General features: G+C 42.7%; 56 protein-coding genes and 3 tRNA genes (1 of these 59 running past the window's edge). 31 read left to right on the forward strand and 28 right to left on the reverse strand.

Annotated features, from left to right (window positions below):
- Nucleotides 1–175: 175 nt before the first annotated feature.
- Nucleotides 176–251, forward strand: a tRNA-Glu gene (locus WCG05_00005).
- A 99-nt stretch (nt 252–350) separates the two neighbouring features.
- Here the strand turns inward: WCG05_00005 and WCG05_00010 are convergent.
- From WCG05_00010 to WCG05_00035, 6 genes are all read right to left on the reverse strand, one after another.
- On the reverse strand, nt 351–2,078 hold the full coding sequence (locus WCG05_00010; protein ID MEI8320386.1) for a hypothetical protein: 1,728 nt from the start codon (nt 2,076–2,078) through the stop codon (nt 351–353).
- 54 nt (nt 2,079–2,132) lie between these two features.
- Nucleotides 2,133–2,345, reverse strand: a complete 213-nt coding sequence (locus WCG05_00015) for a hypothetical protein (protein ID MEI8320387.1) — start codon at nt 2,343–2,345, stop codon at nt 2,133–2,135.
- Nucleotides 2,346–2,417: 72 nt separating this feature from the next.
- Nucleotides 2,418–2,918 carry a peptidoglycan-associated lipoprotein Pal gene (pal, locus tag WCG05_00020; protein ID MEI8320388.1) on the reverse strand — a complete coding sequence of 167 codons (501 nt, stop codon included), beginning with the start codon at nt 2,916–2,918 and terminating at the stop codon, nt 2,418–2,420.
- Nucleotides 2,919–3,033: 115 nt separating this feature from the next.
- Nucleotides 3,034–4,383 (reverse strand): ribosome biogenesis GTPase Der, encoded by a 1,350-nt coding sequence (gene der / locus WCG05_00025; GenBank protein MEI8320389.1) that lies wholly within the window; start codon nt 4,381–4,383, stop codon nt 3,034–3,036.
- A complete protein-coding gene (locus tag WCG05_00030; protein MEI8320390.1) occupies nt 4,384–5,715 on the reverse strand; it encodes a PQQ-binding-like beta-propeller repeat protein in 1,332 nt (443 codons plus the stop codon). It abuts the gene before it with no gap.
- 1 nt (nt 5,716) lies between these two features.
- Entirely contained in the window at nt 5,717–6,388 is a 672-nt protein-coding gene (locus tag WCG05_00035; protein ID MEI8320391.1) for a tetratricopeptide repeat protein, read from the reverse strand.
- 143 nt (nt 6,389–6,531) lie between these two features.
- Here WCG05_00035 and WCG05_00040 point away from each other — a divergent pair, with 143 nt between their 5' ends.
- The 14 genes from WCG05_00040 to WCG05_00105 all read left to right on the forward strand — a co-directional run bounded on the left by WCG05_00040 (nt 6,532) and on the right by WCG05_00105 (nt 17,528).
- Complete coding sequence (locus WCG05_00040) at nt 6,532–7,134, forward strand: peroxiredoxin (GenBank protein ID MEI8320392.1); 603 nt, start codon at nt 6,532–6,534, stop codon at nt 7,132–7,134.
- Nucleotides 7,135–7,318: 184 nt separating this feature from the next.
- Nucleotides 7,319–7,777 carry a 50S ribosomal protein L21 gene (rplU, locus tag WCG05_00045; protein ID MEI8320393.1) on the forward strand — a complete coding sequence of 153 codons (459 nt, stop codon included), beginning with the start codon at nt 7,319–7,321 and terminating at the stop codon, nt 7,775–7,777.
- Nucleotides 7,778–7,791: 14 nt separating this feature from the next.
- Nucleotides 7,792–8,040, forward strand: coding sequence for a 50S ribosomal protein L27 (gene rpmA / locus WCG05_00050; protein ID MEI8320394.1), 249 nt, complete (start codon nt 7,792–7,794; stop codon nt 8,038–8,040).
- 134 nt (nt 8,041–8,174) lie between these two features.
- Entirely contained in the window at nt 8,175–8,561 is a 387-nt protein-coding gene (locus tag WCG05_00055; protein MEI8320395.1) for a hypothetical protein, read from the forward strand.
- Nucleotides 8,494–8,925, forward strand: coding sequence for a DUF4143 domain-containing protein (locus tag WCG05_00060; protein MEI8320396.1), 432 nt, complete (start codon nt 8,494–8,496; stop codon nt 8,923–8,925). The genes WCG05_00055 and WCG05_00060 overlap by 68 nt, the downstream gene beginning before the upstream one ends.
- Before the next feature lie 69 nt (nt 8,926–8,994).
- Complete coding sequence (locus WCG05_00065; protein MEI8320397.1) at nt 8,995–9,492, forward strand: SMI1/KNR4 family protein; 498 nt, start codon at nt 8,995–8,997, stop codon at nt 9,490–9,492.
- Between the two features lie 3 nt (nt 9,493–9,495).
- On the forward strand, nt 9,496–9,825 hold the full coding sequence (locus tag WCG05_00070; protein ID MEI8320398.1) for a hypothetical protein: 330 nt from the start codon (nt 9,496–9,498) through the stop codon (nt 9,823–9,825).
- A gap of 308 nt (nt 9,826–10,133) precedes the next feature.
- The gene (locus tag WCG05_00075; GenBank protein ID MEI8320399.1) at nt 10,134–11,654 is read left to right on the forward strand and encodes an Npt1/Npt2 family nucleotide transporter; all 1,521 of its coding nucleotides are present in this window, start codon (nt 10,134–10,136) and stop codon (nt 11,652–11,654) included.
- Nucleotides 11,651–12,091, forward strand: a complete 441-nt coding sequence (rpiB, locus tag WCG05_00080) for a ribose 5-phosphate isomerase B (protein ID MEI8320400.1) — start codon at nt 11,651–11,653, stop codon at nt 12,089–12,091. The genes WCG05_00075 and rpiB overlap by 4 nt, the downstream gene beginning before the upstream one ends.
- 15 nt (nt 12,092–12,106) lie before the next feature.
- Nucleotides 12,107–13,369 (forward strand): serine hydroxymethyltransferase, encoded by a 1,263-nt coding sequence (glyA, locus tag WCG05_00085; protein ID MEI8320401.1) that lies wholly within the window; start codon nt 12,107–12,109, stop codon nt 13,367–13,369.
- A gap of 9 nt (nt 13,370–13,378) precedes the next feature.
- Complete coding sequence (gene nrdR / locus WCG05_00090) at nt 13,379–13,819, forward strand: transcriptional regulator NrdR (GenBank protein MEI8320402.1); 441 nt, start codon at nt 13,379–13,381, stop codon at nt 13,817–13,819.
- Between the two features lie 3 nt (nt 13,820–13,822).
- On the forward strand, nt 13,823–14,281 hold the full coding sequence (gene nusB / locus WCG05_00095) for a transcription antitermination factor NusB (GenBank protein ID MEI8320403.1): 459 nt from the start codon (nt 13,823–13,825) through the stop codon (nt 14,279–14,281).
- Nucleotides 14,282–14,299: 18 nt separating this feature from the next.
- Complete coding sequence (locus WCG05_00100; GenBank protein MEI8320404.1) at nt 14,300–15,337, forward strand: aminoglycoside phosphotransferase family protein; 1,038 nt, start codon at nt 14,300–14,302, stop codon at nt 15,335–15,337.
- An 85-nt stretch (nt 15,338–15,422) separates the two neighbouring features.
- Nucleotides 15,423–17,528 carry a sodium-translocating pyrophosphatase gene (locus WCG05_00105; protein ID MEI8320405.1) on the forward strand — a complete coding sequence of 702 codons (2,106 nt, stop codon included), beginning with the start codon at nt 15,423–15,425 and terminating at the stop codon, nt 17,526–17,528.
- 133 nt (nt 17,529–17,661) lie between these two features.
- Here WCG05_00105 and WCG05_00110 read toward each other — a convergent pair whose 3' ends face one another.
- Genes WCG05_00110 through WCG05_00120 form a run of 3 tightly spaced genes read right to left on the reverse strand, consistent with a single transcriptional unit; the run spans nt 17,662 to nt 19,725 of the window.
- Nucleotides 17,662–18,375, reverse strand: a complete 714-nt coding sequence (locus WCG05_00110; protein MEI8320406.1) for a DNA-binding domain-containing protein — start codon at nt 18,373–18,375, stop codon at nt 17,662–17,664.
- Nucleotides 18,366–19,256, reverse strand: coding sequence for a DUF692 domain-containing protein (locus tag WCG05_00115; protein MEI8320407.1), 891 nt, complete (start codon nt 19,254–19,256; stop codon nt 18,366–18,368). The genes WCG05_00110 and WCG05_00115 overlap by 10 nt, the downstream gene beginning before the upstream one ends.
- Nucleotides 19,240–19,725 (reverse strand): DUF2282 domain-containing protein, encoded by a 486-nt coding sequence (locus tag WCG05_00120; GenBank protein MEI8320408.1) that lies wholly within the window; start codon nt 19,723–19,725, stop codon nt 19,240–19,242. Before WCG05_00120 ends, WCG05_00115 begins: the two co-directional genes overlap by 17 nt.
- Nucleotides 19,726–19,860: 135 nt before the next feature.
- Between WCG05_00120 and WCG05_00125 the strand changes: the two genes are divergently transcribed.
- Nucleotides 19,861–20,301: a hypothetical protein gene (locus WCG05_00125; GenBank protein ID MEI8320409.1), complete on the forward strand. Its 441-nt coding sequence runs from the start codon at nt 19,861–19,863 to the stop codon at nt 20,299–20,301.
- A gap of 10 nt (nt 20,302–20,311) precedes the next feature.
- On the opposite strand, the gene WCG05_00130 is transcribed toward WCG05_00125, so the two are convergent.
- The 8 genes from WCG05_00130 to WCG05_00165 form a co-directional block, all read right to left on the reverse strand.
- Nucleotides 20,312–22,468 carry a UvrD-helicase domain-containing protein gene (locus WCG05_00130; protein MEI8320410.1) on the reverse strand — a complete coding sequence of 719 codons (2,157 nt, stop codon included), beginning with the start codon at nt 22,466–22,468 and terminating at the stop codon, nt 20,312–20,314.
- 64 nt (nt 22,469–22,532) lie between these two features.
- Nucleotides 22,533–23,762 carry a hypothetical protein gene (locus WCG05_00135; GenBank protein ID MEI8320411.1) on the reverse strand — a complete coding sequence of 410 codons (1,230 nt, stop codon included), beginning with the start codon at nt 23,760–23,762 and terminating at the stop codon, nt 22,533–22,535.
- Between the two features lie 158 nt (nt 23,763–23,920).
- The gene (locus tag WCG05_00140; GenBank protein MEI8320412.1) at nt 23,921–24,133 is read right to left on the reverse strand and encodes a hypothetical protein; all 213 of its coding nucleotides are present in this window, start codon (nt 24,131–24,133) and stop codon (nt 23,921–23,923) included.
- Nucleotides 24,130–24,690, reverse strand: coding sequence for an HAD-IIIA family hydrolase (locus WCG05_00145; protein ID MEI8320413.1), 561 nt, complete (start codon nt 24,688–24,690; stop codon nt 24,130–24,132). Before WCG05_00145 ends, WCG05_00140 begins: the two co-directional genes overlap by 4 nt.
- 10 nt (nt 24,691–24,700) lie before the next feature.
- A complete protein-coding gene (locus WCG05_00150) occupies nt 24,701–25,567 on the reverse strand; it encodes a zeta toxin family protein (protein MEI8320414.1) in 867 nt (288 codons plus the stop codon).
- 351 nt (nt 25,568–25,918) lie between these two features.
- Entirely contained in the window at nt 25,919–26,941 is a 1,023-nt protein-coding gene (locus WCG05_00155) for a peptidoglycan DD-metalloendopeptidase family protein (GenBank protein ID MEI8320415.1), read from the reverse strand.
- Nucleotides 26,938–28,500 carry a 2,3-bisphosphoglycerate-independent phosphoglycerate mutase gene (gene gpmI, locus WCG05_00160; GenBank protein MEI8320416.1) on the reverse strand — a complete coding sequence of 521 codons (1,563 nt, stop codon included), beginning with the start codon at nt 28,498–28,500 and terminating at the stop codon, nt 26,938–26,940. Before gpmI ends, WCG05_00155 begins: the two co-directional genes overlap by 4 nt.
- A gap of 45 nt (nt 28,501–28,545) precedes the next feature.
- Nucleotides 28,546–29,697, reverse strand: coding sequence for an ATP-binding protein (locus WCG05_00165; GenBank protein MEI8320417.1), 1,152 nt, complete (start codon nt 29,695–29,697; stop codon nt 28,546–28,548).
- Nucleotides 29,698–29,856: 159 nt separating this feature from the next.
- Between WCG05_00165 and WCG05_00170 the strand changes: the two genes are divergently transcribed.
- From WCG05_00170 to WCG05_00180, 3 genes are all read left to right on the forward strand, one after another.
- Nucleotides 29,857–31,422 (forward strand): hypothetical protein, encoded by a 1,566-nt coding sequence (locus WCG05_00170; GenBank protein ID MEI8320418.1) that lies wholly within the window; start codon nt 29,857–29,859, stop codon nt 31,420–31,422.
- Between the two features lie 136 nt (nt 31,423–31,558).
- Nucleotides 31,559–31,634, forward strand: a tRNA-Thr gene (locus tag WCG05_00175).
- A gap of 61 nt (nt 31,635–31,695) precedes the next feature.
- Complete coding sequence (locus WCG05_00180; GenBank protein ID MEI8320419.1) at nt 31,696–32,034, forward strand: zinc ribbon domain-containing protein YjdM; 339 nt, start codon at nt 31,696–31,698, stop codon at nt 32,032–32,034.
- A gap of 40 nt (nt 32,035–32,074) precedes the next feature.
- Here WCG05_00180 and WCG05_00185 read toward each other — a convergent pair whose 3' ends face one another.
- From WCG05_00185 to WCG05_00195, 3 genes are all read right to left on the reverse strand, one after another.
- A complete protein-coding gene (locus tag WCG05_00185; GenBank protein ID MEI8320420.1) occupies nt 32,075–33,706 on the reverse strand; it encodes a SulP family inorganic anion transporter in 1,632 nt (543 codons plus the stop codon).
- Nucleotides 33,707–33,875: 169 nt separating this feature from the next.
- Entirely contained in the window at nt 33,876–34,784 is a 909-nt protein-coding gene (locus WCG05_00190; protein ID MEI8320421.1) for a hypothetical protein, read from the reverse strand.
- A 29-nt stretch (nt 34,785–34,813) separates the two neighbouring features.
- Nucleotides 34,814–35,620: a hypothetical protein gene (locus tag WCG05_00195; GenBank protein MEI8320422.1), complete on the reverse strand. Its 807-nt coding sequence runs from the start codon at nt 35,618–35,620 to the stop codon at nt 34,814–34,816.
- 126 nt (nt 35,621–35,746) lie between these two features.
- On the opposite strand from WCG05_00195, the gene WCG05_00200 reads away from it, so the two are divergent.
- The 5 genes from WCG05_00200 (at nt 35,747) to WCG05_00220 (ending at nt 40,683) form a co-directional block, all read left to right on the forward strand.
- Nucleotides 35,747–36,544: a mechanosensitive ion channel domain-containing protein gene (locus tag WCG05_00200; GenBank protein MEI8320423.1), complete on the forward strand. Its 798-nt coding sequence runs from the start codon at nt 35,747–35,749 to the stop codon at nt 36,542–36,544.
- A gap of 90 nt (nt 36,545–36,634) precedes the next feature.
- Nucleotides 36,635–36,721: transfer RNA gene (locus WCG05_00205), tRNA-Leu, on the forward strand.
- 8 nt (nt 36,722–36,729) lie between these two features.
- On the forward strand, nt 36,730–37,344 hold the full coding sequence (locus tag WCG05_00210; protein ID MEI8320424.1) for a ribonuclease H-like domain-containing protein: 615 nt from the start codon (nt 36,730–36,732) through the stop codon (nt 37,342–37,344).
- A gap of 107 nt (nt 37,345–37,451) precedes the next feature.
- Complete coding sequence (locus WCG05_00215; protein MEI8320425.1) at nt 37,452–38,210, forward strand: hypothetical protein; 759 nt, start codon at nt 37,452–37,454, stop codon at nt 38,208–38,210.
- 13 nt (nt 38,211–38,223) lie between these two features.
- Nucleotides 38,224–40,683, forward strand: coding sequence for a hypothetical protein (locus WCG05_00220; GenBank protein MEI8320426.1), 2,460 nt, complete (start codon nt 38,224–38,226; stop codon nt 40,681–40,683).
- 14 nt (nt 40,684–40,697) lie between these two features.
- Here the strand turns inward: WCG05_00220 and xseA are convergent, their stop codons facing one another.
- Genes xseA through WCG05_00235 form a run of 3 tightly spaced genes read right to left on the reverse strand, consistent with a single transcriptional unit; the run spans nt 40,698 to nt 43,430 of the window.
- A complete protein-coding gene (gene xseA / locus WCG05_00225; protein MEI8320427.1) occupies nt 40,698–41,996 on the reverse strand; it encodes an exodeoxyribonuclease VII large subunit in 1,299 nt (432 codons plus the stop codon).
- A gap of 58 nt (nt 41,997–42,054) precedes the next feature.
- Nucleotides 42,055–42,798, reverse strand: a complete 744-nt coding sequence (locus WCG05_00230) for a WG repeat-containing protein (protein ID MEI8320428.1) — start codon at nt 42,796–42,798, stop codon at nt 42,055–42,057.
- Nucleotides 42,799–42,809: 11 nt separating this feature from the next.
- A complete protein-coding gene (locus WCG05_00235; GenBank protein ID MEI8320429.1) occupies nt 42,810–43,430 on the reverse strand; it encodes a LysE family translocator in 621 nt (206 codons plus the stop codon).
- Between the two features lie 62 nt (nt 43,431–43,492).
- Between WCG05_00235 and gltX the strand changes: the two genes are divergently transcribed.
- Entirely contained in the window at nt 43,493–44,866 is a 1,374-nt protein-coding gene (gltX, locus tag WCG05_00240) for a glutamate--tRNA ligase (protein ID MEI8320430.1), read from the forward strand.
- Here the strand turns inward: gltX and WCG05_00245 are convergent.
- Together WCG05_00245 and WCG05_00250 are read right to left on the reverse strand one after the other, a co-directional pair.
- Nucleotides 44,858–46,174, reverse strand: coding sequence for an O-antigen ligase family protein (locus WCG05_00245; protein ID MEI8320431.1), 1,317 nt, complete (start codon nt 46,172–46,174; stop codon nt 44,858–44,860). The genes gltX and WCG05_00245 overlap by 9 nt on opposite strands.
- On the reverse strand, nt 46,158–47,078 hold the full coding sequence (locus tag WCG05_00250) for a lysylphosphatidylglycerol synthase domain-containing protein (protein ID MEI8320432.1): 921 nt from the start codon (nt 47,076–47,078) through the stop codon (nt 46,158–46,160). The genes WCG05_00245 and WCG05_00250 overlap by 17 nt, the downstream gene beginning before the upstream one ends.
- A 225-nt stretch (nt 47,079–47,303) precedes the next feature.
- Here WCG05_00250 and dnaN point away from each other — a divergent pair, with 225 nt between their 5' ends.
- Genes dnaN through WCG05_00275 form a run of 5 tightly spaced genes read left to right on the forward strand, consistent with a single transcriptional unit; the run spans nt 47,304 to nt 54,497 of the window.
- A complete protein-coding gene (gene dnaN / locus WCG05_00255; GenBank protein ID MEI8320433.1) occupies nt 47,304–48,419 on the forward strand; it encodes a DNA polymerase III subunit beta in 1,116 nt (371 codons plus the stop codon).
- Nucleotides 48,416–49,588 (forward strand): DNA replication/repair protein RecF, encoded by a 1,173-nt coding sequence (recF, locus tag WCG05_00260; GenBank protein MEI8320434.1) that lies wholly within the window; start codon nt 48,416–48,418, stop codon nt 49,586–49,588. Before dnaN ends, recF begins: the two co-directional genes overlap by 4 nt.
- Nucleotides 49,589–49,647: 59 nt before the next feature.
- A complete protein-coding gene (gene gyrB / locus WCG05_00265; GenBank protein ID MEI8320435.1) occupies nt 49,648–52,065 on the forward strand; it encodes a DNA topoisomerase (ATP-hydrolyzing) subunit B in 2,418 nt (805 codons plus the stop codon).
- Nucleotides 52,066–52,074: 9 nt separating this feature from the next.
- Complete coding sequence (locus WCG05_00270; protein ID MEI8320436.1) at nt 52,075–53,916, forward strand: PBP1A family penicillin-binding protein; 1,842 nt, start codon at nt 52,075–52,077, stop codon at nt 53,914–53,916.
- Nucleotides 53,916–54,497, forward strand: a complete 582-nt coding sequence (locus tag WCG05_00275) for a thymidine kinase (protein MEI8320437.1) — start codon at nt 53,916–53,918, stop codon at nt 54,495–54,497. Before WCG05_00270 ends, WCG05_00275 begins: the two co-directional genes overlap by 1 nt.
- 199 nt (nt 54,498–54,696) lie before the next feature.
- On the opposite strand, the gene WCG05_00280 is transcribed toward WCG05_00275, so the two are convergent.
- From WCG05_00280 to WCG05_00290, 3 genes are all read right to left on the reverse strand, one after another.
- Entirely contained in the window at nt 54,697–55,383 is a 687-nt protein-coding gene (locus WCG05_00280) for a hypothetical protein (GenBank protein ID MEI8320438.1), read from the reverse strand.
- Between the two features lie 64 nt (nt 55,384–55,447).
- A complete protein-coding gene (locus tag WCG05_00285; protein ID MEI8320439.1) occupies nt 55,448–56,014 on the reverse strand; it encodes a hypothetical protein in 567 nt (188 codons plus the stop codon).
- 57 nt (nt 56,015–56,071) lie between these two features.
- Nucleotides 56,072–56,710: a LysE family translocator gene (locus WCG05_00290; GenBank protein MEI8320440.1), complete on the reverse strand. Its 639-nt coding sequence runs from the start codon at nt 56,708–56,710 to the stop codon at nt 56,072–56,074.
- A gap of 166 nt (nt 56,711–56,876) precedes the next feature.
- Between WCG05_00290 and WCG05_00295 the strand changes: the two genes are divergently transcribed.
- Nucleotides 56,877–57,671: the 5' portion of an SPFH domain-containing protein gene (locus WCG05_00295; protein MEI8320441.1), read on the forward strand. It continues 114 nt past the right edge of the window; only the first 795 of its 909 coding nucleotides appear in the window; the start codon lies at nt 56,877–56,879; its stop codon lies off the right edge, out of view.

Here is a 57,671-nt window from a genome sequence, read left to right on the forward strand (position 1 = left end):
TTTTCACTTTTTTATAACTTGCTCACTGCGTACAGTTTTGAGATTTGTATGCAAAAAAATTAAGATAATCGTAATTTTAGGAAACCGCTGAGAAGCTTATTTTTTTATTTTTCGCACTAAACACTTGATTTTCTGGAAAACAATCATTACACAAGTAGTACGTGCCTGATGTTGGGTCCCCATCGTCTAGAGGCCTAGGACACCGCCCTTTCAAGGCAGCAACACGGGTTCGAATCCCGTTGGGGACGCCATTTTATAATTTTTTCCCCTTTTAAATTTCATCATTTTCCACGCCTTTGCCAGAAGGACGTAGTCCGCGAAGAAATCCAGCTTGTAAGATAGCTTCTTCCTCAGTCTGCACTCTCTTCGGGCATGATGGGGCTGCAAATAAATAATCTGCCTTCATCTGATTCCGAGTCGCTCTCAGAATCCTCCGCGGGGTCTTGTTGTCGAGCTTTTCTCTTTTCAGGGAGAGGGGCAGAAGGTTGCTCAACTGCTGGAGCTTCTTGTGGTTTTTCTGCTCTAACTTCCCTCAAGAAAGGAAGGGGGGCTAGATTTGCTTGTAGCGCAAAAGATCCCGCTTTTTTGCGCGCCATGTTTTCAAGAGTTTGAGTCTGCTCTTCTATTTTCTTTGCTCGATCAGATTGGCGTTTTTGTGCTTTTTCTAGACTGGACTCCAATTGTTCGCGATCCAAATCCGTCAAGAAGGGGTTTTGAAGTTTATCTCTAATGTTCTCAATTTCCTTAGTTTCTTTTTTCTGCTGAGAGTTGTTTTGGGTTAGGGCACGTTTAAGACGATAGCCTTTCGGATCTTCAGCGAGCTGTCTTGAACGATACTTCATAAAAGAGGCTTTGCCTATTGTGCGTTTCTTTTCTTTGCGGACTTGATCTAAAGATGCTTGTAGTTTTTGACTTTCAAGATCTGGCTTAAGATCTTCTGTTTTCTTTTTTATTTGCTCTTCTTCTGCCCCCTGAACGGAAGAATCATCTGTCAGACTTTGTGGAGCAGGTAGTGATGGCTTAAGTTCCTCATCTGATTCTGAGTCGCTCTCAGAATCCTCCGCGGGGTCTTGTTGTCGAGCTTTTCTCTTTTCAGGGAGAGGGGCAGAAGGTTGCTCAACTGCTGGAGCTTCTTGTGGTTTTTCTGCTCTAACTTCCCTCAAGAAAGGAAGGGGGGCTAGATTTGCTTGTAGCGCAAAAGATCCCGCTTTTTTGCGCGCCATGTTTTCAAGAGTTTGAGTCTGCTCTTCTATTTTCTTTGCTCGATCAGATTGGCGTTTTTGTGCTTTTTCTAGACTGGACTCCAATTGTTCGCGATCCAAATCCGTCAAGAAGGGGTTTTGAAGTTTATCTCTAATGTTCTCAATTTCTTTCGCTTCTTTTTTCTGCTGAGACTTGCTTTGGTTTAGGGCACTTTTAAGGCGGGTGCCTTCCGGATCTTCAGCGAGCTGTCTTGAGCGATACCTCACAGAAGCTTCTCTGTTTAATTCCCGTTTCCTTTCTTTGAGGTCCTGATCTGAAGACGCTTGTGCTTGTGGGCGATCCAAATGCATTTCTTGAAGTTTTTTATGTTCTTGTATGCGTTTCGCCTGGGCGGTATTCACTTTTATCCAATTCTCTTCCTTGGCTATAAGGGTTTTTAAGTCTATTATTTCCTTTGTCGAAAATAGTTGCCTTGTTTCATTTTGATACGCTTCAAGCTCCTCTCTAAAGAGGGAGATATTTGAAAGAGTGTCTCTATACCTCTCCATAAATTCATCCTCACATGGCCTCTGAGTTAATTCTTCCGCTATCTCACGCGGCCTCTGGGTTTTCAGAGATATCAAATTCTTGAATTGGAGTAGTGATCTTTCCTGATCTAAAGCAGATTGCGCCGTTTGAGGATTTTTCTTTTTCGATCTTGATGGTTGTTCTTTCAAGGATGCTTGTTGGGCCTGAGATGAAGAAACTGCATGGGGTGATGATGGCTCAGAAGAACTCAGCTCTTCTGAGCTGTAACTAGCTCCCATGGCTTGAAAAGATGCGCCTAAAATTCCCAGAAACACAATAAAACTATATGCGTTTAAAAAATTCTTCATTCAAATTCTCCTAATATAAAACATAATGCTTATATAGGATTAAATAATAGGATTTCAAGGAATTTTTGTTTTTATGAGGAGGTGCGTCACAGAGAATTGTTCAAGACTAGGGAACATATGCGGAAAATCACTGATATTCCCTGCTTTCCCTTCATCTGTATCACGACGCCCCTGAAAGGCTCTCGATGCGGGAGTGATAAGCTTTAGCCATTTTAGGGCTTTTCTTAAGGTTCGTACATTAGAGGACTTAGCCTTGAGGGGCATCATGGGCGGCCTCTTTTGCCCACAAAAAAAAGGCCCCGGTAAAGGGGCCTTTTCTAACTTAAAATCAAAAATGTCTTAATTTTTTGAGGTAATCGCAACACGGTTTTGAGCCCAAGCTTCTTCTGTTGAGCCAGTTACGATAGGTTCATCTTTTCCTTTGCTGACAACAGAAATTCTGGAAGAATCTACGCCACTCATCACCAAGTATTCTTTCGCAGCATTCGCGCGACGTTCACCTAGTCCGATGTTGTATTCTCTTGTTCCGCGTTCATCACAATGTCCTGCAATAGTGGTTGAAAAATCTGGATTGTTAGACATCCAATCTTTTTGATCCTTCAAAGTTGCTTTTGATTCATCTGTAAGATCACTTGAGTCGAAAGCATAAAATTCACGGTCTAACACGAGATGATTGCCATCTTTGTCGACTAAGTACCCTGCTTTTGACATGCGTCCCTTGCAGGCTTCATAGTTTGGTCCATGAGAATGATGCATTGCATCTTTTTTCTTGCAACATGTGCAAGCGCCTAATAACAAGCTTAGTGCGGCAATGCTTAAAGCTTTTAAATAAAAATTCATTTTATATTCCCCCTTAAATTAAGTACATTTGACCCAATAATAGCGAACTGCAAAGCTGGTGTAAAGGATTTCCTTGTTAAAAACAATTTTTTTATATCTTTTTTAGAAACGGTATTTAAGGCTGAAAAGGATTCTCTTTTTTGCGCATCACCAGCCGCAGGGGAATTTTTTCTAAGCCAAAGGCTTGAGCCAGGTTGTTTTTTAGATAGCGCAAGTAACTTTCCGGCAAATCTGTTGGTTTGTTGATAAACAAAGCAAAGGTCGGGGGTCGTCTTTTTATTTGCGTGATGTATTTTATTTTGACCCGAATATTCTTAACAATCGGTGGGGGATGATGGGCCACCACTTTTTCTAACCATTCGTTCAAAGGGGCCGTTGAGATACGGCAATTCCATTGTTTATAGACTTCTTGCACAGCCAGGAAGATTTTTGAAAGATTCTTTTTTTCCTTTGCTGACACGAAAATAATGGGCATTTTTTTGATTTGAGGAAACATTTCTTGAGCGTCTTTAATAAATTCGCTGGAAAATTTTTGAAAGTCCGTAATTTGATCAATTTTATTGACGACGAAAATAAGACAGCGACCTTCTTCAACCACATGGTGGGCAATGGTGAGGTCTTGTCGGTCCAGGGTTTGGGTGCCGTCTAAAACCAGCAAAACCACCTCAGCATACTGAATGGCTCGTTTTGTCTCTACCGTTGATAAATATTCAACCTTATTTGCAATCCGCGCCTTTTTACGTAGACCTGCCGTGTCGATGAATTTATAGGGTTTATTATCCCAGGTGAACAGTACAGAAAGGGCGTCCCGCGTCACCCCTGCTTCAGGGCCTGTGGTAAATCTTTCTTGCCCAATAATTTGATTGATCAAGGTTGATTTCCCCACATTTGGGCGGCCAACAATTGCCACTGAAATGGTTGGATTTTCTGGGTCTTCCTCTTGTTCTTCCACTTCTGGTTTTTTCTCACAAAGGGGAGCAAAGGCTTCATATAAATATCCAAGTCCCTCACCATGTTCTGCTGAAAAGGGTAGGGTTTCTTTGAATCCAAACTTTAGGGCCTCAAACAGAGAGTTTCTAGTCTCTTTGCCCTCAGATTTATTAACGATCACTATGCAAGGTTTGTTAGATTTATGAATCAACTGAGCCGTGTATTCATCAGCGGGTGTAACGCCTACTTGACCATCAAGCACAAAGAAAATGACATTGGCTTCTTGGATAGCCTCATTGGTTTGACGCCAAAGGCTATAGTCTAAGCTGTCTTTTTGGGTCGGCGGATAAGTTGTTTCTAAGCCGGGCGTATCGATCAGGTCAAAAGAAAGATCAGAAAGAGAGGCGTCTCCATAACGGCGATCTCGCGTAAGGCCAGGGGTGTCATGCACGATGGCTAATTTTTTTCCAACCAATCGATTGAACAAGGTCGATTTTCCCACATTGGGGCGTCCAACTAAGGCCACAAGGGTCATTTAATTTACCGCGATAAGTCTTCCCTGGTCCGCCAGGAAATACATGATTTTGTTGACAAGAATAGGGGCCACATAAATGGTGCCAGGCACAGAAAATTCATGAAGTTTATCTCCATTGCCGGGGGCCAACGCAAAGACGCGGCCAGCGGAATTCGTTACATACAAACTGCTACCAGCCAACAAAGGCCCCACCCAATGGGTTTGGGCTGCGTCCTCGGCCGGGATGTATTGGGACAAAGATTTTTGCCAAACAACTTCACCCGTTCTTTTGGTTAAGCAAAGCACGTCGCCCGTTGCAGTGACAACGAACAGGAAGCTGCTAGAGATGACAGGTGTGGATAGGCAGGCAATATCTTTTTCCCAAATTCTGGCACCCGTTTTGAAGTCAATAGCTGCCATACGACCACTTTGAGAAGATACAATCACCAGATTTTTATCTAGAATGGGGTCCGTCTTGATTTGGGCGAGCATGGATGTTGAGCTCATGCTATGAGAGGCGTTCAGAGACTCACCCCACAAGGGCAACCCATTTTCAGCCTTTAAAGCAAACAGCTCTCCCGTTGCATAGGGGACAATAACCACATGGCGATCAACGGCAACGGTTCCGCCCCCCAACATGCTACACATTTCGGCAGCACCCTCATGATTCCATAATCTTTCTCCTGTTAATGCATTTAAGGCAATGACGGAATTTTGTTTTGTGATGACGTAGACCCTATTGTTTTTGATCGTGGGAGCTGATCTGATGGGATGAACTACAGGGGTATGCCATATAAGAACGCCATTAAGAGCATCTAAACAAAAGACATCAGCAGAGGAAAAACTAGCATAAAGTTTACCTTGATGAACGGCTAAACCCCCTCCTAAACAGTTGTCAGTGTCGCCCTTAAGAGGCAACTGGAAAGACCACATTTTCTTGCCAGACAGGGTGTTACGTGCCCTGACTAAGCCTTCGGAATCCATGGTGAATATAAGGTCGTCCTCAACAACTGGTTGAGCAATCAAATAGCGATCTTTTGCGCTGCCAGATCCAACAGATTCTTTCCACAAAATCTCATGGTGGTGGTCAAATTCTCCATGAGGAATCAGATGAGAGGCATTGTTAGAGGGATGAGTCCAAGAAGTATTGGTGACGGGGCTGTCTAACTCAACATTAATGTTTTCAGCATTGGCATCAAGTTCCAGGGGGCGAGCTTCCGTTAAAAGCTTATGGCGCTCACCTTTTAAAGGGTCTTTATCTGAAGAACAGCCGGAAAAAACTAAAGCAAAGGCCAGGGCAAAAATTCCGAAAAAGCCTTGAAAACACGTCTCTTTTAGGCCTTTATGGGGCATCTTAGGCCTGCTTTCCAACCGTTGCTAACAAAGCTTCTGCCCGTTGTTTTGTTGCGGGATGAACATCTTTATCGTTAACAATTTTTCCTAGGTAAGTCGCAGCCTCTTGAGGATTGCCTTCTTTGATTTTTAGCAAACCCAATATTTCATAGGCTGAAAAGCGCCAAGGATTGCCATCTTGAGCATAAGATTCCATGGTAGAAGCAAGTTCTTTGGGATCTGCCTGGTCAATGGTCGCATAGGCCTTTTTGAAAATGGTCAAGTCTTTCATCAGAGATTCAACTTTGCGCCCGTAATTCAGAACGCCCCCATTATCAGAAATGGCAGCGTCATAGACAGCTGCGGCTTGCTCGCCTTCGCCCCGTTGAATAAGCAAAGCGCCCGCCCATAAACGAGACAACGTTCCATAAATATTGCTGCTATCTGCGGCAATGCCCTCTAAAACTGGCAAGCTTTTATCAGACTTGCTTTGAATAAAGCTCATCGCCATAAAATATCTTTCAGCCATTTGAGAAAGGGAAGATTTTTTGTAATTTCCATAGGCTACATAGCCAGCAGTTGCTAGCAAAATAGCGCTAACAGCCCCATAAACATGCTTGTGGTACTTCTTCCATAGAAGCTCCCAACGCTCATTTGCTAAGTCTTCTTGTAATTCGTCAAAAATGTCGGCCATAATGTGCTCCAAAATAATCTTACTCTTCTTAATACCTTTGTTGTGAGGAAAGTGCAATATTTACCGAATCTTTTTTCGCAGGGTCTGGATTTTTTGAAAAAATTGTGGCACTTTGAGATCCGTTCATAAGAAAAGGAGAAATCATGAGTGTACTTGTTGGGAAGAAAGCCCCAAATTTCACGGCCTCTGCCGTTATGCCAAATAATTCAATTAACGAAAACTTTAACCTGGAAGCTCATTTAAAGGGAAAAACAGGATTATTGTTTTTTTACCCTCTAGATTTTACTTTTGTTTGTCCTTCTGAAATTATTGCCTTTGACCACAGAGTGAAGGCGTTTAAAGAAAAAAACGTTGAAGTTATTGCGGTAAGTGTGGATTCCCACTTTACCCATCTAGCGTGGAAGAACACATCTATTAACGATGGAGGCATTGGACCTGTTCAGTTCCCTATGGTGGCCGACCTTACAAAAAGCATCGCTCGCGACTATGATGTGTTGATTAACGAGGCCATTGCTTTGCGGGGCACATTCTTGATTGACAAAAATTTCATGGTTCGTCACCAAGTTGTGAATGATCTGCCTCTGGGGCGCAACATAGACGAGGCTTTGCGCATGGTAGACGCTTTACACTATTTTGAAGAACACGGAGAAGTTTGCCCTGCCGGTTGGAATAAGGGTGCCAAAGGAATGAAACCAAGCACTGAAGGTGTGGCAGAGTATTTGTCTAAATTCTCTGACAGCCTGTAGTCTTATGCCATGGCCCCTCGGGCCGAGCCCGAGGGATTCATTGGGAGGGAGCGTCCCTCTTTTATTGCCGTCCTCGGGCTTGACCCGAGGATCTATTCAGGAAGTCAAAAAAAAATTTCATTTTCTCTTGACTTTTCCTGATGGGATTATCATAAAAGGTCATTAGTTATTAGTTAGGAATATTATGTTTGCAATTATTAGAACCGGTGGAAAACAATATAAGGTCAAAAGTGGTGACCTGGTTTTCGTTGAAAAATTAGAGCACGCAACGGGCGATCACGTTGTGTTTGAAGACATCTTGATGATTGGAGATGAGACTAAAACAACAGTTGGTTCTCCAACTTTGGCTGGCGCGAAGGTGGGTGGCGTTGTTGTCAACCAGGACCGCGCAGATAAAGTTATCATCTTCAAAAAGACTCGCCGTCATACATACAAGCGGAAGAAGGGTCATCGCCAACACAGAACAATCGTTCGTATCATGGAAATTTCTTTGAGCGGCGTGTTGCATGGTGCAAAGCCTGCTGCGAATGAAAAAGTTTCAACAGCTAAGCCTGTGGCTGCAGCTGAACCCAAACAGAAGGCGGCCCCTAAGGCAGCCCCTAAGAAAGCTTCTGCTGCTAAAGCACAGAAGGCTTCTGAGTAGGAAAGAGGTAAGAAATGGCACAGAAAAAAGCAGGTGGTAGTTCCAGGAACGGTCGCGATTCAGCTGGTCGTCGTCTTGGTGTAAAAAAATTCGGTGGACAATCTGTTATTCCCGGTAACATTTTGGTTCGTCAACGGGGAACAAAAGTATTCCCTGGTCCAAACGTAGGCATAGGCAAAGACCATACTTTGTTTGCCCTAACTGAAGGACAAGTGCGCTTTTCCAAAAAAGGTGAAGGCAGAATGTTTGTAACCGTTATTTAGTTTCCCGGAGGAGAGGGAGCCCCCCTCTCTCCAATCATCCCGAGGGGCCGTAAGGCCGACGTGGGGGGCCAGCTTTCTTTTCTCTATATTGTCACAAAACATAACTATTCCATATCTGACTGCAGAATAGTTTTATGAAGCGTGCGCAGAAAAATATAATTTTAAAAGACCTGGAAAAGAAAATTATTCTTTTGGTGGGCCCCAGACAAGCAGGAAAAACTTGGCTTGCCAAAGATGAGGTGGAAGCCAGCCGGTGGCGGTTGCAGTACATCAACAGTCTGCTCAGTACAGATATTTTCGAAATTGATACCATTCATAATCTAAAAGGAATGAGACTTGTTTTTGATTTGCTGAGAGAGCGTGTTGGATCCCCCGTTTCCTATCAATCCTTGGCAGAAGATGTCTCTGTCTCCCCCCACCACTATCAAGCGATACCTGCAGATTCTGGAAGCCTTGTTTGTTATTTTTATCGTTCCTCCTTATTCGAAAAATATTGCCAGGGGGATACAGAAATCTCCTAAGATCTATTTTTTTGATACGGCCTTGGTGTCAGGGGAAGGGGTTCGCTTTGAGAATTTGGTAGCCATCAGCTTGCTTAAACATATTTACGGTTGCGTTGATGTAAAAGCTGAAGAATACACATTGAATTACCTGCGCACAAAAGAAGGCGCTGAAGTCGATTTCGCATTAGTCAAAAAAGATCAGGTTGAACAGATTATTGAAGCCAAAGTATCAGATGATACGGTTAGTAAATCTTTACGATATTTTCATGAAAAATATGAATATCCTGCTGTTCAGCTTGTTCAGTCTTTAAGACACGAACGGCAAGAACAGGGCATTGAAATTCTAAAAGCAGAAAAATTTCTGTCCCAGTTGTTTTTGTAGGGGGACTATTCTTTTTATAAGGGATTGGCTATAGTAATTCTCTAACCAAGCAGGAGCAAACTAAACAACATGAGCATGTCTGACCTAAAAGAAGCCTTTGAATTAATCGCAAAAAATTTTCCAGAAGAAGAAACAGGATTTCTGGGACCGAAGCCTGATACTTTTATAGATGCGGCCGAAGAGCTGTTGGAGCTGAAATTTCCCAAAACCTACCGGGAATTCATGAAAACCGTGGGGCATGGCGGGCCAGGGGATGCCTTCATTCCCGGCATTCACGCTAAATCTTTGGATCAGTTGGAATTAGGCGGCGTCGTATGGGGCGTTTTGAATGATAGGGATGTTTTTGACTTTCCCGATCACCTGATTAAGGTGTATCACGCGGATGACACAAGCTATTGTCTGGATACTGCTCAAATGGACTCAGAAGAATGCCCCGTAATCCTGTGGCCCGTTGGAGGGTACCACGAAACCCCCGTACTGGAAATTGCAGCCAAAGACTTTGGCGAATTCTTCTTGAAGAAGGTGCGGGAAGAGATTATTAGTTCAGACAAAATGGAAGCAGAGTGAAATATGAAAAGATTAGAAACGTGGAAAGCGAGCATACGGTACTTTTTAATAATTGTTCTTCTTTTTCCTTCAGCTTCTTTTGGAGCACAGGAAGAGTCAACGCAACGATATTATTCTAGATTTTTTGATAATGAGTATCATGATACTACTGCTACAAATGAGCGTCTTCAATGGGAAAAAACTATATGGCAAGAGGCTATGTGGGCAGAAGCTATACCTGAGATTAAATTCATGCCCATTGATACTTCTTTGAGTGTCGCGGATTGGGTTAGTATAGGTGTGCTGGGATTTGTTGCAGCAGCTTTGTTATGCGCCCCCTTGCTTTTAAATTAGCTGTTGGGGCTGCCACTCCCCCCGTGCTTGAAAGCATCTCCAAAGACTTTGGTGAGAAGGCGTGGGAAGAGATTATTCAGCACCCTTGCTCCTCCTCCAGGGGCCAGGTAATCTAGCTATTTCAGCGCATAGTCCTGATAGGGGCCGTTTCGCGTCCCATGGACTTATAGACTCGGGGACGCAATTCACCTTTTCTGGCAAAAATAAATTTCTGCTATCTATTGTTTCTAGAATCTCTTCATGTTAGTAATCAATTATGTTGCGTGCGAGAGGTTTTCTGACAATGCTATCTAAAGTAAAGGTTCTAAATGCCTGCCCATCAGAATAGAGAAGATTTTTCTAAAATTCGCTCTTGGATGTTTCCAATATATAGCCATGAATTGATAAAACTGATCCCTATGGGTCTTTTGATGATTTTGATCAGTTTCAACTTCTGGATTCTACACATTTCAAAAGATACGCTTGTTATTACGGCTAAGCATTCGGGGGCTGAGGTTATTAGCTTCTTGAAGTTGCCTGTTTTCTTGTTCTCTATTCTGTTTATTATGGGTTTTACTTGGGCGTCAAATCTCTTTAAACAGCGCGCTATTTTTTACGGCATTATTACTTTCTTTATTGTTTTTTTCTTGGTCTTCAAATTCGTTCTTTACCCTTATCAGGATAGTTTGAATATGTTCACGTCGGAAGAGCTTTTTTCTTTAAAAGCGCGATACCCCTCTCTTAGGTGGCTGTTCCCTGTTCTGTGTTACTGGGGTTATAGCCTGTTTTATATTATTTCTGAGCTTTGGGGGGCTGTTGTTCTAAGTCTATTATTCTGGCAGTTTTCTAACCAGATCACAACGGTTGAGCAATCTAGGCGCTTTTACATGTTATTTGGTATGTTCAACGGCCTTGGGACGATTCTTTTGGGGGTATTTGTGTATTATTACCAACCCGGTGCGGGGCTTGCGGGCGCCTATGCTATGAAGCTAGATCATCTGATTTTGATTTTTAGTTTTGTTTCCCTGCTGATTATGGGTATTTACTTTTGGGTAAATAAATATGCTGTCAAAGATAAAATGCATTATCACCCAGACAAGGGTACGCCTGACGCGCAGCATGAAATCAAACTCTCTTTCGTTGAAAGCTTTCGCTACATTTTAACGTCAAAATATGTGGGGTATATCGCCATTATTTCAATTGCCTATAATATTTCCATTAACTTTGTTGAAGTCACTTGGAAAAGTCAGATTGAAAAAATGTATCCAGATCCTTCCCAGATGGAATCATATTTTTCTTTGATCACCATTTATATCGGTATTTTGACCTGTGCCATTGGCTTTTTTGGGGCTGGATTTATTCGTCGATTTAGTTGGAAGACAAGCGCTTTGGTGACGCCTGTTGCTATGCTTGTGGCGGGCAGTTTGTTTTACTGGGTTACCTTAAAGGGTGAAAGTCTTTACTGGCTGACTCAGCTGATATGTATGTCTCCTGTGGCGTTTTCCGTATGGATTGGGCAGATTCATAACCTGACTAGCCGAAGCTGTAAGTATAGCTTTTTTGCGGCAACCCGAGAAATGGCTTTCATCCCCTTAGATGCGGAATTAAAGGTTAAAGGTAAAGCAGCGGTTGATGTGTTAAGTGGCCGTGTGGGTAAATTTGGGGCGTCCCTGATTCAATCTGTTCTACTTTCTTTGTCAGCCCTTAGCACTCAAACAACGATTGCCCCTTTTTTGATGGTAGCCTCCCTTTTGGTTATTGTGGTGTGGATGTGGTCTATTAATCGCCTGAACAAAGAATTCTTGAATGTGGCCTATGGCAGCACGACGGCAGAGCAATTAAAAAAATGATAAAAAAAATAGTTGTAGGGACTGATCATGCAGGCTTTCTTCTAAAGCAGCAGCTTGTCCAATGGCTGCATCAGCATGACGTAGAAGTGATTGATGTGGGTACGTGTTCTGAAGATTCCGTTGATTATCCCGAGTATACCAAAAAAGTTGTGGAAGCTATGCGCAAAGGCGCTGTTGGTACGGGGCTTTTGATTTGTGGATCTGGTATTGGGATGAGTATTGGGGCCAATAGATTTAAAGGCATACGGGCAGCCCTATGTTGGAACAAAAAATCCGCCTATTGTGCGCGCCGCCATAATGATGCCAATATTCTTGTCTTGGGGGCACGCTTGCTAAGCTTTTCCAAGGCGTTGACTTGCTTAAGCACGTTCATCACGACCTCTTTTCAAGGTGAAGAGCGACATCTTCGCCGTATTAAGGAACTTGATAATCTATAAAACTAAGGTGGAATCATGAAAGATTTTTTTTGTGCTGGCTTAGAAGCGCAGGACCAGGAAATTTTTAAAGCAATTGAAGCCGAGCGCCATCGCCAGCAGGTACATGTAGAGCTGATTGCATCAGAAAACATTGTGTCCAAAGCTGTGCTGGAAGCCCAAGGTTCAATTTTAACTAACAAGTATGCAGAAGGGTATCCGGGTCGGCGTTATTACGGAGGATGTCAGTTTGTGGATGTAGCAGAAAATCTGGCGATTGAGCGGGCTAAAAAGTTATTTCACTGTGAATTTGCTAATGTGCAGCCCCATTCAGGGGCCCAAGCGAATTTGGCGGCGTTTCTGGCCCTTCTAACACCAGGTGACACTTTTCTGGGGATGTCTTTGAATGCAGGGGGGCACTTGACTCATGGGTCGCCCGTCACTATTTCAGGAAAATGGTTTAATCCCGTTTCTTATGGAGTAACAGCTGAGGGGTGGATTGACTATGATGAGGTTGAGCGCGTTGCCCTTGAACATAAGCCAAAGCTTATTTTGGCGGGGGGGTCAGCTTACTCCCGTATTATAGATTTCAAGAAATTCAGAGAAATTGCCGATAGAGTCGGGGCCTATTTGATGGTTGACATGGCCCACTATTCAGGACTTATAGCAGGCGGCGTGTACCCAAGTCCTTTGCCGCACGCTCATGTGGTGACCAGCACAACCCATAAAACTCTTCGGGGGCCGCGGGGTGGATTGATTCTAAGCAATGATTTAGAGGTTGGAAAAAAAGTTAATTCGGCCGTATTTCCTGGTTCTCAAGGGGGGCCCTTAATGCATGTGATTGCGGCGAAGGCTGTAGCTTTTGGAGAAGCTTTGCGTCCTGAATTTAAACACTATGCTCACCAGGTTGTGAAGAACACACAAGTGTTGGCGGAAACCTTGAAAAACCGTGGATTTGGTTTGGTTTCTGGCGGAACGGACTGTCACCTTGTTTTGATTGATTTGCGGTCAAAACATATTACGGGTTTTGATGCTGAGGCAACCCTCGACAAGGCAGCGATTACTTGTAACAAAAACGGTATTCCTTTTGACCCACAATCGCCGAAAATTACATCGGGTATTCGGGTGGGGGCGGCAGCGGTCACAACTCGCGGTTTTGGGGAAAAGGATTGTGAACAGGTTGGCCACTGGATTGCTGATGTTGTGGAAAGCTTTGTGCAGACTAAGGGGGCCAATGAAGCCATGGAAAAACAGGTGGCTGAAAAGGTCAAAAACCTGTGCGCTAAACATCCTATTTATTAAGGGTTTGTCATGAAGTGTCCTTTTTGCGATTGTATGGAAACTCAAGTCAAGGACTCCCGCCATTCGGATGATAATTTAACCATTCGCCGGCGGCGCTTTTGCCCCGAATGTACATCTCGCTTTACAACTTATGAACGATTACAATTGTCTGAAATTATCGTCATTAAGAAAAAAGGAACCCGCATGCCTTTTGACCGGGATAAAATGGCCCGGTCAATTTATACGGCCCTGCGCAAACGACCCTTTGATGCGGAACGGATTGAGAAATTAATCAATGGCATTGTTCGAAGGCTGGAATTATTGGGAGAATCGGAAGTATCTTCCCAAGTAATTGGTGGAATGGTTATTGACTCTTTGAAAGATTTAGATACGGTGGCCTATGTACGTTTTGCATCCGTCTATAAAGATTTTAAGGATGCAGACGATTTTAAAAACTTTTTGAGTGAATAGGTTATGGATAAAAAAAACATCTCGTTAGGGTATAGAAAAAAATCTGCTGCGCGGTTAGCTGCTGTACAGACTTTGTATGATATGGAAATTTCAAAGATTTCTGCCAAAGAAGCCTTACAAAACTGCCAATACTATAAGGGCAAAAATTTGGAAGACGAAGCAGCTGTTGGGTCTGACACTGCGCTGCTGACTAAGCTGGTTGAGGGAGTGACGGACAATCAAGAGATGATCGATACCCTGATTTCATCCTGTTTAACCGCTGACTGGAAAATTGGGCGTTTAGATAAAGTATTGTTAAGTATTTTGCGGGCAGGCATTGGGGAGCTTTATTTGTTTCCCGAAGTTAAACAACAAATTATTCTATCAGAGTATGTTGAGGTCAGCCGTGCTTTTTATGATGAAAAAGAACCGGGTTTGGTGAATGCCATTCTACAAAAGGCAGCGGATCAGCTGCGGCCTTAGAAAAAGGTGTCTGTCGATATGATAGAAAAATTACCTCTTTCAGAACACGCAATCATTGATTGTATTAAGATCAATTATGGGATTGAAGTTGCGATACTTACGCTCCTTCCTTTGGGAGCGGATATGGATGCGCTAGTATATAAAGCACAAACTCATCACCAGTCCTCTTATTTCATAAAGTTAAAGCGTGGAAATCACCATGATAATAGGGCGCTGATAGGCGAGTTGTTGCGTAATGTGGGCATTCAACAAATCATTCCCATCGTTCAAACAATCCGGGGTGAAACAACTCAGCTCATTGACGGGTTTTCTCTGACTATATCTCCGTTTATTGAGGGACAGGATGGCTTTAGTCGTAATCTAACGGACGATCAATGGGTTACGCTCGGCCAAGTGATGCGTCAAATTCATGCAATTAATGTGCCGGCGGCAATTCAGGCTAAAATTCGGCGAGAATCTTATTTGCCCAAGTGGCGTCAAGCCCTGCGCGCGCTCTGCCCGCTTATGGAATCTGAGCCGCGTGGTGACATAATTGCAGCTGACCTTCTGACATTTATGAAGAAAAATAGGGCCGTTATTCATCGACTGGTTGATCGCGCCGAAGAATTGGCACAGATGGCTCAAAGTCAATCTTCTGAATTCGTGTTGTGTCATTCTGATCTTCATGGGGGTAATATATTAATAGATAAAAATCACAACCTTCATATAGTCGATTGGGATGATCCTATCATGGCCCCTAAAGAGCGGGACTTGATGTTTATTGGGGGAGGCGTTGCTAATATTTGGAATCAACTGCGCGAGAAAGAGTTGTTTTATAAGGGCTATGGAAAAGTTGAAGTTAATAAGGGCTATGGAAAAGTTGAAGTTAATAAGGTGCTTTTGGTCTATTACCGTCATGAACGAATCGTAGAAGATATAGCGATCTACGGTCAGAGGTTGCTTCTAACAACGGAAGGTGGACAGGATCGACGTAACTGGTACAAAGAATTCGTAGCCCAGTTTGATCCGGAAGGTGTGGTAGAAATAGCCTTTAAAACAGATGAAGAACTGACTTAGATACAGGATTCGGTAAAAATCAGTTGTTCATCAAAGCAAAATTAGTTATAGAATAGAGAATTGTATAAAAACGAGGTACTAAAAAATGTTTAATTTTTCAGAATTCTTTACACCAAATGCGATCCTTTGGATCATTTTTAGCTGTGCGAGCATAGCTTTGCTGTATGGGTTAATTGTTTCCCGTATGATTTTGGCCGAAAGCGCAGGCACACAAAAAATGCAAGAAATTGCTGCTGCTATTCAAGAAGGTGCACGAGCCTATTTGAATCGTCAATACCAAACCATTGGGGTTGTGGGCATTGTGATTGCAGCAGCATTGACTTTCCTGATGGGCTTTCACGTAAGTTTTGGATTCGTCTTAGGGGCTGTTTTGTCTGGTGTTGCAGGATATATTGGTATGAATGTGTCTGTTCGGGCAAATGTTAGAACTGCAGAAGCTGCACGCTCTGGCATTCATAAGGCTTTGTCTATTGCCTTTAGATCTGGGGCTGTGACCGGCTTTTTGGTAGTTGGCTTGGGTCTTTTGGGCATTGCGGGGTACTTCATTTATTTGCAGTCAGTTAATTATGAAATGCGTACGATTATCGAAGCCTTGGTTGCTTTAAGTTTTGGGGCGTCCCTTATTTCTATTTTTGCGCGTCTTGGGGGTGGAATCTTTACAAAAGGTGCCGACGTTGGGGCTGATTTAGTTGGTAAAATTGAGGCAGGAATTCCTGAAGATGATCCAAGAAATCCAGCGGTTATTGCTGATAACGTGGGCGATAACGTTGGGGACTGTGCGGGTATGGCGGCGGATTTATTCGAAACTTATGTGGTAACTTTGGTTGCGACTATGCTTTTGGGCGCAATCTTGTTCCCTGTTGAACAACAAAACATGATGATGCTTTACCCCTTGCTAATTGGGGCTGTTTGTATCGTTGGGTCTATTGCAGGCAGCTTTTTCACACGCCTTGGCAAGTCTGGTAATATTATGGGGGCTCTTTATAAGGGATTCATTGCCAGCGCAGTGTTGTCAGGCGGACTTACCCTTTTCATAACGGACGCTTTGTTTGCTGATAAAATAATCCAAGTGGGCGAAACCGTTATAACGGCTCAAAAATTGATGAACTGTTCCTTAATCGGATTGGGTGTTACGGGTCTTCTTGTTTGGATTACTGAATACTATACAGCAACCCAATACAGGCCAGTACGCAGCATTGCGCGCGCTTCTGAAACAGGACATGGCACCAATATTATTCAAGGGTTGGCGGTTTCTATGGAATCAACAGCTATCCCTGTGCTTATTATTTGTGCGGGAATTGTGGGTGCTTACTTAAATGGTGGGTTGTATGGTATTTCAATTGCGGCTACCAGCATGCTATCTTTGGCAGGGATTGTGGTGGCATTAGACGCTTATGGTCCTGTGACTGATAACGCGGGTGGTATTGCTGAAATGTCAGAATTGCCAGAAGGGGTTCGCAAAGTAACAGACGCTTTAGATGCTGTTGGAAATACAACAAAGGCGGTGACTAAGGGCTATGCGATTGGTTCTGCGGCTTTGGCCTCTCTCGTTTTGTTTGCGGCCTATACGGAAGATTTGAAGCACTACTTTCCGGATGTTCCTGTAACCTTTATGCTCCAAGATCCTTATGTTGTCGTTGGGTTGTTCTTGGGTGGTTTGTTGCCTTATTTGTTTGGATCTATGGCCATGATGGCTGTTGGTCGGGCAGGGGCTGCTGTGGTGGTGGAAGTGCGCCGTCAATTCAGCACTATTAAGGGAATCATGCAAGGAAAAGCAAAACCAGAATATGGCGTAGCGGTAGACTTGTTGACTAAGGTTGCTATTAAGGAAATGATTTTGCCTTCTATGCTACCCTTGCTTGCGCCGATTGGCTTGTATGCGGCTGTGAATTATACAGCGGGGCAAGCTCAGGCTTTTTCAGCCTTAGGTGCTATGCTATTGGGAACAATCGTCACAGGTATTTTCGTGGCCCTGTCCATGACCTCTGGTGGGGGTGCTTGGGATAACGCCAAAAAATACATTGAAGATGGTCACCATGGTGGAAAAAATTCAAATGCCCACCATGCGGCGATCACAGGTGATACAGTGGGCGATCCTTACAAGGATACGGCAGGACCAGCGATTAATCCGATGATCAAGATCATCAACATTGTGGCATTATTAATGCTGGCAATTCTCTCTCGTTTCTAGACTTCTAGTGAACCCTCGGGCCAAGCCCGAGGGTTCAAACCATAGTTTATAAAGAAATAGATCCTTGGCTTAAGGTCGAGGAATTTAATAGAAACTCACAAACGGCGCTCAAAGGCGTCACGGAAGTAGAACTCTAAGCACTTGCACCAGATATCACCCCATTCTGCAACAAAAGTTCCAGGGTAGGGTGCAGGTCAAAATCAAGGCCGGATTGGGTTGCGCTTACGTAGGCGTGGCCTAAGGTTCCGCCCTCATAAAGAGTTGTCACAAATACAAATTGGGGCTTTGTCAGTTCAAAGAAGAAAGCCTTTAGATTTTTGGCGCGAATAAGGTAGAACTTTTCTTGTTTCTCTGAGTTCAGGCTTATTTGTTTTAAATCATAATCGCTTTCCAAAAAACGCACACTCTCACAAAAAGAGAATTCCAACTGGGCCATGCTCTGGGCGTCTAAACTTTTCAGATGAGCCAGGGGCTGAATATCAGACGGATAGCTAAGTAAAGAATCATGCAGCGCATATTCTAGCATCATCAGCTGACAAACTGGGGCGGGTATATAAGACTTTGCAAGTGCAGGAAAATCTTCCCCATAAAGGGCCATGTAGGGCATTTTCGGGGGGTGTGCGTGAAGATAACTGGCTGCTATCTCTTTAAACGCATCTTCGCCTATAAGGCAGCGAGTGCGCGGATATCGATCGCTTAGAGTGCTGTATAAGCTGCCCACTAGGCCGTTATAGTACACATAAAATCTTTCTTGAGTGTTCAGCGTACGTTCTGCTACCGGAACGGTTGTTGCAGTGTCTTTTAGCACTTTGTTTTTAAATTGGCTTTGAAAATCTTTCAGGCGCATGAAGTCATCACTTCTATAATGCTTTCCTGGGCCTTGGCCTGTGAATCCATTCTATCCATCACCGCCTGCGCCCGTTGTTGCTCTCCCAGCAATACAGAAAGGACTGGGATTTTCGTATCCCACTCAATAAGGGTGGGTACAGGGCCCACCAATCCAAGAATTTTTTCATATATTGCCCACACCTTTGGGTCGATAAGGGAACTGTGGCCGTCAATCAAAAGGTTTTTTTCATTGGGGAGGGTTAGCTGATCATAGCCTGCCAGATGAATTTCACCGATTAGATCTTTTTGCGCCACATGATTCAGGTAGGTATCTAGGGGCCAATTGTGATTTGTGCAGCTGATGAAAATATTGTTCAGATCCAGTAAAATCTTGCACCCAGTTCGCTCAGCCAGTTCAGTCATGAATTCCCATTCAGTCACGGTAGACCAGGGGAATTCCATATAGGTAGAAGGGTTTTCAATCAATATCTGACACCCCAAAAAATCTTGGGTTTTCTCAATGTTTTGGGCAACTCTGTCAAAGGCTTCATCCGTATAGGGAAGGGGCATTAATCCATTCAAATAAACCCCATCAACTTGAACCCACGAAACATGCTCAGAAACCAGGCCTGGCTCTAACCGGTGAATGAGGGACTTCAAAAACTTCAAATGATTTTGGTCAAGATCTTCGCTTCCCAAAGAGAGGCCTACGCCATGTAAGCTAAGGGGATAGGTTTCCCGAATTTTTTCCAATGCTTTTAGGGCCGATCCCATTTTAAAATTTTCTGGGTGAACCTCAAGCCAAGGGATATTTGGCTTTTGCTCTAAAATTTCATCAAAGTGGGGAAATCGTAAGCCAATGCCTGCATGAGAAGGAATTGCTTTAGAAACCCGTATCATTGGGGTCTAGATTTTGGGGGTCAAAGTGCGTGCATTGGGTTGGAAAACCTCGTTGAGAGGAAGGATACAGAGACCCAGTCAACATCTGACCTTTAGTGTTTGTGCCCACAACAAGCATGGCACACCAACCCTTGGGGACCCAACGCCAAGCGGCGGGGTCGCAGGCCTTTGCTTGGCCAGCTCCGTCCAGGCTAGTGCCATCAAAGGGGGCATAAGCGCAATGATTTTGATTTTCACCCGCAACGCCATAACACTTTTCGAATTGTCCGGGGGGCAATAGGGCTGGTGGAACAGGTGGTGGGGGTGGCGGGCCCGCAATGGGGGATCCCTGTGTATTAAAGGCATCAGGCGCAAGAGTTGGGGCAGGGGCATCTGCCAGGGCAGAACTTGCCGACAAAGCCAGAATTAGGGCCGTTGAAAGGATGGTCATATCCTTGTGACTAATCAGGGGCGTTACGTCTTTTTTCATGATATATCCTAGGGTGTATTTCTGCATAAGTGGGGAGTATTGTCAATCTTTTGGCGCAGTTTTTTGTTTTTTTAGGAGAATATTGACAGAAAATTTAAAAAATGAAACGATAGGTTACAACAGTGGAGAATTAAAATGATTAAACTAAAACTTTTTTTAGGCAGTGTTCTTGTTTTGGGGATGCCTTTCGGAGCAATGCAAAATGCATATGGGGCGGCTAAACAAGAACTTTCACCAGAATCTGTAGAAGCTCTAGCTAAGGTTTTGAAAGATTTTAGCAAAGAGAAAAGAATAGAAATTTTAAGGTATGCAACAGGTTTATGTCCAGATGGACAGGACTTTTTGCCCCTAGTCGAAGAATTCAGCCTTCTTGCTCGAACCGATATGGCGGCTAATGCTAATAAAAAATGGCGTTTGGAAGAGCGGCCTGGTGAAAGTGCTTTCTTAAAAGAAGTTTTTGACGAAGTAAAACGACAAATATTAGATAGATTTCCTGATGCCCCAGCTCTTTCTATTGAAGAACGCATCGCTATGGTGCGAAAGGTGGCAAAACATATCTTATCTCAAAGAGAGTAAAACAACTTTGCTACCCAGACTTCTTCACAAACCCATGTAGCACATTTTTGGGACCAGCGTGTTCAAAGTTAATAACAAGCTGCTCCCCATAAATGGTTTGAATATAACCATAGCCAAATTTTTCATGAAAGACTCGGTTTCCCGGTTTGAAACCATGAGGAGCTGCAGGTTGTTCAATCACCATGGACCCTTTTGGTTTTGCGGGGATGCCATAGGAATGGGCGCTGGGTCTTTGTACAAAGCTGCTTTCTAAGAAACAAATATGTTCAGGGGGTAACTCTTTAATAAAACGAGAGGGCAAATTATTTTGCCATTGTCCATGTAGGCGACGACTGCTGGCAAAGGTAATATAGGCCTGACGTTTCGCGCGGGTTAGTGCCACATACGCCAGCCGTCGTTCTTCCTCTATCCCTTCGCCTTCTTCCAAAGATTTTTGGGATGGAAAAATTCCTTCTTCCCAGCCAGCCAGAAAGACTGTGTCAAATTCTAGTCCTTTTGAAGCATGAATGGTCATCAGCGTCACAGAGTCTTCCAAGGCTGCTGTTGTTGTATTTTCCATGACGAGGCTCACGTGTTCTAAAAAAGTATAAAGATCAGAAAATTGTCCAACAGCACGCACCAATTCCTTCAGGTTATCTAATCTGCCCGTGGCATCAATGGATTTGTCAGACTTCCACATGGCCGTGTAGCCCGATTCATCCAAAACGGTTTTTACTAGATCTTCATGGTTTTGCTGGGGAATCAGTTGCCGCCACCGTTCCAAATTATCTAGGAAAGATTTCAGGGTTAGGCGGGTTTTTCCCTTAATTTCCTGTTCCTCAATCATAATGTGGGCAGCTTCAGTCAGGGGAATTCCCTTAGACCTGCCAACTTCATACATTTTTTGAACAGTAGATTCCCCAATGCCTCGTTTTGGCACATTAATGATGCGTTCAAAGGCCAGGTCATCGTTGGGCTGCACGATCACACGTAAATAGGCCAAAGCATCCCGAATTTCCATGCGTTCGTAAAAGCGCAAGCCTCCAATGATTTTGTAGGGGATAGCGCGGGTTAAGAATACTTCTTCAAACTCCCGGGTTTGGTAGCCTGCGCGCATCAGAATAGCCATGTGAGATAGGGAAATCCCCTTTCGTTGATAGTGCTCAATTTGGTCAGCTACCCACTGGGCTTCTTCTTTCCCATCAAACAAACCCTTTATGTAAACGGGTTCCCCCGCATCTTTTTCTGTCCATAGAGTTTTTCCCAAACGGGATTTATTGTGGGCAATCAGGCCAGAAGCCGCCCCCAAAATAGCGGGGGTAGAGCGATAATTTTGCTCTAAACGAATGGTTTTTGCACCGGGAAAATCTTTTTCAAACTTCAAAATATTTCCAATTTCTGCTCCCCGCCACCCATAAATGGATTGGTCGTCATCTCCCACACAACAGATATTGCCCGTTCCCTGGGCCAATAAGCGCAGAAACAGATACTGGGTGATGTTTGTGTCTTGATATTCATCCACCAAAATATATTTAAAGCGGCCCAGGTATTCTTTTAAAACATCTGGGTGCTTTGAGAAAATAGTCAGGCAGTGCAGCAGCAAATCACCGAAATCGGCTGCATTCACAATTTTCAAACGTTCTTGATACAGCCGGTAAATTTTCAGCGCTTTGCGCGATTGATCCCATCCCAAATATTGTTCTGTTATTTTGTCGGGCGTTAGGGCCTTGTCTTTCCAGCCATTAATAATATGAACAAACAGACGGGCTGTTTGCTTTTTATCATCCATATTTTCCACTTGCAGAAGCTGCTTAACAATCCGCTCCTGATCATCTGGATTAATAATGGTAAAGCCTGATGTAAGGCCCACAAGCTCAGCATGACGCCGTAAAATGCGCACACCAATTGCGTGAAAGGTGCCAATCCACATGCTGGTGATATTTTGGGAAATCAAGCTGGCGATGCGGGTTTTCATTTCCAGCGCTGCTTTATTGGTAAAAGTAACCGCCAGAATTTCAGAGGGCCAAGCCTTTTGCTCATATAGAATTTGGGCTAGACGACTGGTCAGTACCCGGGTTTTTCCCGTGCCCGCACCGGCCAGAACCAAAAGGGGGCCATCCACATTTAAAATAGCTTCCTGCTGGGCAGGATTCAGATTTTCTACAAATGGGGATATTGGCTTCATCATTGCGTTTGCAGTATAGTGAATCCCTTGAGTAAAGGAAATAAAAAATTTGAATTATTGGGAAAGCTTAGTCTGCGTCAGCGCTATCTATTTCAGCTTTTCTTTTCTCAACACGTTCTTTGCGTCGCATCTTATTGTTCCTACAATCTTTAGAACGAATCTGGAACTCACGTTTACATTCTTTTTTAAAGTTTTCCGAAGTTATTTTTCTCTCTTTAATGAGCTTTATCAGAGCATTAGTCGCAAGGTTGCAATAGTGCTCAGTTATAGATCCGTCATGTTCCTGATATTTCTTCTTGAACTCCATCAAGTTTTCTATCAGAGCTGTTTTTTGCTCAGAAAGAGGTTTTTCTTTTTTTTCTGTTTTGTGTTTCTTTTGCGTCTTCTGATAGTACATAGAATACAGATGAAATTCTGATTGACACTTTTTTACAAAACTTTCAAACGGTATCTGGTTTTTATCAATGGAGCGTTCTAGAACATGAATTGCCATCTCGCGAGATGCTTGATCAATGGGGCTGATATAAAGTTTACTGAAATTCTTTACCCATTTTTTCAGAAACTCTTTTGTTTTCGAAACCTCCATATTGTCTTCGAAACTTAAAAACCTCTGAGTATGTTCCTTAAGCGCTGTTTGAAATGACGACTCAAAGTTGTCATAATCCATTTCTTGTTCTTGTTCTTGTTCTTGTTCTTGTTCTAGAACCTTCTGTATTCCTGGTTTTGGATATTCTTCTGAGACAGGGCCAGCTAGCTCAGGATTCTTTTTCGCCATCTTCTTGCAATAATCCGGGTACTTTCCTCGTGGTTTTTCTGAGACAGGGCTAGCTACCTCAGGCTTCTCTTTCAGCATTTTCCAGCAATGCTCTAAGTCCTTTCCTCGCGCTTTCTCACCCTTGGAAGAAGTAAGATGAGAAAAATCTGCAGAGGCTTTCAAAGTATCAAGAAAAGCAGTAAACCCAGAATCTCCTGCTAGTGAAAAATCGGGCGCGCTATCAAACTTATCATCAAAAAAGAAGGGGTTTTGTGAGTTTGAGGAGGCTTGAGCTGCAAATTCACCTGGAAACATATCAAGAAATTTATCAAGGTTTGCATCAAGAAGTTCGGGATTCAAATAAGAATTTCCAGCAAATGTACTGGGCGGCAACTCTAAAAAAGGATAAGGAGGTTTAAAGGATTCTCTATAGGGAGAACTTGGACTTTCATCTGGTTCACGCTCTGCCCCTTTAACAGATTCTGTTGCTATTAATCCTAAAAAACCCAACAAAACAGGGGTAAATAGTGAAAATTTCCTCATTTTTAGTCTCCTATTCACATACAATACGAATCTTATATAGGAACTAAAATTTTTATTTCAAGAGTATAATGAGAAACTTCTACTTTATAGCCAAACTCACTTTAAAATTGAGCCAAGGATCTATAGGACGATTTAGTTTCTTATTCAGATTTCTTTGCCTATTTTTTTCCCCTAAGACTTACAGTGCGCGCAATTTCTTTACTGATTTGCTTAGATAACTTTTCCATTTCTTTTTTAAGATCCTCGGAGGGTTCTTTTGCAGAGTCTATTTGACGATGTTTTCTTGGAGAGACTGTGTTTTCTTCTTGAGGGGAAGCGTAAGAACTAAAACTTATAAGGGCGATCAGGACTGTTCCTAATTTAAATTTCAATTCTGGTTTTCTCCTAAAATAAAAGCAGCAGCAGCTTTTAGATTAGCATGCACAGCAACAGGAGTGTAGTTCTTAAATTCTTCATGAACAGCTGTTTTGGTCCCGTGGCCTGTTAAGACCAGGTGGGCGGCGCATCCTGCGGCGCGGGCGGCTTTTAGATCGCGAATATCATCGCCAATCATCAGGGTTTCTGAGGGAGTGACGTCCAGGTCTGACATGGCCTCAAGCAGCATGCCCGCATTGGGTTTTCGGCGATGGGTCGGAAAATCAGGGTGGTCAGGACACACATATATTTTATGCAGATTAATGTGATGCTGTTTCAAATTTTTTATCAAATGTTGATGAATTTCTTCCAGCTGATCCATCGTAATCAGGTTGCGGCCAATGCACCCCTGGTTTGTGATAATAGCGAGCTTGATCCCCGCGTCCGACAGCTGTTTTATGGCTTGGATGCTGTCAGGGATGAAGTTAAATTCTTCCACAGATTTTACATATCCAGTGCGTTCTTCGTTAATCACGCCATCTCGGTCGAGTAGGATCAGTTTGGGAAGTGTCATCAACAGCTCACTATTTTATGGAGGTCAAGCTGTTGAAGGGAAGAAGTTCTGGCTTAGATGCGCGATATTTTTCGTATCTATCCACAAATTTCTCAAAGGCCTCTTTGTTCATTATATTTAGGCCATCTTTACGATCCCAGTTACCCCATTGTACTGACCCTTTGTTGAAGTCATCAGTCCAAAAGAATTTAATCGTATCCGCGTATTTAAAATATACAGGCATTCTTTCATAAAAAGCCTTTGCTTTTTCCACGGCGTCTTCTGGGGTTGATTGGTAGAATGTTTTTTCCCTATTCGCTATATAGGCAATGCGATTTTCATCTGTAGTATCGCACAATAATAGCTCAATTCTATAGCTCTCAGTCTTAAGTTTCTCGTATAACTTCCCTATATGAGGGGATGTGGATGTTGTGCCATGGGCAATGTTGAGCTTGTGTTCAAAGGCCACATTTAAAATATTATTTGCAATGTAATTTGATCCTCCCCGCCATTTTTCATAAGCAACTTTTAAATATTCGGGGCTTTGGCTTTGGGCATGGGGACCCGTTGCGGGAATATACGTATTGACCATATAGCGAAGACCATAGGCGTCAGGATCTGCGCGCACATAGTTATCATCGGATAGATAATTCTCAAGAATCGTTGATTTCATGGATCCCGGTCCCCCAGCAGTTGCTAGGTAAATAGGTTTGGGAGAGGCCTTTTTTCCCTCTAAGAAAATGCTAGAAATAATATGCTGATCTGCTTGAATCGCAGTCAATTCTTCGGGTGAATATTTAGCAATCCAACCGTCAGTGACCTCACTGGGGATTAGAGTGGCTGCTTGAGCGTTAAAGACACCTATGGATAAAAGAAAAATTTTGAAAAACGATTTCATTTTAAGATTCCTTATAGAAAGTTATGACACAGAATGTACACAACGCTCCTGGATTGTTCAACCGTTTTAAAGTTAGTTTGTGTATTGTGTTGCGTTGTGTATAAAAACGAATACCCCCCTTTTGCCTTCCTCATCCCCCCTTGAATTCCTCGGGCCCCTTTTTTTTTGCTTTCCTCGGGCTTGACCCGAGGACCCACGCCTTACTTCTTTCGACATCCCAACCGGGGTGTGTTCCGCACCCTTAGACCCTCGGGTAGAAGCCCGAGGGAATCAGTAGGAGTAAGCCCCACCCCCGTCATCCAGAGGAAGCCGCAGGCTGACGAAGCAATCCAGATTCTTCTGAGTTTGGTTCTAGTTTGTGTCCCACGGCATCCAAGGTTTTGGATCAACGGGGGTGCCCTGGCGACGCAATTCTACATACAGGAAATTTTTGTCTTTGGCATCGTTAATGACCCCCAAGGGTTCCCCTGCCTTGATCCATTCCCCTGTCATCACATCGATACGGTCAAGGCCCGTCAAAATGGTGTGATACACTTCATTATGGGCAATGATGATGATATCTTTGTACCGGCGGAAGGGGCCCGCGTAGACGATTTTTCCGGATAGGGGCGAAAATACAAACTCTTTGGATCGGGCCTGAAACAGCACTCCTTTTCCTTGAGGATTCAGCAGATGATCTTCCCCAAAATAAGAAATAACTTTCCCTTGAACAGGCTTAACAGTATAGATTTTTTGCGTAGACATAAGTTCGTCGGGAGGCGTTGCCTCCTTTGAGGGGGGGGCCTCAACCTTATGAATCAATTCCTGCAAGTTGGCGGATTCCTTGGCCAAATTCTTTGCATGCTGCAACAGAATTTTTCGATTAACATTTTTCTTGGCCTTTTTCTTATTCTCTTGAATTAATTTTTCTAATTGATCTTTCTTTCCCTTGTAAGTTTCTAACTTCTTTTTCAGCAGCTGTTTTTTTTCTTTTGTATCCACAGTTGTTTTTTCTATTTCTTTAAGCTCATAGGATATCTTTTTTAGTTGCTGCTGAAGGGCGTGAATATATTGTTTTAGTGCAATGATTGACTGGATGGTTTCTTCTGGCTTTTTTAAATTTGCAACCATGCGGGAAGGTATGTTTTTCTGTAACTGATACAAGGCCACCATAAGACCACTGGATTCTCGGTATTGTTTTTTCAGCAGCTGCTTTTTTTCTTTTTTAGAGTTCTGTAATTTTTCAAGTTCTGCCTCAACGCCCAGCAGGTCTGCCTCAGCGTGGCGGTATTCTTCGGCAATTTGGGCCAAGTTGACTTTTAGATTTGCCTTTGGTTTGGCGTGTAAGAAGCTGGCTGAGAAAATAAGACAGAAAAGAATCAAAAAGCGTATCATTTGATCAGAGATTCTCCTGTCATCTCCTTGGGAACAGGAAGATTCAGTAACTTCAAAACCGTGGGGGCCACATCAGCCAACGTGCCTGATGACCTAATGCTGTGAGGTACCCCAACCGCTATAAAAGGAACATGGTTTGTGGTGTGCGCCGTGTGGGGTTGATGGGTTTTCGTGTCCTCCATCATTTCCGCATTGCCGTGGTCTGCGGTGACCAAAAGAACGCCCCCTGCTTTTAGGACGGCTTGTTCCAATTTGCCCAGGCAGGTGTCAACCACCTCAACAGCTTTGATAGTGGGCTCCAGTTTGCCCGTGTGCCCCACCATATCCGTATTGGCATAGTTCATAATGATCACGTCATAAGCTCCAGATTCAATAGCGTGGAGGACTTTGTCCGTTAGCTCAAAAGCCGACATGGCAGGGGACAAGTCATAGGTTGAAACCTTGGGGGAGGGCACCAGAATGCGGTCTTCGTGAGGGAAGGGGGTTTCTTTTCCCCCATTAAAGAAAAAGGTTACGTGGGCATACTTTTCCGTTTCTGCGATACGCAGTTGGGTCAGGTGAGCATCAGACAAAATTTCACCCAAAGTGTGGTGTGGAGATACATTGGGGAACAGTACATCCATCTGAGAATCTAAATCTTTTGCATAAGAAGTCATGGCCATTTTCATAGACCAAGCGGGCTTGTGCTTCCACTGGAAATCTGAAAAATTCGGATCAACGAGAGAGCGTAAAATTTGCCGCACCCGGTCTGATCGGAAGTTAGTCATAAAAATGGCGTCGCCTTCCTGGGCGCCTTTATAGCTGGGGGACACAAGAGGAGGGATAAATTCATCCGTTAAGTTTTGGGCATAGCAGCGATTCAGAATTTCCGCGATTTTAGCGTCAGGTGTTTGGCTGTTCAGAGGGCAGGGCAGGGCGTCACCCTTAGCGAATACCAGGGCCTCAGCCGCTTTTTGGGTGCGATCCCATCGGTTGTCCCGATCCATGGCGTAATAGCGACCCATGATTGTTGAAATTTCCGCCTGGGGGCATTTTTTCAATAGATTAAGCAGTTCATTCAAATATTGAATAGAGCTTTGGGGTGGGGTATCTCGGCCATCCAAAAAGGCATGAATTTTAAGGGGAATGCCGTGGGAGGATAAAAACTCAACCAGGGCAAACAGATGCTTTTGGTGGGAATGAACGCCGCCGGGAGAAACCAGTCCCATCAGATGACAAGCCCCCTTCTTTTTTTTCAGGGTTTCCACTAGTTTCAACAACAGGGGCTTTTTAAACAGGTTGCCATCTGCAATGCTTTTTGAAATGCGGGGAAGGTCTTGAAAAATGACCCGGCCCGTTCCGATGGTCATGTGCCCTACTTCAGAGTTTCCCATTTGCCCCGCGGGCAGGCCAACACTTTCCCCCGCTGCATCCAACAGGCACGGAGGCTGCTGAGCATTCCATTTGTCCCAAGTAGGCGTATTCGCCAAGGTAATGGCGTTGAAGGGGGATTTGTGCGCGCAGCCCCAACCATCAAGGACGCATAAGACAATAGGTTTAGGGCACTGTGCTTTTTTCATGATGCTGAGATAGATCTTATACCATTATTTGAAATATTGAAAAAATTAATTTGGGTTCTTTTTGATATAAGACCGCAAATCTAAGGTCGCCAGAAATTTTTTTAAATCACGCATCTGGATACCATCGGGATGGTCAAATTCTCTTTTTAGATGAAGCACCAACTGTATGCACGGCACATCCTGTAGAAATTTTTTAAAATGGTTAAAACTTTTTGAGGGCACATCATCAGATGTTTTAACCTCTATACATACAACAGGGACATCATCAATGGTGACCAAAAAATCAATTTCCACGCCATCTTTGGTCTTTAAATAATGTAGGTTTCCTTTGTGGCCATAGACGTCTTCAATCCAATGAATTTCTTTTAAAAGAGCACAAGCGACTAGATTTTCCAGGCGGGCGCCTTCATCCGGGACGCGACCTATATCATAAAAATAAAGCTTGGGTTCTTTTAACAAGGATCGGGCTACATTAGTGTGATAGGGGGTTACACTGAAAATTGCATAAATATTTTCTAAAAGAGTTAACCAGTTTTTCAACGTTTTGGGATCTATCTGTAAATCGTTACAGAGATTGGTATAGGAGAGGGGGCCTGAAACCCTTGATTTAAGCAATTCTAATAAGGTCTCAACCAACTTGATAGAGCGCACAGAGTACAAGTCTAGAAAATCCTGCCGCAATATGATGTCTAAATGAGATTTTTGCCAGCGCCTGTAAAACTGAGTATCACCCTCTAAAAATGGTTCTGGAAATCCGCCACATTCCATAAGTCGCCTAAAGATATCATCAATATCTTTTTTCCAATACATAGCTCCTTCTTTTAAGTCAATTGGGTGCAGGCGGAAGCCAAAATATCGTCCTGCTAAAGAATCCCCCACCTTACGGAACGTGTCTAGATTAGCGCTGCCCGTGACGATAAGGCGGGGCCTATTCCCTTCTGTATCATACACACCCTTCAGCCATCGTTTCCAATAGGGCATTTTGTGCAATTCGTCAAAAAGAACGCAGTCTACGTTTCTTTTCCAATGTTTCTTTTCAAGAGCTTCTCGGTCTTCTGAGGCATCGTAATTAAAATAATCATAGCTTGAGAAAAGGTGCCGTGTCAGCGTTGTTTTGCCAGCTTGTCTGGGACCACTCAACAGAATGATTTTCTTGTCCGAATCTTTTATGAGCGTTGCAGATAAATATCGATCCATTTGTTCCTCTCTATTACGACTAAAATAGGAGTCAATTCCTAAAAAGTCAAGACTTTTCGGGAATTCACTCCTGTTTGGTCGGAGGGCTTGAAATTTTATAACCGATTAACTATATCAAGTTTAAGGTTTGTGATAAGCATCACATTAGGAGATAGATTAATGAAATTAAAACTTTTAGCTTTTGTGTTTTTCCTTGCTATGCAAGGAGTTGCTGCAACTCAAGACCCAGACTTCAAAGAACTTCCTGTTGATAAGGTATTGTCCTTGAATGATCAGGAAGAATTATTTGTAAAAGCTTATGATGCTGTCGGGTCTGCAGAGATTCACCCTACTGAAACTATCATTCCCGGTCTTGCTCCTATGATTCGCATGCACTACAGCTATGTGGCAAAGCTGGTTGAACATAGTCCCAAACATTTAGAATTGTTAAAAGATTTTTGGCAAAAGGTGTCAAAAGTTATTGAAAGCAATCAACTTACGATTGCCCGTATGCGCTCCATCACAATGCAGTTGGCTTTTCTTTTGACTGATATGCAAGGAACTCCTGTTGAAGAGTTAGCACACTGTAAGAACTTGTATGAAGATGGAAACTGGCAAGATCTTGATACATATAAGGATCCCTTTTCATATTGGCTTATAACTTCGTATCCTTTCGAAAACCACTTGAAAGCAAAAGATTTGTATCGTGAGGCCATCTTGTGCTGCAAGGGTGGAGGATTTTCTTTTGACCGTTTTGTCAGAAACTATTTGGATCGGCCCTTGCCTCTTAATTTAGGAGCTCTCTCTCTTAAATGCAAAGGAGCTCATGGAGGAAATGTCTGTGAATCCGGCGATTTTCTATGGCATGATTTTAACCATACAAATGAATTTGTATACACAATGCTTTGTGAAGAAATTCAAGCTCAAAAGAAACCCAATATTTTCCAAGATTATCCAATCTTGAAAGAAAAGGGATTTTGGAATATTGAGAAAGAACTTTTAGGGAAAATTTATCGTTCTGCCGCTCGTAAAGATCGTAATATGGCTGCTCTTTTCTTGATGCTGCATGAAAACCATCCTTCTCTTATAAACAGTTCTCAACCATGGCTTGGGGATGAGGCCCTTCCTTTGAGTGAGCGTCGGTTGTTTTGGGGGTTAGTGTCTAATATAACGACTGAAGAATATGCACTTTCCACCCTTGTTTATGGTTCTTTTTTTGGTGGGGTTAGTGGGTATCCTTTGCCTTTACAGTATTATGCCCTTAGATCACAAATTCGAAACATTAAAAATATTGGAAGTGTTGAAACTATCGTTGCAGATATTCATTATCATGTATCGGATCTTACGTACAAAAATATTGGAACATTTTCGTTAGATCTGGTCTGCAAACCTGGGACGGAGGATTGGGCAGAGCACCAATTTGTTTCAAATGTTTCAAATATTACATGGAAACCTGATTTTGATGTGCTAAGTCTTGAGGAGAAAAGCTTTATCAACCAGCATCTTCTGTCATCCTCTGCGGAAGAAAGGTATGGGCGTAAACGTTCTATTGAGTATAGGCAGTTTGCTCAGGATTATGAAGAGATTCTGCGAAGTGTCTATGGGGCTGAATTTTTGCCATCAGAAACACAAGCATCTTTGGGTGAGAGGGTAATGGCAATTGAAAGCGGCATGAAGCGATTTTGGGAAGAATTTTATATGGAAAATAGAGAATTGTTTTCAGATAAACTTTTTGAAGTTGCATAATAGAGTGATCCTTATAAAAGGAATCCATTCCCGTTTGGTCGGATTGTTGCAGGATCTTTATCTTTCTATTCTTTTTTCAAAAAATAATAAAAAACTACTTGGCGCGGAAAAACAAACAGGTTATACAGGTGGGAGTGCCGGATTAGCTCAGCTGGTAGAGCTACTGATTTGTAATCAGAGGGTCGGCGGTTCGAGTCCGTCATCCGGCACCATTTCCAGCAACCTCTTCAGGGAATTTCAAATAATTAATAAAATTAAAAGGAAACCTATCATATGATGCCCAACTGCCCTCAATGCAAATCAACATACACCTATGAAGATCGAGACATGTATTGCTGCCCAGAATGTGCTCACGAATGGTCGAAAGACAGTGCTGGTGAAGAAAGCAAAGATCTTATCGTTCGCGATGCCAACGGCGTAGAACTTAAGGATGGAGACACTGTTACAGTCATTAAAGATCTAAAAATAAAAGGATCCTCTTCTGTTGTTAAAGTTGGTACCAAGGTCAAAAATATTCGCCTGGTGGACGGCGATCATGATATTGACTGCAAAATCCCCGGCATTGGGGAGATGGGGCTAAAATCGGAATTTGTGAAAAAAGTTATAGATTAGATAAGTTCAGATGAAGGGAGAATGGATCCTTCATCAGTCTTTATCGCATCCCCTCAGCTTCAGCTAATACATCTTTGACGGATTTAAAAATCTTTGCAGATTCAACCATATGCAGCACGCCCGCGCGAGTGAGTTTATGGTGAACATTCGGGGTGGCCTCACACAGAAAAACTTTAATGTTCCGGCCCGTATAATGGGCAATAACTTTTGAAAAAGTTTCAACGCCCGTTATATCGATAAAGGGAATTTTTTTCAGACAAAAAACCACATACTTTGGGTCCGTATGGGTGATGGAAAGGGCATGCTCCATAGCCTCGGCCACGCCAAAGAAAAAGGGGCCATCGATAGTATATAGAATGCCGTTTTCCAAGGGCTTTTGTGTGACTTTCTGAAAATTTTTTGTTTTCAGGTTTTTGAAAAATTCTTGACGCAAATCAGTGGTTTGATACAAGCGCACACAAAAAAACAACAGGGCGCCAATGACCCCCACAGAGACAGCCACTACAAGATCCACAAAAATTGTCAGCAAGAAAGTAATCACCAGAACACACACGTCGTACCAGGGAGCATGGCGAATGATATGGGTGAAGTGGGGAATGTCACTCATGTTAAAGGCAACCACGAAAAGAATCGCTGCCAGGGCGCAAAAGGGAATGTGAACAGCATAGGGGGCAAGCAAGACAAGAACTAAGATTAAAAACAAGGCATTAACGATGGCGGCGAGTGGTGTGCTGCCCCCATGACGGATGCTGGTGATGGTGCGGGCGATGGCCCCCGTTGAGGCGAACCCTCCCCAGAAGGGAGCCAGCATATTGGCGATCCCCTGGCCAATCAGCTCTTTATTGGGTTTATGTTTGGTTCCCATGATGGAATCTGCAGCGGCTGCTGAAAGCAAAGATTCAATGGCCCCCAATAAAGCAATAGTCAGAGCAGGTCCCAAAAGAGTTGTAAAATCTGCTGCATGAAAGGAAGGAAACTTAAAAGCAGGCCAAGAGGACGGAATAGATCCAAAAACAGATCCAATGGTGGGGATGTTTGAAAGATCACACCCATAGGTGATAAGCGTTGCAACAAGCATGGCAATCAGGGGGCCTGGCAGGCTTTTAATGACTTTTGGCGTAAAAATAATAAGCCCTAGGCTTAAACATGATAGAGAGGTGGTTTGATAATTTACTTCAGGGAATGCCCTTAACAGCATGATAAGCCGCTCGTAAAAGGGCATGTGGATGGGCAGGGTTAAAGGTAGCCCAAAAAAATCTTTCCATTGTCCCACAAAAATGATGACGCCAATGCCGCTGGTGAAGCCCACAATGACAGGATAGGGAATAAATTTAATAGCCTGCCCAATTCTAAAAATCCCCATCAGGATGAGGATAAGTCCTGCAAGCAAGGTAGCGATTTGAAGTCCTGCAATGCCGTACTGGGCTGTGATACTGGCCAGAATAACCACGAAAGCGCCCGTGGGGCCGGAAATTTGTGTGTGCGTGCCACCCAGCAGCCCCACCACAAGGCCTGCGATGATGGCAGTGTAAATGCCTTGCTCGGGTTTCACGCCTGAGGCAATCGCAAAGGCCATGGACAGGGGCAGGGATACAATCCCAACCACAAGCCCGGCCACAACATTTGATTTCCAGTGATGGAATAGGGCAAGAAGAATTTTTTTAAGGGACATATCCTATGATAGGAAACAGCAGGGCTTTTTTCAAGGATTTTGTCAGGATCTATTTAGAGAGTAATCTGATAGCAAACTCTTGTCTTTTGACTGCTAAAATATTTTACTCTGTTGTACGTTTTTTTGATATATCCGTTGCAAGTAGTTTAGTTCGCTATCCATTTTCTGCTTAATACCGCATATTTAAGCGAAGCAAGATAGAACTTTGGCGTGCGCCGATGGGAAGGCGGTGGTATTTATATTCTCCAGAAACATTCCAGGTGGGACTTAAAAAATAAATAAAACCACCTGTTGCTGACCAGCCGTTCCAATCTTGAATAATATAATTCGATGACCGTCTTAGCAACACTTCAGAAGCGCTTTTTGCGTAAAGACTGAATGGATCTAACCGCATATCAAGACGCGCGCCTATACGGCCCTGCATAAGATGGCTCCACTCGGCCGAAGTATTAGTGCCATTGCTTAAATTATAACGACCTGTTTTTGAGTTATAATAAAGAATACTTGCATGGAGAGAAGGCGTAAAACGGCCAAAAGTCTTTTTCGTTGTTACGCCTGTTTCAAAGAAACCTGCATTGGACCGGGCAACGCCAGCCCCCAGCTTATTATTATCTATTTCGCTGATCCTAAGGCGCGAGGTGATGGCGCCTCCCAGAACATTAAAACTGATATTAGGATTCAACTTGTAAACAGCATAGGGAACAATCCCATTACTTGTTGTATTTTCAACCCCGTTATTAGCAAAAGTATTGATCTTATTCTTCATCAGCAAAGCAGCTACTCCCCAATCCCATGTTGCGCTTTCTTTAGCATTTAAGGCAACGCTGGATATATTACCCATCGTTCTCCCCTTTAATGCAGCAAAATGGTTTTTGTTTTTCAACCATGTTTCGCTGACTGACAGTGTATATTTGGAGGCAGAAGGAGAGGCTTGAGTTTTTTGCTTATCGGATATTTTCTGAATGGCATCTTCATTAGCGCTGGTATTAAGGGTGCTAACGCGCATGGAGGCGGAGACCTTAGAAGCCAGCAGTAACAGGATAAAAAACCCCTTAAGATAAAATATTACTTTTTTCATCAGAGATCCTTTTTTTTGTGTCATTATTATCATTCAGCAAAGCGTCTAAATCTTACAGAAAATGGGGGAGAGAGACGTCCATTTCCTGAAGCAGAGGTTTGCGGGCGATTACTTGAAGATCCTATAGGCGTTTCGGTGCTTCCTGAATCTGTGATTTCTGTGTTCGCAGGGGGAATTGTACTTGAAGGAATTTCATCCACGGGCTTGATAGATACAGTGGTGGAGGAGTCCGTTACTGGGGAGTCAACAGAGATAGTGCTTTCCGTGTCAGTTGCGGGAATGTCTATGGCAATATTTTCCTTCACAGAAGAATCGATGGGAAGGCTGATATCTGTATTGTCTCCTGAACTTGTATCAGCAGGAGGAGTCGTACTAGTATTTTCATCCGCGGGATTAATAGATACAGTTGTAGAGGAATCCGTTACTGGGTCTACTATATCAACAGTTGCAGTTGGATCTCCTTCAGAGGAAGAAACAGAAGCATCTATAGGGCTAGAATCTGGAGCTGTATCAGATGTTGTCACTGACTCTACGGGAATATCTGTCGTATCGCCTAAAATAGTGTCAACGGTGTTAGACGTATCTGTGTCAGAGGTAACAGTTACAGATTGATCAGCTGTAGAAACTCCTGTACCAGTAGGTGGCACAGCAGAATTTATAAAGGCATCAGTTATGTCGATGCTATCAATCAGAGATTCTACTGCTTCTTCTGTTTCAGACTCTGTAGTAGTTGCATTCTCTGTGATTTCAACAAGGGCGCTTTCTACCGCACACATGGCATTGGGGGGCAAAAAAAGAATTAAAAGCAGAATCAAACCTAAAGCCATTCTAGACATTTTTCCTTCCCTTTATTTTTTATTATCGTTGCTCATCGAATAAGACCATGGGCCACAGGGGGAGTCAAGAAGAAAGCTGTCTGAAACCAATTAAGTATGTTACGGTATTCTTAAAGGGTGGAAAATATGCTAAATTCAGGCCATGCAGCTCGCTTTATTTCTCAAATGGATTTTATTGATCTAAGTCTTTTTATTGGGACTGTTATTATTGTTTCACTAATTGTGATGGGCATTAGGCGTCTTTCCGATTGGATTTCAAAGAAGTTTCCTTCTAAAAGGATGATGGTTTTTGGATGGATTCCTGTTGTGAATTTTTTGCTGTACTTTGCGGGAGTATTCGGATCATTTTATGTTATTTTTGACCCCAATCAAAAATTTCTTATTGCTTTTATTATTAGCGGTTTTGTTGCTGTTGGATTTGCTGTTAAGGATCTTGTGGGATCAGTTATTGGAGGCATTGTCTTGCTAATAGATAAACCCTTTCAAGTAGGAGATCGTATAACTTTTCAAGAGCACTATGGGGAAATTATAAGAATAGGGCTGCGTTCGGTTAAGCTTCTGACCCTTGATGAAAGTATTGTGACCATTCCTAACCAACGTTTTATCAGCGATACGGTAAGTTCAAGCAGTGCTGGTGAGCTTGGAATGATGACAACAGTCGATGTTAATGTATCTCTGGATGCGGATTTATACAAAATTAAAGATATTCTTCATAAACAGGCTGAGAAAAGCCAATATGTGGATGTACGGGGAAAAATAGCAATTGTTGGCAAAGAAGTGCTGGGGATTGATGGTGTTGTTTCTTTTGTGATGACGGTTAAATGTATCCTTAAAGATGCACGACTTGAAAAGCCATTTCAAACAGAATTTCTTATGGATGTTAACAAAGAATTAAAGCGCAATAAGATTAAGAGAGATTCCTAAAATCATTCAGCTTGCGTAAAATTTTAAAAAGAGGTATTTTTTAAAGTCTGGGAAATTAACGATGATCTTTTAATGGGGAAATTTGAAAAGGCCCAGGTGGCGAAATTGGTAGACGCGCTAGATTCAGGTTCTAGTGAACAATTGTTTGTGGAAGTTCGAGTCTTCTTCTGGGCACCAAGGAAAAAATGGAAATAGTTTTACATCAAGAAGATTTACATGCAACTTTTCCGAAAACGGATTGGGTTTCAATTGATACGGAAGCCATGGGGCTAAACCCCTTTCGGGATCGTTTGTGCTTGGTTCAGCTGTATGCGGGGGATACTTGTCATTTGGTTCAGTTTGGGCCGGATTCTAAGTATCATGCGCCTAAGTTAAAAGCTTTGCTGGAAAACCCAAAAATCACGAAAATTTTTCATTATGCTCGGTTTGATATTATGATGATTAAAAAATATTTGGGCGTTTCTGTGGCGCCCCTATACTGCACAAAACTGGCCTCAAAATTGGCTAGAACTTCAACTGATCGGCATAGCCTAAAGGACTTATGTCATTCTTTGCTGGGGATTGAGCTTTCAAAGCAAGAACAATCTTCCGATTGGGGCAGGCTAGATTTGACTGAGGCGCAAAAGCAATACGCTGCTACAGATGTGCTGCATCTACACGATTTACGGCAAAAGCTGGATGAAATGCTGAAGCGGGAAAACCGTGTAAAATTAGCGGAAGGCTGTTTTAAAGCCCTGCCCACCTGCATTGATTTAGATCTGCTAGGCTGGGAAATTGGGGCGCTTTTTTCGCATAAGTAGAAGTTGTCCTATAAACTGCGCTGTCGTTGCACAAATCTTCTTGACAAAATTGTTAAAAAATTGTCAAGATTGGTCTATATTTTATATAAAAAAAGATTTGGAAGGGTATGAATTTTTCAAAGAAAATATTAATCATTCTGGCGCTTATCTCTTTTCAAGGACTTGCCTGTGCTGATTCAGGATTCTTTGTGGGGGGTGCCCTTACCTATACGCAGCCCGTAGATGCGAAATTTGGGGTGTTTTCGGAAGAAATTATTGCGGCTGCAAGTGGCTTTCAAAACGTTACACTGCTGAGCAGTTCAGCCAATAGAATTGGGGGCGCTATTATGGGGGGGTATCATTATAAGCCAGAATCTTGGGGGGTTTATTTTTTAGAGGGGGAATTGATTGCGCGCCGTTCTGGTAATGAACTAAAAAATAGTACGGTGAAATTAGAGTTGAATGATAATATTACAGTAGTAAACTATTCTTTGTCCATCAAACAAAAAGACACTTTTGGGACTTTATTGCGTTTGGGAAAGTATTTCACAGATTGTATAGGAGCTTATCTAAGTGCAGGAGTTCTGAACTCTAAATTTCAAACTACCACTACTGGTATTGTTGAAACGTCTCCTCCTCAATATTCTACAGCTTCTGCTAAGGTAAATCGCGTTTGGGGGGGTAGATTAGGTTTTGGGGCTATTCAAGATCTGGGGGATAGCAAAGCTTTTTCTTTACGGATTGATTATGGTTATGAAATGTACAAAAAATACTCAACAGGGTTGTTAGAGCAGTATAATGAAACAGACAATGCTAAAGTGTTTAGCTCTATGTCGCCTAGTTTGTCCTATCATGTGGTAACGTTATCTTGTGTTTATAAAATTTAAAGGGATAGAAGAAATGTTTAAAAAAAATATCATACATAGTTTGTTCTTTTTTGTTTTTTTTGTAGGGCAAATTTCAGAAGCTGTTGTAAGTCGTAACGGTAAAATAATGGCTCAAAAACTAGGGATTTCTGATCAAGACGGGGAGATTTTGATTAATCAAGGGGTTTCTATTGTCGGAGCTATTGCAAATCCGGAATACTATAAGCAAGAACTTGAAAGGATTCATAAGGAAAGTAGTGAAGGTTCTCGGTCTCAAAGCACTAAGAGCATGTCTACCCTAAGTGGTTCAAGTACTCCTGGCCCTGTGCAAATGTTAGATGCAGATGTTGCCGCTGAGAGGGCGCGATTACAAGATGAACATAAGAGAGAATTAGCAGTTGCTGAGGGCCGTATAAAAGAGCTTCAAGCAGCATCAGCACACCCTGCGCCAGGGTCAGCAATTGAGCCCCGATTTATTGATGAAGCTAATCGAATGATTCAAGCAGGCTATAGGAGACGCAATCTTAGAATTTCTGAAAATGAAGCAATACTTCAGGTGGTTTCCGAATATTTACAGAAAAATGCTGGAAAGAAAAAATCAGTTAAAGGCGATGCATTAATAGATGCTGTTGATTCAGAAATTGGGGAACATGACCATATCTATGCTGATACTGATCCTTTAGAGGCCGAGCGGTCTAGATCGCCTTCTCCTGCACCCAGAGTTCGTCAGGATTTTGCAGGCATGATGGAAAATGGGGATGATCCGGATATTAGTTGGAGACGAGAAAATTCTGAAACTTATGCAGACAATAGGCTTGCTTATTATTTCAAAAATCTTGATGCTCCTAATGGAGATTTTCAAAAGCTGCTTTATCCCTACAAGAAAGTGCTTTATAAAAAGGCTTTTATGATTTTCGTGAATGATACTGGAGGAAGAGGAATTCATTTTGGTGACAGTCCAACGGAAGTTGCTGATGATTTGGTTGCAAAATGCAATCTTGAAAAACCTGTTTTTAAAGGATTTTTGGAAAGTTATAAAAAGTTTTTGGGGGCAACAGTTCCTTTAGAAAAGGCACGTACTTTAAATTTATGTTTTCATAAAGTGACGCAGCTTGAGCAGGACGAAAGTACTTATGAGCTTATTTTTACCCTTTCAAAAGCGTTAAAAGATCTTTTAACGAGCCATGTTCTTCCTATAAGAAATATTCAGAATTTTAAAGATGAGCTTATTGTTGATTTGTATAAAACATATGATGAGTTTATTGCGAATGATAGCTATGCTCAGAAATGGTTTGCGCCCATTTTAACAAATGAACTTGGATCTCAAAAAAGCACAGACTTTGGAGTCATGCTGAGAGAGATGGGCTTTATAGTTCAAAAGAAAACCCTTTTAGAATTTATCCAACAGATTGATACAAAAATCCGAAACTATCAAAGCAAGGGATATAGTGTTTTTGCTCTAGAGCTTATAAAAATTTTAACCTCTGATGATGCAACTGCTTCGAATAGGGTAATAGAACGACTTAATAACTGGGGAGGCGTTGAAGGGAAGCTCACTCAGAATGCAGTGCATCAGGCAATTGCTAGGTTGAGGGGATATATTGGAGACTCTGTGATTAAGCAAGACTATCGGATGCTAGAATTGGCGATTTATTTTAAGGTGAATTATCTTCAAGATCTTGGAAAACTAAGGTTAAAGAGAGTTCTTGATAATTTAGCGGAAAGTTGTAAAGATAATACACCGAAACAAATGGCTGATCTTAAAAAGTTAGATCTATGGATGGCGGCTGCAGAAAAGACGCTAGCAGAAGCCCGAGAGCAAAAAGAAAAAGAAGAGGCAAAGTCAAGGCTTGCTACAACAACACAAAAATTAAAAGAAGCAATTAACATGGTTCAAATAGGCAACAAACTTCTCTCAGAGCTTACGGAAGTCACCAGAGAATCTCCACTACCAGCTCCTCCTGAGGCAGTTCCTGCTGAACCAGAACAGGAAAATGTTCCAGTCAGAGAAAAACCGATTAAGGAGCAAATTGATGAGAAAGTAGCTGAGCTGGCAGGTGCGGATAAGAAATTGCAGAATCTATTAAATACTTTGTTTAGGCTTATTCCTGATTCTCAAGTCTATCTGGCCCTTTTAAAGGGGTTGAGTGGCAAGACCTCAGTTGAGATTTCTGCTGCAGTAACACATGAAATAGAACATAGAAAAGTCGTAAAAAGATTGCCAGGTATGTCCCCTGAAGAAGGCGGTGTAATTCCTAAAGGGAGAGTGGCAATCGGGGGAGTACCCTCTGCTGTATTAAGTAACACATTTATAGAAGAGCAGCAGCTCTTCCATCAGGTGGCTATAGGGCTGGAACCAAGGCAATCTTCAGACTTGCGTATACAGATTGGAAAGAAAAATTTTCCTCCCGAAAGAAAAATAGCTCTTCTACAAGAGTTGATTCTTCTAAAATCTTATCCGGAAAAGAAAAAAGCCGTAGAAGCATTTCAATAGGGGCTATTCTTACTCTACTCCTCCACCCTTGCGGCAACAACGCCATCATGGAACTGGATGGTCATTTTTTGGGTGGGGGTTAGTTTCTTGGCTGAGGTCACCAGATGGCCATCCTGCTTCACCAAGGCAAAACCACGCTGCAGGGTGTGGGTATAAGAATAACTTTCTAGTAAATCTGCTGCCCACTCAAACCGCATTCTGTGCTTTCCAACCAACATCGCAGCGCTGGAAATTTGCTGTAACCGATGCTCTAGAAACAAAAACTTTTGCTGCTTATTGTGAACCAGAGACTCCATGGCGATTTTCAGGCGCTCCAAGCGGTCATCCAAATTCTGCAATTTATTTTCTAAGATTGATTTAGGGCTAATGAGTCCCCGGCTAAAGCTATTCAATTTCCACTGCAAAGCTTGTACCACCTTACCCATATTCATGGTAAGTCGATGGGTTTTTGAGTTCAGGGCCTCCAAAATTTCCAAACGTACAGGAACCGCCATTTCTGCTGCGGCGGTGGGGGTTGGTGCCCGTCGATCAGCCACGTAGTCAATCAAGGTTGTGTCTGTTTCATGCCCCACGGCAGAGATAATAGGAATGTGACTTGCGGCAACAGCCCGAACCACTTCTTCCTCATTAAAGGCCCACAGGTCTTCAAGACTGCCCCCACCCCGGGCGACAATTAATACATCGGGGGTGGGAATGTGAGAAGGCAGATCATTGAATCCTTTGATGGCTTGGGCCACTTCCCGGGCGGCTGTCTCCCCCTGAACGGACACGGGCCACAGCAAAACATGCCGGGGAAAGCGGTCCTGCAGGCGGTGCAAAATATCCTGAATCACCGCCCCTGTGGGGGAGGTAATAATCCCAATGGTCGTGGGCAGAAAGGGCAGAGGCTTTTTGCGGTCGACGTCAAAGAGTCCTTCAGCCGCCAGCTTTGTTTTGCGTTCTTGCAAAAGCTTTAGCAGCGCTCCCACACCTGCGTGCTCCATATAATCCACGATGATCTGGTACTTGGATCTGGCCCCATAGGTGGTTAATCGTCCGTGACAGATGACCTCCATCCCATCGGTGGGCTTTAGGGGGAATTTGCCTAAAGTCCCCCGCCAGCAAATGCCGTCTAAAACGGATTCGGAATCTTTTAAAGAAAAATAGAGGTGGCCTGAGGTATGCAATTTGGCGCCGGAAATTTCCCCCCGAACACGCACAAGCCGAAAATGAGCTTCAATGGTCTGTTTTAAGGCCGTTGAAATCTGCGTCACCGAATAAACGGGCGTTGGGGCCGGGTGGTCGGCGATAGTTTCTTCAAGGACTGTATGCATGAACAGCAGTATGCCATAGGGGGAATTGAATTGGAAGGGGGCCTTGATTTTCTTACTTTTATCCCAGTTTAGGTGTAGCTGATGGGTTTTTATCCACGATTTCTTTGGTCTTGTAGGTATCTCCTATTTGTACAACTTGGTAGTGCCTGTTTTCTTTGATGAGGAGGGGAGTTCCATTCTTCATATATTCTATATCAAATTCGATGGGTACAATAATTCCCCCTTGCTGGTTAATAAGGCCGAATTTTCCTCCTTCAAGCGTGGGATATTCTGCTCCTTGATCAACATACTTACACCCTTTTCCGACTACGGCTACAGGTACATTGAAAACAAAGCCAGTCACCCACTCAAATTGAGCTGGGATGACGATATTGGCTTTGCGGTCAATGAATCCAATCTTACCATTTTTTACGAATCGGCTTAGACCATTGCAATAATAATCTGCCCCATTATCGAATAAAAAGTTTTCTAGTAAGACTTTTCCTGTTTTATCAATTGTGAAAGGGCGCCATTTTGTGCTTTCAAAAAACACATGCGCAATTCCAAATTCTGTAAATTCGGAAGCCATTATGAATTGAGGTCGTATTACGATATGACCCTTTTTATCTTTGTATCCCATTAACTTTGTTTTTGGATCCGTAAAGGAGATTCGGTTTGGATCCTCAAATAGATGATGCTCACAAGGATTGAAATTTCTTTTGACAATTATTTCTGGGGGTGAGTCCTGACATCCCGGAATGCTTAAGGCAAGAAGCCCCAACAAAGAGACCAGAACAATCGACGACAAACTTTTAAGAGACATTTTCTACTCTATTAAACACTAGCCCTAACCATTTTTATGGCGAAATAAATCAGGGCAATGCCCGTGATGCGTTCAATCCAATGGCGCTGAGCAAATAGTTTTTTCTGTAAGTGAACATTCGTTAGGATCAGGCTAAGGGCGCCATACCATACCAGGTAAGAAACGACAAAAATGGCAACATACAAACTGCGCACCCAGGCAAAATGGGAATAAAAGATGCCGAACAACGATAAAATAGAAATCGTGGCAAAAGGGTTCAGCAGCTGTGTCCATAGACCCAGCTGAAAAGAAATGGCCAGGGATTTTTTTTGGTAGGTGTATTCTGTTTTTTCCGTCTGGGGCGCTTTTTTAGTCATAAGCCCCCTAAACCCAAGATAAGTCAAATAAATGGCGCCGGTGATTTGGATCACCTTTAGGGCTGCCGGATACACATCAAATAACCAGCATAGGCCTAGGGCCCCTAGGGCTCCCTGAATAAACACACCAGATGTTAGCCCCAATGTCACCATGAAGCCATCAGTTCGGCTATGCTCGGCACTAGCACGCAAAATCATAGCCAGGTTGGGCCCAGGACTTACCAGGGCCACCCAAAACATAATAAACAATCCATAAATCTTATCTAATTCTGTCATTTTTATTTTTGCACTTCAGACGGAATGTACTATAAATAAGCGTAAATATAAAAGGAAATTTTATGACAATTGTAACTCGCTTTGCGCCATCTCCTACAGGATTCCTTCACATTGGGGGCGCGCGCACCGCTCTGTTCAACTATTTATTCGCGAAACACAATCAGGGTAAATTTTTATTGCGCATTGAAGATACGGATCGGGAACGCTCAACGCAGGCGGCGGTGGATGCCATTTATGCGGGATTGCAATGGCTGGGCTTAAGATGGGATGAAGAACCTGTCTTGCAATCAGCCAACATCAAACGCCATCAAGAAGTGGGGGCTGAGCTTTATCATAAGGGTCGGGCTTATTATTGTCAGTGCTCGCCGGAAGCTTTGCAAAATATGCGTGAAGAGGCCATGAAGAACGGTCAGGCGCCTGGCTATAGTGGGCATTGTCGTCATCAGGGGTTTGCTTCTGGGGCCTTGCGCCTGTTAACGGAAGATCATGGATCCATTCGGCTTTTTGATCTGGTTCAAGGGGAAGTGACTGTTCAGAATTCCCAAATTGATGACATGGTTTTGCTGCGCAGTGATGGTACACCAACCTATATGCTTTCTGTGGTAGTGGATGATCATGACATGGGGGTAACCCACGTGATTCGGGGGGATGACCATCTGACCAATATGTTCCGCCAATATCAAATTTATAAGGCTATGGATTGGAAGGTTCCCCAGTTTACTCATATTCCCTTGATTCACGGGATGGATGGGGCAAAGCTTTCCAAACGCCATGGAGCCGTAGGAGTTGAAGCCTATGAGCATATGGGGTATTTGTCGGAAGCTTTGCGGAACTATTTGGTTCGCCTGGGGTGGAGTCATGGGGACGCGGAAATTATTTCGGATCAAGAGGCTATCGAATGGTTTGATCTGGCCCATGTGGGCAAATCACCGTCTCGGTTTGATTTTAAAAAATTGAACCATTTAAATGCGCATTATATGCGTCTGGCCGATCACAAACGCCTTGTGGGGCTTATAGAAGACCCTCTCGAAGGCGCGCTGGGTCAGGGGCTTTCAAGTCATCATAAACATGTCCTGGAAAGGGCCATGGGGGGATTAACTCAACGGGCAGAAACCTTGAAAGAATTGGCTGAAAATTCCTTGTTTTATGTGCATCCTTTGCCCTTGCCTGTTACGGAGGAAGCGCAAAAGATTTTAGAGGAAGGGCAAGAGCTACTGACTGTCGTCAAAAATGCTTTGACCGCACAGCAAAACTGGACGGAAGAGGGATTGGAGCAATCGTTTCGGGATCTTGCTGAGGCTCAGGGACTTAAGTTAGGTAAAGTGGCTCAGCCCGTGCGGGCTGTTCTAGCAGGGGCAACCGTTTCCCCGAGCATCTTCGAGATTATGGAGATCTTAGGGAAGGACGAGGTACTTAGGCGGTTTGCCTTAATCTAATTTCTGTGAAGGTGCCTGACTTAGTTTCACAATACACATTCCAAAGACAAACCAGAAAATTCGCTGAAAGAGCATGTCGTGAGCAGTACCCATGATTAGGAAAACGGGAACAATCCCAATTAAAATGCGACCTTGAAGTGAAAGGGAATTGGTTTTGTACTGGAGTATGATTCTTGAATAGAGATATTTAAGAATTTGTACGCCATACATTAAAAATACAGAAAAACCAATTAGGCCAAATTCAGCCAGTAAAAATATGTAGGAACTATGAATAACAAGAAAGTTTTTGTGAGTCAGGAATGTTTCTTTTGTGACCTTCATGGATTCAACAAAAGAACCCAAACCCCCCCCGAAAATGGGACTATTGAGCCAGATCTTTAATCCTTCAATCATAGAAAAAATTCGTTCCTGATTGGCAGAGGGGTAAGAATAGTACGTTTGAGATATCGAAATATTTAAAGAATTTACTCCCAAAAATGAAGTTAAAAGACCAGACATAAAGTCAATAATAGTGCCGCTGTTTATGAGCAACAGCAAAAGCCCAATTATATAAAATATAGTTTTTAAATTGATAAATTTCAAAAAGTAAAAGAGCAGAAATAGAAAACACATGATGCCTAATGCTGCTCGGGCATAGGTGAAGTAAATGCCTAAACAGATGAAGGCTATGTAACCGATGGATGAGACTGTTTTTTTTGGGTTAAGGCTTAAATAGGCAAATTGCAAACACATTACAATCAGCAGTTGAAAAGAAAAGGTGTTTCGAGGTGCAAAACCAGAAAAATAGTCATATAAGTTTCCAACGGGATAATAATAGATTTTGTATTTTATCAGGTAAAAAAATAAAAATTTGACGCTTAAGATTGTGATCACGGTTGTTGTAAGAACTTCTGCCATCTTCATCAGTCCCTTTTCTTTGAAGGATTCTGCAAATAGGGATCCGAGCATGGCATACCCTATGATGACGAACCATCCCAAAAATTTTGTATAAAATGCCCATGTATTTGATCCAAATCTGATCCATCCAACGAACAAGGCCAGTGAGAACGCAATTATGGATGCCAACCAAAATAAGTTCGTATAGGGAATTGAGTAAGGAATTTTTCTTTTTTCTAGAAAAAACCTAAGACTTCCTAAGACAAGTCCAGACAATCCAAGGGCATCAGCTAAATTTATATTGAAATAGATATGCTCATAGCTGACTTTTATTTGAAAAAACAAAAACAGGGCAGTACTGAAAGCTAAAAAGCCGATCAGAGGCTTTTCTATATTTTTTTCCAATAGAGAGATATTATTTAGTGTTTTCATGGAAGATCATCTTTTTTATAAAATTTGGCATGCATACAAGATAGAAAGTGACAATAATTAGGACTGTTGCTAAAGAGCCAACCGTAAAGCCAATAAATAGCCCTTTGTGTACTTGTAATCCCAAGAAACCAAAAGCTTTAATAGCAGTCACTTCCCGTATGCCCCAGCCATTGGGCGTGATGGGAAGGCTGGCCGCAAAACTAATGATAAAACTGGCAGCCATGACTAATATGGTTGAGGTTTGTGGATCAAAAATTTTGTATAGGATCATAAAAATACTTCCCATTGCAATCCAAGAAACAAGACTCAAAAAACTTAATAAAAGAATATAGAAAAAATTCTCTAAAAACATGCTCCAGATTTGTTGTAAAGAGAAAAATTTTTTGATGACGAAGAAAAAAGCAGTTGCGAGAGAAATAAACAGGGGCAATAGTTGGTTGTTTTCTGATAAAATTTTTTGAAAAAGTTCTCTTTTTAAGATAAATAATCCTGCCAAAGCAAGACTAAAACCTACTGCCAAGCTTATGAAGCGATCTATCAGGTAAGCGGTTACATTATGTCCTATTTTTTTGTTTGATTTGCTTAAAACAAGAGTTTGGCCGTAAAAAGAGGTTAGGGAGGGAAAAAAGAGAAGGCTTGAAATTTGGCCTGTTAAAAAAGCCCGAAATATTTTTATGTAAGGGATGAAGAGGCCCATTTTTTTATAAATTATTTGTAAGCGAAAAGCAGCTACACATAAATTAGACAAGAATATTGCAGAAACCAGAAAAATGATTGGGAAAGAAAGGGGTTGGAAACAATTTCCTAATTCCTTGAAAGAGCCGGAGAACAAATAAACGCACAAGCCTGTTGTGCCCATCAGGCTTAAAAAAAACCAAAACTTTACATTGCGCAAAAAATTCATACTACTATTCCAGTGACCATTTTCTTGATTGTCTCTCAAGAACTTAAACAAAAAGAAAGGTTCTGTAAATCTTAACTTGAGAATTTGTGTGTATTCCCTATATAATTTTTCTTCATAGGTGCAATCAAGGTTTTGCAGTTTTTCTGCATTATCCGCTTGCGTTCTTTATCCTCAAAACATATACTTTAGTCAATGATGGTAGAAAAGTTGAAGGTGTAATTCCCTATGAAAGTTGTTATTGAAAAATCGATTCTTTTAAAAGCTATGGCGCATGCTCAAGGCGTTGTTGAGAAAAAGGCGGTTTCTCCTATCCTTTCTAACGTTCTTTTAAAGGCGGCAGATCATGCCCTTACCATTACTGCAACGGATTTAGATGTCTCAATCGTTGAAAGCCTGAAAGCCAAGGTAGAAGACGAAGGCGTGACAACAGTTTCAGCTCACACGTTTTATGAGGTTGTGCGCAAACTGCCCGATGGGCCTATAGAATTATCAGAAACAACAGATACCAACCAGCTTGCCATCAAATCTGGAAAGTCTAAATTTTATCTGCCGGTCTTGCCGGCAAAAGATTTTTCAACTTTGAAAACAGCCAATTTACCCCATTCTTTTTCCCTGAAGGCAGCTGAGCTGAAATACTTAATCAATAGCACTAGTTTTGCCATGTCTTTGGAAGAAACGCGCTACACTTTAAATGGCATTTATTTGCACACAAAATCGGTCGACACAGGTTCTGTTTTACGAGCCGTATCAACAGATGGTCACCGGCTTGCGTTGGCAGATATGGAAGAGCCTAAGGGGGCTGCCGGAATGCCAGATGTCATTATTCCCCGTAAGACGATTGTTGAACTAAGCAAACTGTTGGAAGATGCGACAGACGAAGTCGAAGTTTCCCTTTCTTTAACGCAAATAACTTTTGCTATGAATGGCGTCGTATTGGCTTCGCGCTTGATTGATGGAACTTTCCCTGATTATGAAAAGGTTATTCCTACAGATAACGATAGCGTTCTAACAGTTGATTCCAAAAAGTTTTCTGCAGCAGTGGATCGCGTGGCCACCATTTCTGATGAGAAAACAAGGGGTGTTAAATTAACAGTTGAGCCCCAGAAAATCATTGTTTCTGCCTCTAGCGTAGATCAGGGAAATGCAACAGAAGAAGTAGAGGCTATTTATACAGGTAAGCGCCTGTTGGTGGCCTTTAACGTTAGGTATCTTTTGAATATTGCCCAGCAACTGGAAAATGATAACCTGGTCTTCCATCTTGCAGATGAAAGCGCTCCAGCCATTATCAAGGGAGGGGCAGGCGATGGTACCCTGTACGTTTTGATGCCCATGCGTCTGTGAGCCGTGGGGCAGTTGCCGCCCGATATCATACAGAAATCGTTCAATCTCGCTGGATTCAGCAACTCAATCTTTTCAATTTCCGTAATTACGATACTCTTCAGCTTAATTTAGAAAAATCTTCAGCCGTTTTGATTGGCCCTAATGGGGCTGGTAAAACGAATATCTTGGAAGCACTTTCTTTTTTAAGTTCAGGAAAAGGCTTTAGAAAGGCCAAGTTAGGGGCATTGACCAATTTGGCCTTCCCAGAGAGAGAGTGGTCTGTAGGCGTTGTGCTCGGACTTGATCAGGGGGATTCTATTCACATTGGGACGGGGCTTCGGGCAGATAAAGAGGAAGAACAACGGGCCATTAAGATTAATCAAACTTTCCAGCCCCAATCCAGTTTAGCTGAATGGGTGACGGTTTTATGGCAAATTCCCCAAATGGATTTTTTGTTTTCTGAAAGCTTGTCTAAACGTCGCCGGTTTTTTGATAAGCTTGTGGCGGCATTTGTTCCGGAATATACGCAGCATTTGTATCGGTATGACCATGCCCTGCGGGAAAGATCACGCTTGCTGCGGGAACGTATGAGTGACCCACAGTGGCTGAAGATTTTAGAGCAAACCATTTCCCAAGAAGCTATGGCGGTAGTTTCTTTGCGACAATCTTATCTAGAGAACTTATCACCTTTTTGTTCCGAGCATTTTTCTCTGTTCCCGAGAGTTTTAGTCTCTTTAGCTGGAGAACTAGAACAGTGGTCAGAAACAATGCCCTCCTTAGAGGTTGAAGAACGGTTTCAAGAGTATCTGAAAAACAATAGAGCTCAAGATGCCATAACAGGGGGCAGCTCTATGGGGGTTCATCATACCTACGTCCGAATGCACCATGTGGATCAAAATAAACCCATCGAAATCTGTTCGACGGGAGAGCAAAAAGCCCTTATTTTATCTCTAGTCTTGGCTAATTGTCGATTGCAGACGAATTTGTGCATGAGGACCCCCCTTTTGCTATTAGACGAAATCGTTTCCCATCTTGATGAAAAGCGCCGTTTATCTTTGTTTGAAGAGATTCAGTCTCTTGGCGTGCAGGCATGGCTTACGGGGACGGATGGGGATGTCTTTGAGCCCTTTAAAAAACATGCTCAATTTTTTGAGGTTTCTGACGGGAATGTTTTGCCAAAAGACGTGTAATCGCTTATAAATAATTCAACCCATAATTCAGTGATGAAATAATTTTAAGAGAATGTAAGATGACAAATGTTAATGTGCCCACTTATGATGCCGATAGTATTAAGGTTTTACGGGGCTTAGACGCCGTTCGTAAGCGCCCAGGAATGTATATTGGAGATACAGATGACGGGTCAGGCTTGCACCACATGGTCTATGAAGTGGTGGATAACGCGATTGACGAGGCTTTAGCCGGGCACTGTACGGAAGTTTTCGTAAGTCTAAACAAGGAAGGTTCTGTCACTGTTCGTGATAACGGCCGGGGTATTCCTGTTGATATTCACTCAGAAGAAAAAATATCTGCGGCGGAAGTGATTATGACTCAGCTGCATGCGGGGGGAAAGTTTGACCAGAATTCTTATAAGGTTTCTGGCGGTCTTCATGGTGTGGGTGTTTCTGTTGTGAATGCTTTGTCTGAGCATCTGCAGTTACGTATTTGGAGGAACGACAAAGAATACTTTATGGAATTTAAACATGGGGAACCTGTAGATCGCCTGAAAGAAGTGGGGCCAGCCAATGGTCGTAAAGGGACGGAAGTGACTTTTTATCCCTCAAAAGAAACTTTTACCCAGACAGAATTTGATTTTGGAACTTTGGAACATCGTTTAAGGGAACTTGCCTTTTTGAACTCGGGTGTTCGCATTAAAATGCAAGACCATCGGGGCGATGAACCTAAAGAAGTTGTGCTTTATTTTGAGGGAGGCGTTACAGCTTTCGTTGAATATTTAGACCGTCACAAGACGCCTCTTCATAAGCCAACGATTTATATAGTTGGAGAAAAAAACGGAATTACCGTTGAAGCCGCTTTGCAGTGGAATGATACCTATCATGAAACCATGCTGTGCTTTACGAATAATATTCCTCAAAAAGATGGGGGAACTCACTTAATCGGATTTCGGGCGGCCTTAACGCGCTTGATTAACACATATGTTCAAGAGTCAGGAATTGCAAAAAAAGAAAAGGTTACCTTAATGGGGGATGATGCCCGTGAAGGATTAACATGTGTTCTGTCTGTAAAAGTGCCGGATCCAAAGTTTTCTTCTCAAACCAAAGAAAAGCTAGTTTCTTCGGAAGTGCGCCCTGTTGTTGAGGGACTTGTCATAGAAAAACTAGGGACATTTTTCGAAGAAAACCCTGCAGAAGCGAAGGCTGTTATTGGGAAAATTATTGAAGCAGCGCTTGCCCGTGAAGCGGCTCGTAAAGCCCGAGAATTAACCCGTCGCAAAAGTGTTTTGGATATTAACTCACTGCCTGGAAAGTTGGCCGATTGCCAAGAAAAAGACCCAGCTCTTAGTGAACTGTTTATTGTTGAGGGAGATTCAGCGGGCGGAAATGCTAAGCAAGGGCGTAACCGTAAAAATCAAGCTATTTTGCCGATTCGAGGAAAGATTTTGAATGTGGAGCGGGCGCGTTTTGACCGTATGTTAGGTTCCGCAGAAATTGGAACCATTATTTCTGCCTTGGGGACGAGCATTGGCAAAGAAGAGTTCAATGTGGGAAAACTGCGTTATCACAAAATTGTTCTGATGACAGACGCGGACGTGGATGGAAGTCACATTCGAACATTGCTGATGACATTCTTTTACCGGCAGATGCCTGAGATCATCGAAGGGGGGCATTTGTACATTGCTCAACCTCCTTTGTATGAATTAAAAAAGGGACAATCTCGTTTGTATTTAAAAGACGATGAAGCCTTGGATGCCCATTTAATGACAGAAGGGGTTCGTTTGAGTGTGCTTTCTGTAAATAATGCACAAATTATTGGCAAGGATTTGGAAACCTATTTGTACAAGGCCTGCGAAATGAAAAAGATGCTTCTGGCTATGACTGTTAAGTTTGGCCATGTGGATATTGTAGAGCAGGCAATCTTGGCCCGTGTTCTTGATATTAAGCATATGAAAGAGGGTAAGTTCCAACAGGAACACGCCCATAAGCTTGCCGATCGGTTAAACAAAGTATTTGGTTTGAAAACCTCCCAACATTGGCAAGGTGAAATTACAGAAGCGGGTGATATGTTCTTAAAGAGGATGGTTGAAGGGGTCATGGAAAAAGTGACTTTGCCTCATCATCTGGCCACTACTCATGAGGCCCGTCAGCTTAGCCAAGAGGCTTTGGATTTCAGTATTTATGAACCTTCAGCTACGTTAACGGTTAAAGATAAAGTGTTGTCTATTACGGGGCCTTTAGATTTGGTTAAATACATTCGAGAAGAAAGCCAAAAAGGCCTTGCCATTACCCGTTATAAGGGGCTGGGGCAAATGGACCCAGAACAGCTGTGGGAAACAACGTTGGACCCAGAAGCGCGCTCTTTGTTGCAGGTCAAGGTTACTCACCTGGATGATGCCAATGATGTCTTCACTATTTTGATGGGAGAGGTTGTGGAATCTCGCCGACAATTTATTCAAGAAAATGCATTAAAGGTAACGAATTTGGATGCCTAAGGTATCATCATGAAGAGAAAAAACGGCAGAAAATCTAAGAAAGGATCATGGGGTGGGCTTTTGAAACTGTTCCTGACTTTAGCCTTGTGGGGATTTATTGCTGTTGGGGGCGTTTTGCTGTGGTATTCGCAAGATCTGCCTAACGTGGAAGATGTTGAAACGGCGTCAAAACGACCCAGTATTGTTTTCTTAACTCAAGACCACCAAGAAATCGCCGTGGATGGCGATTTATCTGGCGAGATCATTACCTTGAAACAAGTTCCAAAGCCTTTGATACAGGCCCTGTTGGCAACGGAAGATCAAAACTTCTATAGTCACCATGGGGTGGATTGGTTTGGTATTTTGCGGGCGGCTTTGCGCAACCTGGTAGCGGGGCGTTTTGCCCAAGGGGGCAGTACGTTGACCCAACAGTTGGCCAAGAATTTGTTCTTGTCGCCGGAAAGATCCATCAGCCGTAAAGTTAAAGAATTTTTGCTGGCATTTTGGCTTGAACATCATTTCACAAAAGATGAAATATTAACGATTTACTTAAACCGTGTTTATTTGGGACGCCAGACTTATGGCATTGACGCGGCGGCTCAACAATATTTTGGAAAACTGCTGCCCTACTTAAATACGGTGGAGTCTGCAGTGATTGTAGGTCTGTTGAAAGCACCTTCTCGGTATGGCGGCAACAAAAAACTTTTGAAAGAGCGGGCAGCTGTTGTATTAGGTCGCATGAAAGAAGTCGGGTACCTGACAGATGTGCAGTATGAAAAAGCCTTAAAAAGTCTGCAAACCTTACCGATCACAATTGGCAAACGAGATAATAATGTTCGGTATTTTACAGATTGGATTTCTCAAGAAGCGGGGAAATATATCAATACCCAAGAAGATATTATCATCATCACAACCCTTGATAAAAGATTGCAGCAAAAAGCATCACATGTTCTTCGATATCAGCTGGAAAGCCATGGAGAAGAGAAAAAGATACAACAAGCAGCCTTTTTTGCTATGGATCATAGAGGGGCTGTAAAGGCTATGGTGGGGGGCGGAAACTATAATGTGAGTCAATTTAATATTGCGGTGCAGGCACAACGTCAGCCTGGATCAGCTTTTAAACCAATTATTTATTTAGCAGCGCTTGAGGCAGGATATGATCCTGATAATTTAATTCTATCTGATGATTCCTATAAGAACAAAAACTGGACAGTCGAAAATTTTGGATGGGAGGCAAAAGGAGAAGCCAGTATGCGCGATGCTCTTGTCTATTCCTTAAATACGCCAGCTGTCCGCTTGGCGCAAATGGTTGGGGTTAAGAAAATTATAGATGTGTGCAAGAGAGTTGGTTTTAAAACAGTGCCACCTCATAATTTGAGTATTGCCCTGGGCACATCAAGTTCCAACCTTTTAGAATTGACGACGATGATGGCTATTTTTGCCAATCACGGCAAGAAAGTAGAACCATATGGTATTCTTGAAATTAGATCTATGGATGGCAAGATTTTCTATAAACGTCCAGAGTCTGATCCTGAAGATTCTGGGGTGCAGCTTTTTGATCCCTCTGTTATCAGAGTTCTTGAAGACATGTTGCAAGAAGTCATTGAGAGGGGAACGGGGAAAAATGCTTATATCCCTGGAGTAGTGATGCGAGGAAAAACGGGGACCAGTCAAGATTTCCGTGATGCTTGGTTTGTCGGATACACGCCAGAATTGGTGGGTGGTGTTTGGATGGGGAACCCTAACTATTCGCCCATGAATCGAGTGGTGGGAGGTGTTTTGCCTTCTGAAACCTGGCGGAAGATTATCTCTGGGTATAGTCAGGCTCCCCAATCCATAGAAGAGGCTGACGAAGTGGGAGAGGTAGACTAATGGCAAAGCTTTATTTTTATTATTCAGCGATGAATGCGGGCAAGACAACAACACTGTTGCAATCAGCCCATAACTATATGGAGCGGGGTATGAAGACGCTCCTATTTACTCCCAGCATTGATACCAGGTATGAGTCAGGAAAAATTATGTCGCGCATTGGGCTTGCTCAAGAGGCAATCTCATTTGACAAAAAATTTGATTTTTATGCATTCATTAAGGCTGAAAAAGAAAAATCAAAGAAGCCAATCAAGTGCGTTCTTCTAGACGAAGCGCAATTCTTAACAAAAGAACAAGTGCTTCAGTTAAGTGATGTTTCAGATGGCTTGGGGATTCCGGTGCTGACTTATGGCCTAAGGACAGATTTTTTGGGTGAACTTTTTGAAGGAAGCAAATATCTTTTAGGCATGGCAGAAGAGCTCATTGAAATAAAAACGATCTGCCACTGCGGCAGCAAAGCCACTATGAACGCCAGAATTGATGAAACGGGCAAAATGGTTCGTGTTGGCAAACAAATAGAAATTGGCGGCAATGATCGATACGTCTCTTTGTGTCATAAGCATTTCAAGATGGGTCAAGCTTAAAAAACTAGCCTTTAGCGTCTTTGAGAGGATGGCCAAAGCCCGACGAAGTATCAATCTGCTTAAAAAAATATGGACCCTCCCTGTGGGGATCGGGCGTTGATTCCCCAAGCCCTGGCACGACAGTGAGGGCTTCCTTCTATGGGGCAGATAGTTGCATGCAGATTAATCCTGATTTCTCGGCTTTTTTCTTTAGCTGATTTTAATTAGTCTTTTCAATAGGCCGTTTTTCTTTGTTTGAATAATCTGTATCAATAGTCAAAGGGTATTCTTTTGGGGTTTTGCCTCTTTTTTCCTGGTAATCCTCATAGCTTTTTAGCAAGCAATAAAAAATATGCTGAGGAGAATAGTAGACTCCTTTTTTCACATTAACTGAAGCCAAGCAATTCTCAGGTTTTTGCCCTTTACCAATTTGCAACTGAATATTAACGTGAGTGCCGTTGTGTGCATCATAATTTTGAATATCTAACCGAGCATGCCCATCGCTTGAGGTCAACTTAGTGGTTTTTGAAGTTGCATTTTCACTTAAATCAAAGAAAATATAGTTTGTGTTTAGAAAATCTTTATCTTTTTGACCTTCAAGTCTTCTTTTTCGTTGAGAGTTACTTTCTTTGGAGTGATCAACGAAATTCAAATTTCTATAATACCTCTCTGCAATTTTTTCAATGGCAACCATCACAAGAGAATCGTCATAGCCTCCAGGGATTTGGGGTTTACCGAAGAATTGGTCATTGGAGATAACTGTCTCTATAATTTTTCCTACTATTCTGTGTACGGCATGACGGGGTGGATTTGATTCAACATTATTTTCATCCCCTACAGCAGCCTCAGTTTGTACGATTTGACATATGATTAATGCGGCGAAAAAGAATTTTGTAAGCTTTGTCATGATTCCTCCAGGTTTTTTAAAAGCAGATCAAGCTCTCATAAAAGGAGGGAGGTGTCAATAGCGTTTATACAGGTAAAGATCCAAGGCGCGCAATCAGCCCCTGTACCATGGCTGCCATGGCAGCCATCTGACCGGGGAACATATATTGCATGTTCTGGGAAACCATTTGCACCATAGCAGCTGCATAGGAGGCCTGAATATGAATCATGCGCACAATCACGTGGGGGTAAATCATAGAATCCCAAGTGCTTGACATGACCGTTGCAGGCGGCACATAGAAAGGCCGTTGGACAGTGATATCATAGGGCAGGTAAGATTGCATGCCGGCGGCTTCGTTAGAAGCATTCGCAACAGTTGAATTCGAAAGGGTTTGGGCAACAGATGCAATGGCCGCTGAAACTTGCTGTGCATTTGTGGCATTTTGGAACTGGCTGGCGTTATAACTGGCATAGCTATTTAGTTTGAAGGCAAGCTGCTGCAAACCATTCCGTAAGTTCTGCCCATCGATAGATAGCATGGCAGCTGTTTGAACCACACCCAAAGCATCTGCTGCAACCACGCCAGGCGGACTATTGCAGCACGACAAAAGCAGTGCAAAAAAACAAGATAGAAGAGTCGACAGTCGTTTCATGTTTACCTTATATACTAGTTGATACTAGCAAATTTGAAACCGTCTGGAAATAAAAATCTAATGCAAAGTTCGCGTAGATAATTTATAGGCAAAATAAACCATATAGGTGCCCATGGCTCGGTTGATCCAGATACCCCCTTTGTGAATCAAATACTTCACGTGGGTTTGGGACGAGGTCACGGCCAGCAAGCTGTACCAACAGAGAGAGCTTAACACCAACAGCAGCCCGTAAATAGCCTGAATATAAAAAGGGGTATGAACGCTGACGGTTGAAGCAAAAATGGAAATAAACGCCAGAGACGCCTGGGGGTGCAAAATGTCAATGGTAAAGCCCATCTTAAAGGCTTTTTTCGGGGTAAAATTCTGTTTATAGGTAATATATTTGGGGTCTTGGGGGCCCAAGGTGCCCTTGCTGCGGAACATTTTGAAGGCCAAGTAAAGTAAATAAAGGCTGCCCGCGTATTTCAGGGCGGTAAACAAAGCGGGGTGTTGGGCCACGAACTTACCAAACCCAAGAATAGAGTAAGTTTTGTGAATGAAGGTACTGCATACAATCCCAAAGCCCGTATATAGACCGATTTTTCGAGAGTAATGGCTGCTGTTATGAATCATCAGAGCAGTCTCTGGCCCCGGACTCGCCAAGTTCAAAAAGTTCATGCAGAACAAATTCGCAAATTCAATAAAATATATTTCCATAGGCTTATACTTAGGTTTTTTTCAAAGAATTGGCAAGCAGTTTTGGGGGAATAAAAACTATTATGAAAAGGATTTTCAAGTGGTATGAGCCTATACACGGTTAAGATGTTGCTGGCCAAATGTAAATGTGCTAGATAGTGGAGGACTTGTAACAACGGAGTTGAAAATGGAAACCACCCTTTTTATCTATGCATTTGCCGTCGTTTTTGGCATTTTTCTGATTACCACAATGTTTTTTTCAATTAAGCAACAAACGGTTGCTATTATTGAGCGTTTGGGAAAGTTTCATCGAATGGCAAATCCTGGGCTGAATAGTAAATTTCCTTTTATTGACCAAGTTGTTGGCTATGTGAATTTAAGGGTTCAACAGCTGGATGTTCCTGTTGAAACAAAGACTGAGGATAACGTTTTCGTGCAGCTGATGGTTTCAGTGCAATATCAGGTGGCGCCCTCTAAGATTTACGAGGCCTATTACAAGCTGGAAAAGCCAATTGCTCAGATTCAAGCCTTTGTGTTTGATGTGGTTCGGGCGAAGGTGCCTAGCATCAGTTTGGATTCCTTGTTTTCAAAGAAAGATGAAATCGCCATTGATGTTAAAAATGAATTGCATGAAACCATGTCTAGCTTTGGGTATGAAATTATTAAAGCCTTAGTGACAGATATCCAGCCTGATGAAAACGTTAAGCATGCTATGAACGAAATCAATACGTCTCAAAGACTTCGTATGGCAGCCCTGGAAAAGGGAGAAGCCGAAAAAATTATACGGGTTAAACAAGCGGAAGCTGAATCTGAAGCCAACATTTTGCACGGCAAAGGGGTTGCGGGGCAACGCCAGGCTATTATTGAGGGATTGGGGCATTCTGTAGAGGAATTGCAAAAGACGTCTCCTCAAATCAAAAGTGAATCCTTGATGCAGATGGTCTTGATGATTCAGTATTTGGATATGTTACGGGAAATCGGG

The sequence above is a fragment of the Alphaproteobacteria bacterium genome, assembly GCA_037146715.1.
Taxonomy (GTDB): domain Bacteria; phylum Pseudomonadota; class Alphaproteobacteria; order UBA7879; family UBA5542; genus JBAWWO01.

Coding starts and splice junctions, on each gene's coding strand:
- WCG05_00010 (MEI8320386.1), bottom strand. CDS start 2,078: ATGAAGAATTTTTTAAACGCATATAGTTTTATTGTGTTTCTGGGAATT.
- WCG05_00015 (MEI8320387.1), bottom strand. CDS start 2,345: ATGATGCCCCTCAAGGCTAAGTCCTCTAATGTACGAACCTTAAGAAAA.
- pal (MEI8320388.1), bottom strand. CDS start 2,918: ATGAATTTTTATTTAAAAGCTTTAAGCATTGCCGCACTAAGCTTGTTA.
- der (MEI8320389.1), bottom strand. CDS start 4,383: ATGACCCTTGTGGCCTTAGTTGGACGCCCCAATGTGGGAAAATCGACC.
- WCG05_00030 (MEI8320390.1), bottom strand. CDS start 5,715: ATGCCCCATAAAGGCCTAAAAGAGACGTGTTTTCAAGGCTTTTTCGGA.
- WCG05_00035 (MEI8320391.1), bottom strand. CDS start 6,388: ATGGCCGACATTTTTGACGAATTACAAGAAGACTTAGCAAATGAGCGT.
- WCG05_00040 (MEI8320392.1), top strand. CDS start 6,532: ATGAGTGTACTTGTTGGGAAGAAAGCCCCAAATTTCACGGCCTCTGCC.
- rplU (MEI8320393.1), top strand. CDS start 7,319: ATGTTTGCAATTATTAGAACCGGTGGAAAACAATATAAGGTCAAAAGT.
- rpmA (MEI8320394.1), top strand. CDS start 7,792: ATGGCACAGAAAAAAGCAGGTGGTAGTTCCAGGAACGGTCGCGATTCA.
- WCG05_00055 (MEI8320395.1), top strand. CDS start 8,175: ATGAAGCGTGCGCAGAAAAATATAATTTTAAAAGACCTGGAAAAGAAA.
- WCG05_00065 (MEI8320397.1), top strand. CDS start 8,995: ATGAGCATGTCTGACCTAAAAGAAGCCTTTGAATTAATCGCAAAAAAT.
- WCG05_00070 (MEI8320398.1), top strand. CDS start 9,496: ATGAAAAGATTAGAAACGTGGAAAGCGAGCATACGGTACTTTTTAATA.
- WCG05_00075 (MEI8320399.1), top strand. CDS start 10,134: ATGCCTGCCCATCAGAATAGAGAAGATTTTTCTAAAATTCGCTCTTGG.
- rpiB (MEI8320400.1), top strand. CDS start 11,651: ATGATAAAAAAAATAGTTGTAGGGACTGATCATGCAGGCTTTCTTCTA.
- glyA (MEI8320401.1), top strand. CDS start 12,107: ATGAAAGATTTTTTTTGTGCTGGCTTAGAAGCGCAGGACCAGGAAATT.
- nrdR (MEI8320402.1), top strand. CDS start 13,379: ATGAAGTGTCCTTTTTGCGATTGTATGGAAACTCAAGTCAAGGACTCC.
- nusB (MEI8320403.1), top strand. CDS start 13,823: ATGGATAAAAAAAACATCTCGTTAGGGTATAGAAAAAAATCTGCTGCG.
- WCG05_00100 (MEI8320404.1), top strand. CDS start 14,300: ATGATAGAAAAATTACCTCTTTCAGAACACGCAATCATTGATTGTATT.
- WCG05_00105 (MEI8320405.1), top strand. CDS start 15,423: ATGTTTAATTTTTCAGAATTCTTTACACCAAATGCGATCCTTTGGATC.
- WCG05_00110 (MEI8320406.1), bottom strand. CDS start 18,375: ATGCGCCTGAAAGATTTTCAAAGCCAATTTAAAAACAAAGTGCTAAAA.
- WCG05_00115 (MEI8320407.1), bottom strand. CDS start 19,256: ATGATACGGGTTTCTAAAGCAATTCCTTCTCATGCAGGCATTGGCTTA.
- WCG05_00120 (MEI8320408.1), bottom strand. CDS start 19,725: ATGAAAAAAGACGTAACGCCCCTGATTAGTCACAAGGATATGACCATC.
- WCG05_00125 (MEI8320409.1), top strand. CDS start 19,861: ATGATTAAACTAAAACTTTTTTTAGGCAGTGTTCTTGTTTTGGGGATG.
- WCG05_00130 (MEI8320410.1), bottom strand. CDS start 22,468: ATGATGAAGCCAATATCCCCATTTGTAGAAAATCTGAATCCTGCCCAG.
- WCG05_00135 (MEI8320411.1), bottom strand. CDS start 23,762: ATGAGGAAATTTTCACTATTTACCCCTGTTTTGTTGGGTTTTTTAGGA.
- WCG05_00145 (MEI8320413.1), bottom strand. CDS start 24,690: ATGACACTTCCCAAACTGATCCTACTCGACCGAGATGGCGTGATTAAC.
- WCG05_00150 (MEI8320414.1), bottom strand. CDS start 25,567: ATGAAATCGTTTTTCAAAATTTTTCTTTTATCCATAGGTGTCTTTAAC.
- WCG05_00155 (MEI8320415.1), bottom strand. CDS start 26,941: ATGATACGCTTTTTGATTCTTTTCTGTCTTATTTTCTCAGCCAGCTTC.
- gpmI (MEI8320416.1), bottom strand. CDS start 28,500: ATGAAAAAAGCACAGTGCCCTAAACCTATTGTCTTATGCGTCCTTGAT.
- WCG05_00165 (MEI8320417.1), bottom strand. CDS start 29,697: ATGGATCGATATTTATCTGCAACGCTCATAAAAGATTCGGACAAGAAA.
- WCG05_00170 (MEI8320418.1), top strand. CDS start 29,857: ATGAAATTAAAACTTTTAGCTTTTGTGTTTTTCCTTGCTATGCAAGGA.
- WCG05_00180 (MEI8320419.1), top strand. CDS start 31,696: ATGATGCCCAACTGCCCTCAATGCAAATCAACATACACCTATGAAGAT.
- WCG05_00185 (MEI8320420.1), bottom strand. CDS start 33,706: ATGTCCCTTAAAAAAATTCTTCTTGCCCTATTCCATCACTGGAAATCA.
- WCG05_00190 (MEI8320421.1), bottom strand. CDS start 34,784: ATGAAAAAAGTAATATTTTATCTTAAGGGGTTTTTTATCCTGTTACTG.
- WCG05_00195 (MEI8320422.1), bottom strand. CDS start 35,620: ATGTCTAGAATGGCTTTAGGTTTGATTCTGCTTTTAATTCTTTTTTTG.
- WCG05_00200 (MEI8320423.1), top strand. CDS start 35,747: ATGCTAAATTCAGGCCATGCAGCTCGCTTTATTTCTCAAATGGATTTT.
- WCG05_00210 (MEI8320424.1), top strand. CDS start 36,730: ATGGAAATAGTTTTACATCAAGAAGATTTACATGCAACTTTTCCGAAA.
- WCG05_00215 (MEI8320425.1), top strand. CDS start 37,452: ATGAATTTTTCAAAGAAAATATTAATCATTCTGGCGCTTATCTCTTTT.
- WCG05_00220 (MEI8320426.1), top strand. CDS start 38,224: ATGTTTAAAAAAAATATCATACATAGTTTGTTCTTTTTTGTTTTTTTT.
- xseA (MEI8320427.1), bottom strand. CDS start 41,996: ATGCATACAGTCCTTGAAGAAACTATCGCCGACCACCCGGCCCCAACG.
- WCG05_00230 (MEI8320428.1), bottom strand. CDS start 42,798: ATGTCTCTTAAAAGTTTGTCGTCGATTGTTCTGGTCTCTTTGTTGGGG.
- WCG05_00235 (MEI8320429.1), bottom strand. CDS start 43,430: ATGACAGAATTAGATAAGATTTATGGATTGTTTATTATGTTTTGGGTG.
- gltX (MEI8320430.1), top strand. CDS start 43,493: ATGACAATTGTAACTCGCTTTGCGCCATCTCCTACAGGATTCCTTCAC.
- WCG05_00245 (MEI8320431.1), bottom strand. CDS start 46,174: ATGAAAACACTAAATAATATCTCTCTATTGGAAAAAAATATAGAAAAG.
- WCG05_00250 (MEI8320432.1), bottom strand. CDS start 47,078: ATGAATTTTTTGCGCAATGTAAAGTTTTGGTTTTTTTTAAGCCTGATG.
- dnaN (MEI8320433.1), top strand. CDS start 47,304: ATGAAAGTTGTTATTGAAAAATCGATTCTTTTAAAAGCTATGGCGCAT.
- gyrB (MEI8320435.1), top strand. CDS start 49,648: ATGACAAATGTTAATGTGCCCACTTATGATGCCGATAGTATTAAGGTT.
- WCG05_00270 (MEI8320436.1), top strand. CDS start 52,075: ATGAAGAGAAAAAACGGCAGAAAATCTAAGAAAGGATCATGGGGTGGG.
- WCG05_00275 (MEI8320437.1), top strand. CDS start 53,916: ATGGCAAAGCTTTATTTTTATTATTCAGCGATGAATGCGGGCAAGACA.
- WCG05_00280 (MEI8320438.1), bottom strand. CDS start 55,383: ATGACAAAGCTTACAAAATTCTTTTTCGCCGCATTAATCATATGTCAA.
- WCG05_00285 (MEI8320439.1), bottom strand. CDS start 56,014: ATGAAACGACTGTCGACTCTTCTATCTTGTTTTTTTGCACTGCTTTTG.
- WCG05_00290 (MEI8320440.1), bottom strand. CDS start 56,710: ATGGAAATATATTTTATTGAATTTGCGAATTTGTTCTGCATGAACTTT.